Genomic DNA, 56,306 nt, shown 5'->3' with positions numbered 1-56,306 from the left:
CGCGGCGTAGGCGCGCGAGCTCTCGAGCGCGGCTTGCACGGCCGCGGTGAAGGCGTCGACGTTGGCCGGGGTCGGGAAGGGCGAGCCGGTCGTCGTGCCGAGCACCATCAGGGCGCCGAGCACGAGCTGGACGGCCACGACGGCCGCCGCGGGGATGCGGCTCGAGCGCGCCAGGGCGCCCGCTCCGCCGATGACGACGCCGATGAAGAGGAGGGGGAAGCCGACCTCGGCGAAGCCCTCGGTCAGCACCCGCCACGACAGGGCCGTGGCCCACGCCGCGAGCAGGGCGATGCCGGACAGCCGCAGCTGCTGGGGGAGGTTGCTCCAGGAGGGGCTCATCGGGCTGCCCCCGCCGAGGCCGTCGCCCGGCTCTGGATCAGGCCGAGCTCCTGCCACGAGGTGTCGAGCCGGTCACGGGGCCCGAGGGTGACCGAGCGCCATCCGGTGGCCGTCAGGTGCGTCGACGAACCCGGACCGGGCTGGACCGGCAGGTGCGGTGCCCACGCGTCGACGTCGAGCGCCATCGCCAGGCTCGAGGACGCGTAGTGCTGGAGGCGCCGCAGGAACGGCAGGTCGGTCTCCGCGAGCGCGCCGAAGATGCCGACGACCAGGCCGCCGTGGCCGGGCTCCGCCAGCCACTGCGTGTCGGGCGTGGAGGAGTGGTCGAGCTGGACGACCGCGAGCGCCTCGAGCAGCGGGATGGTGCTGGCCTCCGCGGTGTGCGAGTGCCACTGGGTCTCGCGGCTGTCGCCCGAGGCAGTCACCAGACGGACGGTGTAGCCGTGGTGGGTCAGGTGCACCGCGATGGACGCGGCCGCGGAGACGGCACCCTCGAGCGAGCTGGCCGCCCCCTGGCCGCGGTGGCTGGTGCCGCGGTTGTCGAGGAACACCGTGGCCCGCGACACCCAGGGCTGCTCCTCGCGTCGCACCATCAGCTCCCCGACGCGCGCGGAGCTGCGCCAGTGGACGCGCCGCAGGTCGTCGCCGCGGCGGTACTCGCGCACCGTGACGTCCTCGGCGCTGCCGCTCGCGAAGGCGCGGGGGCGGTTGTCGCCGGACCCGCTCCACGCCCCGCCGAGCGGGATGTTGGGCAGGGGGATCGTGCGGGGAGTGACGGTGAGGCGCGCGGTCGCGTGGAAGGTGCGACCGAGCTCGACGAACCCGAACGGGTCGGTGACCCGCACCGACATCGGTCCGATCTCGAACTGGCCGCGCAGCTCCGAGCGCACCTGGTAGGTCGCGTGGCGGCGCCACCCGTGGCCGAGGCCCTCCAGGACGAAGCGCGGCCGGGTGCCCAGGACGTAGGGGAGGCGCTCCTCGAGCAGGAGGACACCGGTCGGGGCGCGCGAGTCGTTGGAGACGGTGAGCTCCACCGTCGCGGGCTGGCCGGCGACGACGAGCTGCGGCGAGACCGTACGCACGAGCGCGAGGCGGTAGCGCGAGCGCCCGACCCACCACGCGGTCAGCAGCGGCAGCACGGCGACGAGCACGCCGATCCGCACGACGGAGGAGTGGCCGACCACGATCGCCGCGACCACTGTGGTGATCCCGGCAGCGAGGAACGCCCGTCCGCGGACGGTCAGGGCAGCGAGCGCCTCACGCACGGCTGCCGTTGGAGCCGGGCGCCGACGGGACCGGCACCGACTCCACGATCGCGGTCAGGATCGCCGACGTCGTACGCCCGCTCATGGTGGCCTCGACGTTGGGCAGCAGCCGGTGCGCGAGCACCGGCGAGGTGATGCCGTGGATGTCGTCGGGCAGGACGTAGTCGCGGCCCTGGGTCGCGGCGACGGCCTTGGCCGCCCGCACCAGGTGGAGCGTCGCGCGGGGCGAGGCGCCGAGGTGGAGGTCGTTGCTGGTGCGGGTGGCGGTGGTCAGGGCGACGGCGTAGCGGTGCACGGCCGAGGACACGTGGACGCGGCCCACGATCTCGATCACCTTGCGGAGCTCGCCGGCATCGGTGACCGGCTCGAGGTCGTCGAGGGGGTTGTGGGCGGTGTGGCCCTCGAGCATGGCGATCTCGGCGGATTCGACCGGGTAGCCGACGGACACGCGCGCCATGAAGCGGTCGCGCTGGGCCTCGGGGAGGGCGTAGGTGCCCTCCATCTCGATGGGGTTCTGGGTGGCGATCACCATGAACGGCTTCTCGAGCATGTAGGTCGCGTTGTCGACGGTGACCTGGCGCTCCTCCATGGCCTCGAGGAGGGCTGACTGGGTCTTGGGCGAGGCCCGGTTGATCTCGTCGCCGACGACGATGTTGGCGAACACGCCACCGGGGCGGAACTCGAACTCCCGGGTGTCCTGGTTGAAGACCGAGACGCCGGTGACGTCCGAGGGCAGCAGGTCCGGGGTGAACTGGATGCGCCGCACCGTGCAGTCGATGCTGCGGGCGAGGGCCTTGCTCAGCTGGGTCTTGCCGACGCCGGGCACGTCCTCGATGAGGAGGTGGCCCTCGGCGAGCAGGACGACCAGGGCGGCGTTGACGACGTCCGGCTTGCCGGCGATCACGCGCTCGATGTTCTGGCGCACCACGCCTGTCACCCGGTGCACCGTGTCCAGATCCGGTGCCTGCCCGGTTAGCCCAGTCGTCACGTCTCGCCGTCCCCTCGTTCGCGCTCCACCCCACGGTATGTGGTCCGCGCAACATACCTGTCCACAACTACCGGCCGGCGCCCTCAGGGACCGACCGTTCCGGTCCAGCGTGCTCCTGTCGCTCCCCGACGCACCCCCTCGCGCCCCGATCTCCCCACTTTCCACCACCGGGGCCGACCGGGTTCCCCCACTGGCGCTCCCCGGACGAGCTCCTGAGCGTGAGGCGGGCCGATCTCACGCTCAGCCGGCCGTCGTGCGCCGGAAGCGCGGGCGGCGATCGCCGCGGCGAAACCGCCGAGATTCGTGCGCGCAACACGCTCGATCTGGTTGACGGTGGAGCGAAGTGGAGTAATGTGGTGCGAAGTGGGGGACAGGGTCGATCTGCCCGCCGAGCAAGGGGAGGTACCGGATGTTCTTCGGCACCTACACGCCCAAGCTCGACGAGAAGGGCCGCCTCTTCCTCCCCGCGAAGTTCAGAGACGAGCTCACCGAAGGACTCGTGGTGACCAGGGGGCAGGAGCGCTGCCTCACTGTTTGGTCGCTGGAGGACTTCGGGAAGCTCACCGACCGGCTCCGCGAGGCGCCGGTCACCCAGAAGAGCACCCGTGACTACGTCCGCATGTTGTTCGCCGCCGCCAGCCAGGAGGTGCCGGACAAGCAGGGGCGGATCAACATCCCGGCACCGCTGCGGGAGTACGCCTCGCTCCGCAAGGAGTGCGTCGTCATCGGGTCGATGAACCGGATCGAGATCTGGGACCCGACCGCCTGGACGACCTACTCCGAGGAGCAGGAGCAGAAGTTCTCCGAGCTCAGCGACGAGGTCTTCCCCGGCATCTGAGCGGCACCAGCACCACCCGCACCACCACAACAACAACAGAGCTGACCATCGGACCCGCATCACCAGGTCTCGAGCCCGCTCCCTCGCGTGGCCATCTGGGGCACTTCCCCGGCACCAGAGGGCACCCCATGCGCAAGGGAGCGGGCAGGGACCTGGTGCGGCGGCTCACCCCGTGCCACACGGCGGGGAGTGTCAGCCGCACCGCCAGCACCAGCACCAGAAGCAGCACCAGCAGCACCGCACGCACGACAGCCGGCACGGACAGCAACCAGTGGGGTCGAGACCATGAGCACCACCCAGCCCTTGGGGCGTACGCCAGCGGCACCGCCGCTGCGGGTGCGCGACCAGGCGCGCGAGGCGGCCACCCTCATCGCGTTCTCGGCGGCCACCGCGTCGTGCCTGGCACTGGGACTCCTCCTGCTGACGCACCTGGGTCTCCAGGGCTGATCGATGACGACTCCCCGCCACGCCCCGGTGCTCCTCGACCGGGTCGTCGCCCTGCTGGCGCCTGCCCTCGAGGCACCCGGCTCGGTCTACGTCGACTGCACGCTCGGCCTCGGTGGCCACAGCGAGGCAGTCCTCGAGCGCCTTCCCGAGGCCCGGGTGATCGGCATCGACCGCGACCCCACCGCCCTGGAGATGTCGTCCGAGCGCCTCGCCTCCTTCGGCGAGCGCTTCACCGCCGTCCACGCGGTGTACGACGAGCTCCCGGAGGTGCTCGCCACCCTCGGTCTGCCGCACGCCGACGCCGTCTTCTTCGACCTCGGTGTCTCCTCCATGCAGCTCGACGTCCGCGACCGCGGGTTCGCCTACTCCGAGGACGCGCCGCTCGACATGCGGATGGACCCGACCACCGGCCAGACCGCGGCGGACCTCCTCAACACCGCGACCGCCCAGGAGCTGACCCGCATCCTGCGCGAGTACGGCGAGGAGAAGTTCGCGAGCCGGATCGCCCGCGAGGTCGTACGCCGTCGCGAGACCACGCCGTTCTCCACCAGCGCCGGCCTCGTCGAGCTGCTCTACGCGACCATCCCCGCGCCGGCCCGGCGTACGGGTGGCCACCCCGCCAAGCGCACCTTCCAGGCCCTGCGGATGGCCGTCAACGACGAGCTCGCCGTCCTGCGCCGCGCGATCCCCGCCTCGATCGAGGTGATCGGGGTCGGCGGCCGTGTCGTCGTGGAGTCCTACCACTCGCTGGAGGACCGGCTCGTCAAGCGGGCCTTCGCCGACGCCACCCGCCTCGACGTGCCGCACGACCTGCCTTTCGTGCCCGAGGGCTCCGAGCCCGCCCTGCGCCTGGTCACCCGCGGCGCCGAGCGAGCCGACGAGCACGAGATCGCCGAGAACCCCCGAGCAGCCTCCGTCCGGTTGCGCGCCGTCGAGCGCGTCCTGTCCGCCTCCCGTCCCCTTCCCCCAGGAGTCGTCCGATGAGCAGCCCCGCACTCCAGCCCCGGACCCGGGTCACCCGGATCGCCCAGGAGGCCGTCGACAAGGCCCGGCTGACCGTCGTGCCGCGGGTGCGCACGCGGGCTCCCCGGGTGCCGTTCGTGACCCTCGTCAGCCTCGTGCTGGTCGCCGGCATCGTCGGGCTGCTCCTCTTCAACACCTCCATGCAGCAGGCGTCGTTCACGGCCTCCTCCCTGGAGAACCAGGCCGACACGCTCGCTGCCCGCGAGCAGACGCTGCGCATGGAGCTCGACGAGCTGCGCAACCCCCAGCGCGTCGCCCTCGAGGCCCAGCAGATGGGCATGGTCATCCCGGCCGCGCCCGTCTTCCTCGACCTCGAGACCGGCAAGACCACCGGTGTGCGCACCCCCGCCACCCGGGAGAACGCGATCCAGCTGCTGCCGCCGGCCCCGGTCAAGCCGGCGATCCTCGCGCCCGCCCCGACCATCGTCGAGGCCGCGCCGGTGGTGCCCGAGGTCAGCCCCGAGGTCAGCCCCGAGGTCAGCCCCGAGACCACTACCCAGGGCACGACCGAGAGCCGCGCGAAGAACACGAACAAGCCGGGCAGGAAGAACCGCAACCGCTGATCGGCGCGGTCGCATCGATCTGCGCCGACCCCGCCATAGATTCACCGAAAGGCCACCCGCCGAGACGAGCGGGGGCCGGGAATGAGGGAAACCAGTGCCCAGCACCCGCGTCGGCGGCAACGGCAGGCGTGGCGCCTCGCGAGGCGCCCCCATGCTGCGACTGCGCATCGGATTCGTCCTCATCGCGATGGTGCTCTCGTTCTTCGGCGCCCGGCTGGTCCAGCTGCAGGGGGTGGACCCCGGCTCCTACGCCGCGATGGCCGCCGCCGAGGGTGCGGTGAAGGTGCCGCTGGAGGCCGAGCGCGGCGACATCCTCGACCGCAACGGCATCCCGCTGGCCGACTCCATCAAGGGCAAGATGATCATCGCCGACCCGGCCCTGACCGCCGCGAGGGCGCCGGAGCTCGCTCGCCTGCTCTCCGACGAGCTCTCGGTCGACTACTTCAAGACCCTCACCGCGCTACGCGGACGCAAGGAGAGGAGCCGCTACGAGTACGTCGCTCGCCGGGTGCCGAGCACCCTGGCCGGCGACACCGTCGCCGCGCTCGACGAGGCGGGGTTCGAGGGCATCAGCCTCCAGGACGACCCGATCCGCGACTACCCGGCCGGCGACGTCGCGGCCAACCTGATCGGCTACATGGGCACCGACGAGCCGCTGGGCGGCTTCGAGCGCACCTTCGACAAGCAGCTCGCCGGAGTCGACGGCCAGGCCACCTGGCAGTCCAACTCCGGCAAGGGCGTACGCATCCCGCTGCGCGAGAGCACCCTCAAGGCGGCCCAGAACGGCGCCCCGCTGCGCACGACGATCGACCGCGACCTCCAGTGGTTCACCCAGAAGGTGCTCGCGCAGTCGGTCCAGCAGTACCGCGCCGAGAGCGGCGCCGCGATCGTGATGGACACCCGCACCGGCGAGATCCTCGCGCTGGCCGACGTGCCCACCTTCGACGCCAACAAGCCGACCGAGGCCGACGAGGACGACCTCGGCTCGCGCGCCCTCAACGACACCTACGAGCCCGGCTCGGTGGAGAAGGTGCTCACCGCCTCGTCGCTGATCGACGCCGGCAAGGCCTTCCCGCGCCAGAGGTTCAAGGTGCCGCCGAACCTCGCCCGCCAGGACCGTGTCATCGGCGACTGGTTCGACCACGGCAACATCCGGCTGACCCTGGCCGGGATCATCGCCCAGTCGTCCAACATCGGCACCGTGCTCGCCGCGGACGCGTTCACGCCCGTGGAGCTCGTCTCCTACCTCCAGCGCTTCGGCCTGGGCCAGAAGACCAACGTCGGGGTGCGCGGCGAGACGTCCGGCATCCTCACCCCCGGTGAGGCCATGACGTCGCAGACCAAGGACCGTGTCGCCTTCGGCCAGTCGCTGTCGGTCAACGTCGCGCAGATGGCTGCCGCGGTGAACACCGTCGCCAACGGCGGCGTCCGCGTGTCGCCGAGCCTGATCTCCGGGTCCGCGGTCACCGACGACGGCGTCACCGTCGGCACCGACGTCGCCACCCGCACCCGCGTCATCAGCAAGCAGGCCGCCCGCGGGACGGCCAAGATGATGGAGAAGGTCGTGGACCCCGAGGACGGCGTCGCGCCCGCTGCCCAGGTGCCGGGCTACCTCGTCGCCGGCAAGACCGGCACCGCCCAACGCGTCGAGGCCGAGTGCGGTTGCTACGACGGCAGCACCAGCGTCTCCTTCGGCGGCTTCGCCCCGGCCGACGACGCCCGGTTCACCGTCTACGTCGTGATCCACGCGCCGCGGGTCGACGGTGGCGGTGGCTCGATCACCGGACCGGTCTTCTCACGGATCATGGGCTACGTGCTGGGCCGCTACGGCGTCGAGCCGACCAACGGCACGCCGTCGAGGCTCCCCGTCGAGTGGTGACTCGATACGCTCGGCCGGTGGACCAGCCCGTGGAGCCCGTGAGCGCGACGCGACCGCGGCAGATGACCTCGTCCCGCGCCGCCGAGCTGGCCGACTGGCTGGGTCTCGGCGCTGACATGGTCGTCCACGGCGACCTCGACGTCGCGGTCTCCGGCATCTCGCTGAGCACCGCACGGATCCGACCCGGTGACCTCTACGTCGCCCTGCCGGGCACGCGCGCCCACGGGGCCGACTTCGCCGGCCAGGCCCTGGCGGCGGGCGCCGTCGTGGTGCTCACGGACCCTGCCGGGCTCGACCGGCTGCCGCAGGGCACGGCCGCCATCGTCGTACCCGAGCCGCGGCGGGTGCTCGGACGCCTGGCCGCGCGGATCTACGGCGACCCGGCCACCGACCTGCGCGTCATCGGGGTCACCGGCACCCAGGGCAAGACCACCACCACCCGCATCCTCGAGCAGGGCCTCACCGCCTCCGGGCTGACCTCGGCCGTGATCGGCACCGTGGGCACCCGGATCGCCGGTGAGGACGTCAAGACCGAGCTCACCACCCCGGAGGCGCCCGACCTGCACGGCCTCTTCGCGGTGATGCGCGAGCGCGGGGTCGACACCTGCGCGATGGAGGTCTCCAGCCACGCCCTCGTGCTCGGCCGGGTGGACCCCGTCGTCTTCGACGTGGCGACCTTCCTCAACCTCGGTCGTGACCACCTCGACTTCCACGCCGACCTCGACGACTACTTCGCCGCCAAGGCCAGCCTCTTCACCCCGGAGCGCGCGCGGATCGGGCTCGCCAACGTCGACGACGAGTTCGGCCGGCGGCTCCTCGACGTCGCCACGATCCCGATGTCGACCTACTCCTCACAGGGGCGCGATGCCGACTGGCGTGCCGTCGACGTCGACCTCACCCCCTCCGGCGCCGCCTTCACGGTCCAGGGGCCGGACGTCGAGCTGGTGGCCTCGATCCACCTCCCGGGCGAGTTCAACGTCTCCAACGCGCTCGCCGCGATCGCGTCCGCCGCGATGGCGGGCCTCGACCCGCGTGCGGTCGCCGAGGGGATCTCCCGGGTCGACGGCGTGCCCGGCCGCCTCGAGCCGGTCGTGCAGGGGCAGGACTACACCGTCGTCGTCGACTACGCCCACAAGCCCGACGCCCTCGAGGCCGTCCTCGCCACCCTGCGCCCGCTGACGCAGGGCCAGGTGATCGTGGTGGTCGGCGCCGGCGGCGACCGCGACACGCTCAAGCGACCCGTGATGGGGGAGATCGGCGCGCGCCTCGCCGACGTCCTCATCGTCACCGACGACAACCCCCGCACCGAGGACCCGACGACCATCCGCTCGGCCGTGCTCGACGGGACCCGCGCCGGCGGCGCCGAGGTGCTGGAGATCGGGGACCGCCGCCTCGCGATCCGCGAGGCCGTACGCCGTGCCGCGTCCGGCGACGTGCTCCTGATCGCGGGCAAGGGCCACGAGAGCGGCCAGGAGGTCGACGGCGTCGTGCACCCCTTCGACGACCGCGTCGTCGCGGCCGAGGAGATCGGGCGCGCCATGGCCCGGCCCGGAGACACCCCATGATCGAGATGACCCTGGCCGAGATCGCCGACGTCGTCGGGGGAGTGGCGCACGGCGCGGCCACCGTCACCGGCGGCGCCTTCCTCGACACCCGCACGCCTGAGTCAGGCGGTCTCTTCGTCGCGATCGCCGGCGAGCGTGTCGACGGTCACGCCTTCGCCGCCGCGGCCGGTGCAGCCGGCGCCGCGGCCGCCCTCGGCACCCGACCGACCGAGCTGCCCACGGTCGTCGTGCCGGACGTGACCGCCGCGCTGGGCCGGCTCGCCCGGCACGTGGTGGACCGGCTTCCCGAGGCGGTCGTGCTGGCGATGACCGGCTCCCAGGGCAAGACCGGCACCAAGGACTACCTCGCGCACGTGCTGGCCGACGCCGGGCCGACCGTCGCCACCCGCGGCAACTTCAACAACGAGCTCGGCGTGCCCCTCACCGTGCTCCGCGCCGGGCTCGACACGCGCTACCTGGTCGTCGAGATGGGGGCGCGCGGCATCGGCCACGTCGCCGAGCTGTGTGCGATCGCACCCCCGCACATCGCCGCTGTGCTCAACGTCGGCACCGCGCACATCGGCGAGTTCGGCACCCGCGAGGCGATCGCGCAGGCGAAGGGCGAGATCGTCGAGGCGCTGCGCGTCGACGGCACGGCCGTGCTCAACGCCGACGACGAGCTGGTCGCGGCGATGGCGACCCGCACCGGCGCGACGGTGACGACCTTCGGGAGTGCCCCGGCAGACGTCGCGGTCAGCGCGATCACCAGCGACGACCTCGGACGCCAGTCCTTCGAGCTGGTGCACCGCGGCGCCGGCGCGACCGTCCACCTCGCCCAGGTCGGCGCCTTCCAGTGGCGCAACGCGGCGGCCGCAGCAGCGATGGCGCTGGCTGCCGGCCTCGACCTCGACGCCGTCGCCGACTCGCTCGGCGACGCCGCCCCCGCGAGCCGCTGGCGGATGGAGCTGACCGAGCGCTCCGACGGACTGGTGGTCGTCAACGACGCCTACAACGCCAACCCCGAGTCGATGCGGGCCGCCCTGGAGACGCTCGCGGGCATCGGGGCCAGCAGTGGTCGACGTACGGTCGCGGTGCTGGGGGAGATGCTCGAGCTCGGCGACGGCGCGGCCGACGCCCACGTCGGTGTCGGGTCCTACGCCGGCGAGGTCGGGATCGACCTCCTCGTCACGGTCGGACCGGCTGCGGACGCCGTCGCGCAGGGCTACGAGGCTGCCGGCGGGTCGGGAGAAGCCGTCACGACGGCGGGGCGTGACGCGGCCGCCGAGTGGCTGCGGCACAATGTCTCGGCTGCTGATGTCGTCCTGGTGAAGGCATCTCGGGGGGCTGCGCTGGAACTGATCGCCGACGACCTCCTCACCGGGGGCGGCAAGGAAGGGAGCACCACAGCATGAGAGCCATCCTGTTCGGAGGAGGACTCTCCCTGCTGATCTCCCTCCTCGGCACGCGCTACGCCATCCGCTTCTTCACGCGGCAGGGCTTCGGCCAGCCGATCCGCGACGACGGCCCCACCACCCACCACACCAAGCGCGGTACGCCGACCATGGGCGGTGCCGTCGTGGTGCTGGCGACCGTCGTCGGCTACTTCGCGGCCAAGCTGATCACCGGCCAGGCGCCGACCGCGTCGGCCCTGCTGCTGCTCTTCCTGCTCGTGGGGCTCGGTGTGGTCGGCTTCCTCGACGACTTCCTCAAGGTGAGCCGCCAGCACAGCACCGGTCTCCGCAGCCGGGCCAAGATGATCGGCCAGACCGTCGTCGCGATCATCTTCGGCGTCCTGGCCCTCTCGCCGGTGCTCGAGGACGAGCGCGGGTGGCGGCCGGCGTCCGACCACATCTCCTTCATCCGCGACTACGAGCGGTTCGCGCTCCCGGCCGTGCTCGCCCTGCTGCTGATCTGGTTCATCGTGACCGGGTTCAGCAACGCGGTGAACCTCGCCGACGGCCTCGACGGCCTCGCGACGGGTGCGTCGATCCTGATCTTCGCCGCCTACACGCTGGTCAACATCTGGCAGAACAGCCAGTCCTGCGCCCTCGAGGCCGGCCCCAAGTGCTACGAGGTCCGCGACCCGCTGGACCTCGCCGTCATCGCCGCGGCCCTCACCGGCGCGTGCTTCGGCTTCCTGTGGTGGAACGCCTCACCCGCGCAGATCATCCTCGGCGACACCGGGTCGCTCGCTCTCGGCGGCGCGATGGCGGGCTTCGCGATCATGACCCGCACCGAGATCCTGCTGCTCGTCATCGGCGGCCTGTTCGTCGTGATCACCCTCTCGGTGATGATCCAGGTGTCGGTCTTCAAGGTGAGCCGCGCCAGTGGGCTCTTCCGGAGCATCTTCAAGGTCCAGGCCGGGCACCGTGTCTTCCGGATGACACCGCTGCACCACCACTTCGAGATGCTCGGGTGGGAGCAGGTCACCATCGTGATCCGCTTCTGGATCATCACGGGCCTCGCCGTCGCCACCGGCCTCGGCATCTTCTACGCCGAGTGGGTCGCCGGAATTGGCTGATCTCGACGGTCTCGGCCGCACCAGCGACTGGTCCGGCGTCCGCGTCGTCGTCGCCGGGTTCGGCATCTCCGGCTACGCCGCCGCCGACAACCTCCTCTTCCTCGGCGCGCAGGTGACGGCCCTCGACGAGGCGACGAGCGAGGTGAAGGCCGAGCAGGCCGAGCTCCTCGAGACGCTCGGTGCCACCGTCCGCCTCGAGCCGGGTGCCACCGCGGTGCTGCCCGACGACGTGGACCTCGTCGTGACCTCACCGGGTTGGAAGCCCACCTCGCCGCTCCTGGCGCAGGCCTCCGCGCGCGGCATCCCCGTGTGGGGCGAGGTCGAGCTCGCGTGGCGGTTGCGCGACCCCGAGCGCCCGGCCCCCTGGCTGGCCGTGACCGGCACCAACGGCAAGACCACGACGGTGCAGATGCTCCAGTCGATCCTCCTCGCCGCCGGCCTGCGGGCCGCCGCCGTCGGCAACGTCGGACTGCCCATCGTCGAGGCCGTGATGGACCCCGAGCCCTACGACGTGCTCGCCGTCGAGCTCTCGAGCTTCCAGCTCCACTACACGCACTCGATGTCGGCGGAGTCGGCCGTGGTGCTCAACGTCGCCGAGGACCACCTCGACTGGTACGACGACGAGCCGGGCGGGCCGACCGGCATCGAGGCGTACGCCGCCGACAAGGCCCGGATCTACGAGCGCGTGCAGCGCGCGTGCGTGTACAACCACGAGGACCCCGCCACCGAGGCCATGGTGGCCGGGGCCGACGTGGTCGAGGGCGCACGTGCGGTGGGCTTCACCCTCGGCATGCCCGGGTCGAGCAGCGTCGGTGTGGTCGAGGACCTGCTCGTCGACCGGGCCTTCATCGAGGAGCGCGCCTCCAGCGCCGCCGAGCTCTGCACGCTGGACGACCTCGCCTCCACCGCACCCCACTTCGTCGCCAACGCCCTCGCCGCCGCCGCGCTGGCGCGCGCGCACGGCGTGAGCCAGCAGGCGGTGCGCGACGGGTTGCGTGCCTTCCGCCCCGACGGGCACCGGATCGCCCATGTCGCCGAGGTTGACGGCGTCACGTGGATCGACGACTCCAAGGCCACCAACCCGCACGCCGCGCAGTCCTCGCTGCGCGCCTACGAGAGCGTCGTCTGGGTCGCCGGCGGGCTGGCCAAGGGCGCCCGCTTCGACGACCTCGTCGTCGCGGTCCGCGACCGGTTGCGGGGCGTCGTGCTGCTGGGACGCGACCGGCAGGTCATCGCCGACGCTCTTTCGCGACACGCGCCCGATGTGCCGGTCATCGATGTGGGCGCCGACGAGACTGGTCATCCGATGGAGCGCGTGGTCGACGCCGCTGCCGGGCTCGCCAGGTCCGGTGACACGGTGCTGCTGGCGCCGGGATGCGCCTCCATGGACATGTTCAGCAACTACGGCGCCCGCGGTGACGCGTTCGCGACCGCCGTGCACGCCCACATCGACCGCACCGGCTAGGCCTACACCCGAGGGGAGACGCGCGAGGCATGACGACCGCGAACCCCGAGGACGTCGCGACGCCGTCGGCCGGACTCACGTCCGGCCCGGGCACCCGGGCTCCGCTGGGCTCCGGCGTCGTGGCCGGGTGGCGCTCGGTCCGCGAGGCGCTCGACAAGCCGCTGGCGTCCTACTACATGCTCCTCGGCTCGTCCGCGCTGCTGCTCACCATCGGCCTGATCATGGTCCTCAGCGCCTCGAGCGTGCGGTCCTACATCGTCTACGACGACTCGTACGCCGTCGTGAAGCGCCAGCTGCTCTGGGTGGTCATCGGCCTGCCGGCGGCATGGATCGCCTCACGCCTGCCCATCAAGCACATCCGGCGCCTGGCCTATCCCGGCTTCCTGGTGTCCCTCGTGCTGCTCGGTCTGGTGGCGCAGTTCGGTGTCGTGATCAACGGCAACAAGAACTGGCTGGCCGTCGGCCCCTTCAACATCCAGCCCGCCGAGATCGCCAAGCTCGCGATCGTGCTGTGGGCCGCCAACATCTACGCTCACAAGGAGCGACGACTGCGCGAGCTCCACCACCTGCTCGTGCCCGTGGTCCCGGGGCTGTTCGCGGTCATCGCGCTGGTCCTCGTCGGTCGCGACCTCGGCACCGCGATGGTCCTCGCCACGATCCTGCTCGGCATGCTCTGGGTGGTCGGCGCTCCGCTGCGGCTCTTCGGGCTCAGCCTGTCCGTCCTGGCCGTCGCGGGTGTCGCGCTCGCTGCCACCGACTCGGAGCGGCTCCAGCGCATCACCCACTTCACCGACCCGTTCAAGGACTACACCGACGCCGGCTGGCAGCCGGCCCACGGCCTCTACGCCCTGTCCACCGGCGGCTGGTTCGGCGAGGGCATCGGCGCCTCGACCCAGAAGTGGGGCGACCTCCCCGAGGCGCACACCGACTTCATCTTCGCCGTGCTCGGCGAGGAGCTCGGCCTGGTGGGCACGATGCTCGTCGTCGGCCTGTTCTTCACCATCGCCTACGCCGCGATCCGGGTCGCGCTCCACACCGAGGACCCGTTCGTCCGCTACGCGACGTTCGGCATCGTCGTGTGGCTCCTCGGCCAGATGATCATCAACGTCGGCATGGTCCTCGCGGTCCTGCCCGTCATCGGCATCCCACTGCCGATCGTGTCCTACGGCGGCTCGGCGCTCCTGCCGTCGCTCGTCGCCCTCGGACTGGTGATCGGCTTCGCGCGCCGGGAGCCCGAGGCGGCCGCCGCACTGGCGGCACGGCGCCGCAACCGCTCCGCCGGCCTGTCGGCCTCGACCAGTCGATAGATTCACCCTGATGCGCGTACTCCTCGCCGGCGGCGGCTCCGCCGGCCACACCTCGCCCCTGCTCGCCACCGCCGACGCCCTGCGCCGGCTCGACCCGGCGACCGCGATCACCTGCCTCGGCACCCGCGAGGGACTCGAGGCACGCCTCGTCCCCGAGGCCGGCCTCCCGCTGGAGTTCGTGCCCCGGGTGCCGCTGCCACGGCGTCCCAGCGCCGAGCTCCTCCGTACGCCGACCCGGTTGCGCGCCGCACGCGCCGCGGCACTCGAGGTGGTCGACCGGGTGCGACCCGACGTGGTCGTCGGCTTCGGCGGCTACGTCTCGGTCCCGGCGTACCTCGCTGCCCGCAAGCGCGGGGTGCCGATCGTCGTCCACGAGGGCAACACGGTCCCCGGCGTGGCCAACAAGCTCGGCGCCCGGATGACGACGCACGTGGCCACCAGCTTCCCCGGCACCGACCTGCCGCACGCCGTCTGCACCGGCCTGCCGATCCGGCGCCTCATCTCCACGATGGACCGCGCGGCCCTGCGCGCCGACGCGCTGGCCGCCTTCGGGCTGCGTGACGACCAACCCGTCCTCATGGTCACCGGCGGGTCGCAGGGCGCGGCCCGGATCAACGCCGCCGTCTCCGGCGCGGCCGGTGACCTCGCCGCCGCGGGCGTCCAGGTGCTGCACATCGTCGGGCCCAGGCACGAGCTCGACGTCGCCTCCGCCGAGGTGCCCTACGTCGTGCTCAACTACGTCGACCGGATGGACCTGGCCTACGCGGCCGCCGACGCGGTGCTGTGCCGCGCGGGCAGCAACACCGTGACCGAGGTGTCCGGTGTGGGCCTGCCAGCGATCTACGTCCCGCTCCCGATCGGCAACGGCGAGCAGGCCCTCAACGCCCGCCCCGTCGTCGACGCCGGCGGCGGCCTGCTGGTCGCCGACGCCGCACTGACGCCCGAGTGGGTCGCGGCCAGCGTGCCCGGACTGCTCACCGACGCCGCGCGCCTGGCGCAGATGGGCGCCGCGGCCCGCGGCGTGATCCCGCTGGACGCCGACGACAAGCTGGCCGCCCTCATCGTGGCCGCAGCCACCGGCAGGTCCGCGTCGTGAGGATCCCGGTCCCCGACGAGATCCTCCCCGCAGCCGAGCTCGGCCGCATCCACTGCGTCGGCATCGGCGGCGCCGGCATCTCCGCGATCGCCCGCATCCTGGCCGCGCGTGGCCACACGGTCACCGGCAGCGACGACCACGACACGCCCTTCCTCCCGTCCCTGCGCGAGCTCGGCGTCACCTGCCACCTCGGCTACGACGCCGCCCACGTCGGCGACGCCGACACCCTGGTCGTCACCACGGCCGCGCGCGAGGACAACCCCGAGGTGCTGGAGGCGCGGCGCCGCGGCCTGCGGATCCTGCCGCGCTCGGCCGGTCTCGCGGCGGTGATGGCCGGCTCCCGCGTGCTCGCCGTGGCCGGCACGCACGGCAAGACCACGACGACCGGGCTGCTGACCTCCGCACTGCTCGCTGCCGGCGTCGACCCGTCGTACGCCGTGGGCGGGGTGCTGACCGCGACGGGACGCAACGCGGACGCGGGTGGCGACGACCTCTTCGTGGCCGAGGCCGACGAGAGCGACGGCGCCTTCCTGGTCTACCGCCCCCATGCCGCGATCGTGACCAACGTCGAGGCCGACCACCTCGACAACTGGGGCACCGAGGAGGCCTACCACCGCGCCTTCGAGGACTTCGCCGACACCATCGACCGCTCGGGCTTCCTCGTCTGCGTGCTCGACGACCCCGGGGCGGCCGAGCTCGCGCGCCAGGCCCGCGCGCAGGGCCTCGAGGTGATCACCGTGGGGGAGTCCGCCGACGCCGACCTGCGCATCCACGACCTCGCCCTCGACGGGTCCACCTCCACCTGCCGCGTCTCGCGCGCGGGCGCCGACCTCGGCGAGCTGCGGCTGCGCATCCCGGGCCGCCACTACGTCCTCGACGCCGTGGCCGCGCTGGCCATGGGATTGCGGCTGGGCCACGGCTTCGACGCCCTCGCCGCGGGGCTGGGCGCCTTCACCGGCACCGGTCGCCGGATGGAGCTGAAGGGCGAGGTCGCCGGGATCCGCGTCTACGACTCCTACGCCCACCACCCCGTCGAGATCCGTGGCGACCTCGAGGCCGCCCGTGCGCTCGCCGGCGAGGGCCGCGTCGTCGCCGCCTTCCAGCCGCACCTCGTGTCCCGCACCCGCATCTTCGGCGAGGCCATGGGCGTCGCGCTGGGCGCAGCCGACGAGGTCGTCGTCCTCGACGTCTACGTCGCCCGCGAGGACCCGGACCCCGACGTGACGGGCCGCCTCGTCGCCGACGCCGTACCGCTGGCCGCCGAGCACGTCGCCTACGTCGACGGCCTGCCCGCGGCCGCGCGTGCCCTCGCCGACCGTGCCCGCCCCGGCGACCTCGTCATCACCCTCGGCGCCGGCGACATCACGAGCGTCGGGCCGCAGGTGCTCGACCTGCTTCAGCCCGGGGGTGCCTGAGTGGAGCCGGAGGACCGCGCGTCGCGGCGCACCCGTCGCCGCTTCGCCCGTCGACAGTGGGCGCGCCGCTGGCTGTCGCTGCGCTACGTCATCGCGTTCGTCGTGGTGGTGGCACTCCTCGGTACGTCGATCTGGCTGGTGTTCTTCTCCGCGACCCTGCAGGTGAAGAAGGTCGAGGTCGCCGGCAACGAGCTCCTCAGCGATGCCCGGGTCCGGGAGATCGCCGACGTCCCGCTGGGTGACCAGCTCGCCCTCGTCGACCTCGCCCGCGCCGACGCGCGCGTGGGGTCGCTGGCCGAGGTCAGCTCGGTCGACGTGACCCGCACCTGGCCCGACGGCGTACGCATCGAGGTGGTCGAGCGCACAGCCGTCGCCGTCGTCGAGCTCGCCGGCCGGCTCCGCGGGCTCGACGCCGACGGCGTGGTGTTCCGCGAGTACAAGGCCGCCCCCAGGGGGATGCCCCGCATCCGGCCCGGGGGAGCGGCCGGCACCGACGCGCTCAAGGAGGCGGCCACGGTGGTCTCGGCCCTGCCGAAGGACCTCGCCGCCAAGGTCGACCACGTCGAGGTCGAGACCGTCGACCAGATCACCCTCGTCATGCGCGACCAGCGCCAGGTGCTGTGGGGGAGCGCGGAGGAGTCCGAGCTCAAGGCCCAGGTCCTCGACCGGATGCTGACCGCCGTGAAGGCCCAGGTGTACGACGTCAGCGTCCCGGGCAACCCGACCGTCAGCGACCCGATCGGCTGAGGCCCCGGCCACCACCGCCGGAATCCGCCACGACACCAGATGGTGGGCGTGTCCACCACGGTTTCGCACCGCGCGCTGCCTATGGTCTTGCGAAAGGCGAGGTTGACATAACTATAACCCTCAGGTTCACGGTTAAGGTTCCGCGGTCCCGAGGGTCATGGCAGCAGCAGCCTCGTCCCTTCCCCAGAACTCGCATTCCTCCCGCACACAGACCACTCACGAAAGGCCCCGGAGCCGTGGCAGCAGCGCAGAACTACCTGGCGATCATCAAGGTCGTGGGCATCGGTGGAGGTGGCGTCAACGCCGTCAACCGGATGATCGAGGTCGGCCTCAAGGGCGTCGAGTTCATCGCGATCAACACCGACGCCCAGGCACTCCTCATGAGCGACGCCGACGTCAAGCTCGACATCGGCCGCGAGCTCACCCGCGGCCTCGGTGCCGGCGCCAACCCCGAGGTGGGTGCCAAGGCCGCCGAGGACCACGCCGACGAGATCGAGGAGGTCATGAAGGGCGCCGACATGGTGTTCGTGACCGCCGGCGAGGGTGGCGGCACCGGCACCGGCGGCGCGCCCGTCGTGGCCCGCATCGCCCGCTCGCTGGGCGCCCTGACCATCGGTGTCGTGACCCGGCCGTTCGCCTTCGAGGGCCGCCGTCGCGCCAACTCCGCGGAGGAGGGCATCAGCCAGCTCCGCGAGGAGGTCGACACCCTCATCGTGATCCCCAACGACCGCCTGCTCTCGATCACCGACCGCAGCGTGTCGATCCTCGACGCCTTCAAGCAGGCCGACCAGGTGCTGCTGCAGGGTGTCTCGGGCATCACCGACCTGATCACCACGCCGGGCCTGATCAACCTCGACTTCGCCGACGTGAAGTCCGTCATGGCCAACGCCGGCTCCGCCCTCATGGGCATCGGCTCGGCCCGCGGCGAGGACCGTGCGGTCGCCGCCGCGGAGCAGGCGGTCTCCAGCCCGCTGCTCGAGGCGAGCATCGAGGGTGCGCACGGCGTGCTGCTCTCCATCGCCGGTGGCTCCGACCTCGGACTCTTCGAGATCAACGAGGCCGCGGCCCTGGTGTCGCAGGCCGCGCACGCCGAGGCCAACATCATCTTCGGCGCGACCATCGACGACGCGCTCGGCGACGAGGTGCGGGTGACCGTCATCGCGGCGGGCTTCGACGGTGGGATGCCGAAGCGTCGTTCGGACGGCAACGTGCTGCGCCACAACCAGCCGGCGCAGACCCAGGAGCAGACCCGGGCGGCGGCCCAGCAGCTCGCCCCCAAGGCGCCGGCCCCCTCCCAGGGCTCGTCGTCGGGCATCCCCGCCCAGACGACGTTCGCTCCCTCGTCGCCGTCCAGCGCCGACGCACAGCCGGCACCGGTGAAGTCCCAGCCGGCTCGGCAGGTGCAGTTCGACGACGACGACCTGGACGTCCCGGACTTCCTGAAGTAGCGCATGTTCGCATTCCGCGATTCTCGTGAGGGCGACGTCTCCCGGCTCCGGGTGGACGTCGCCTTCACCGATTCCTCCCTCGACCTCCAGGGCCTGCGGGACGACTTCCCGCAGGTGCTGGCACGACTCGAGGACGAGCTCGGGGTGCCGCTCGCGCGCGCCTCGCAGGTCCATGGCGACGAGGTCCTGGTGGTGGACGCCCCCATCCCGTTGGGGCACGCCCCGACCGCCGACGCCCTCGTGACCAGGACCCGAGGTCTCGGCCTCATGGTGCGGGTCGCCGACTGCGTCCCGCTCGTGCTGGCCGACGTCGAGGCGGGCGTCGTGGGTGCCGTGCACTCGGGGCGGCCCGGCATGGTCCTCGACATCGCGACCCGCGCGGTCGAGGTGATGCGCGAGCAGGGGGCCTCCGAGATCGCCGCCTGGCTGGGGCCGCACGTGTGCGGCGCCTGCTACGAGGTCCCCGAGCAGATGCGCGCCGAGGTCAGCGCTGTCGTCCCCGAGGCCTACGCCGAGACGTCGTGGGGCACCCCGTCGGTGGACGTGGGCGCCGGGGTCCGTGCCCAGCTCGAGCGCGCCGGCGTCGAGGTCGTCGAGGTCGGCGGGTGCACCCGTGAGGACCAGGGGCTGCACTCCTACCGCCGCGACGGTTCGGCCGCCGGCCGCTTCGCGGGGCTGGTGTGGGTCTCGTGACCCGTGCCGCCGAGCTGGCCGCCAGCCTCGACGCCGTACGCCGGCGCATCACGTCCGCGGCCGAGGCTGCAGGACGCGACCCGGCCGAGGTCTCGCTCGTGGTCGTCACCAAGTTCTTCCCCGCCTCCGACGTACGCGTGCTGGCCGACCTGGGCGTCACCGACGTCGGTGAGAACCGCCACCAGGAGGCCGAGGCGAAGGCCGCCGAGTGCGCGGACCTGGGCCTGAGGTGGCACTTCATCGGTGGCCTCCAGTCCAACAAGGCGGGTGCCGTGGCGCACTACGCCGACGTGGTCGAGTCGCTCGACCGCGCCAAGCTGGTGGGCCCGCTCTCGCGCGGCGCCCAGGCCCGGGGTCACGACGTCGACGTCCTGCTCCAGGTCAGCCTCGACCCGCCCGGCGCCGAGCACCGCTCCGGGGCCGATCCCGCCGACCTGGCCGCCCTGGCGCAGCGCGTGGGGGAGGCGGACCGGCTCCGACTGTGCGGCCTGATGGCCGTCGCGCCCCTCGGCGAGGACCCCGACGAGGCGTTCGCGCGCCTCGCCCGGATCCGGCAGGACTTCCTCGGCGCGCACCCCGACGCCACCATGCTGTCCGCCGGGATGAGCGGCGACCTCGAGGCGGCCATCACGCACGGCGCGACACACGTGCGTGTCGGCTCCGCGGTCCTCGGTCCGAGGCCCACGGTCCAGTAATGTCAACGACAGTCAACAGGTGGCCCGTCCGGGCCGCGAGTTCTAGCGGAGGATCAGTCTCATGAGCGGCTCGATGCGCAAGATCGGCGAGTACCTCGGCCTGCTCGAGGACACCGGCCACTACGACGAGTACGACGGTGACACCGAGACCTCGACCCAGGACGCTGTCGACCAGCGACCGGTCGCGCGTGAGCGGCGTCCCGCCCCTGTGTCCGACCTTGCCGAGCGCCGTCGTCCGGCCCCGGTCCAGACAGGAGTCGTGGCCGAGTTGAGCCGCATCACCACCCTGCACCCCCGCAACTACAACGAGGCGCGCCTCATCGGTGAGAACTACCGTGACGGCACCCCGGTGATCATGAACCTCAGCGAGATGGACGACAACGACGCCAAGCGCCTCGTCGACTTCGCTGCCGGCCTGATCTTTGCGACGCGTGGCACCATCGAGCGTGTGACCAACAAGGTGTTCCTCCTCTCCCCGCCCAACGTCACGGTTGCCGCCGAGGACAAGGAGCGGATGGCTGAGGACGGGTTCTTCAACCAGAGCTGACCGTGACCATTCTTGGACAGATCCTCGTCATCATCCTGCAGGTCTTCATCGGGTTCCTCTGGATCCGTTTCATCGTCGACTGGGTGCAGGTCTTCGCCCGCCAGTGGGAGCCGCGTGGTCCCCTGCTGGTGGGGCTCGAGGGCGTCTACTCCGTGACGGACCCGCCCATCGTGGCGCTGCGACGGGTCGTCCCGCCGCTGCGGATCGGCTCGGTCGCGCTCGACCTGAGCTTCCTCCTGGTGATGGTCGCAGCCTTCCTGCTGCTCAGCGTGGTGCGCACCGTCTTCGGTGTGTGAGAGGTTCCTTGAACCATCCGTCCCACGGGTCACTGTGCTCCGTGCGGCGCCGGGCGCTATTGTCTCCTGACAGCAGAGCCACCGTGATATCGATCGTGAAAGTTTGGGTGAGGTCATGCCGCTGACGCCTGAGGACGTGAGCAACAAGCGCTTTACACCTGTCCGACTCCGTGAGGGGTACGACATGGGCGAGGTTGACCAGTTCCTCGACGAGGTGGAGGCCGAGCTCGCGCGGCTCACCAAGGAGAACGACGACCTGCGGTCGAAGCTGTCCGCCGCACAGTCCGGTGGTGCTTCGACGCCTGCTCCTGCGCCTGTGTCGTTCGCTCCAGCCGCGCCCGAGCCGGAGCCGGAGCCGGAGCCCGAGCCCGAGCCGGAGCCCGCTCCGGTGGTCGCCGCCGCTCCCGAGCGGTCCGCACGCGTCGGCAACATCGCCGAGGCCTCCAACGCGGCTGCCCGCCTCCTGGAGATCGCCACGCGCAACGCCGACGAGCTCGTCGAGGACGCCAAGAACGAGGCCGACCGCATCGTCGGTGCCGCCCGCACCAAGGCCGAGCGCCTCGAGGGTGAGTCGAAGACCAAGGCCGACCGCATGGAGGCCGACGCCCGCCAGCGTTCGCAGATGCTCGACTCCGAGACCGCCGAGCGCCGCCAGCAGATGTTCGGCGACCTGGAGAAGGAGCGCGACAAGCTCAACAGCGACGTCGAGACCCTTCGCCAGTTCGAGCGCGAGTACCGCTCCCGCCTGAAGACCTACTTCACGCAGCAGCTCGAGTCGCTGTCGACCGGTGCGGAGAGCCAGGCCCCGGCTGACAGCAGTGGCCCCGGCCCCAAGCGTCTCCGCTCGGTGCTCGGCGACGACGAGGGCTGAGCAGCTCCAGCACGCACCTGTTGAACGAGGACGGCCGACCGCGAGGTCGGCCGTTCTCGCATTTCGGCGAGCCAGTGTTGGTTCGGCACCCGGCACCGGATACCCTCCCTGCCACCGTGTGGTTCCCGCCACACCTGATGGATGGCTGGAGGCCCTCGGAGATGGCTGGCAGTGCGCGCAAGACCCTGGCTGGTTCGGCGGCTGCCGCCGCCAAGCGGGTGATCGGGCGACGCAGCGCGCCCGCCGAGGCACCGCCGGCGAAGGCTCCTGCTGCCACGGCAGCGGCGAAGAAGGCCGCTCCGGCTGCCAAGAAGGCCCCGGCCAAGAAGGCGGCTTCGGCCAAGAAGGCCCCGGCCACCAAGAAGGCCGCTCCCGCCGCCAAGAAGGCTCCGGCGAAGAAGGCTCCGGCGAAGAAGGCCGCTCCGGCCGCCAAGAAGGCCCCGGCCAAGAAGGCCCCGGCGAAGAAGGCCCCGGCCGCCAAGAAGGCCCCGGCCAAGAAGACTGCACCGAGCAAGACCACCCCAGCACCGAAGGCCGCCCCGGCCAAGAAGACCGCCCCGAGCACCTCGGCTCCTGCGAAGAAGGCAACTCCTGTGACGAAGGCGGCTCCGGCCAAGAAGGCTGCTCCCCGCAAGGCCACCCCCGCTCGACTCGTCGTGCTCGACGGGGAGGACCCGTGGACCCGCGCCGAGCTCAACGAGGTCGTCAAGGAGCTCGGCGAGCACCGCGAGCGCCTCGCGACGTCGGTCGACGAGGCCGAGGCCGAGCTCGCCGGGCTGATGCGCGACGCCGGTGACGGTGCCGGCCAGGACCAGGCCGACGTGGGCGCGACGAGCTTCGAGCGCGACCACGAGCTCACCGTGCTCGCCAAGGAACGCGACGCGATCGAGCAGATCGACCGCGCGCTGGCCCACATCGACGACGGGTCCTACGGCGTCTGCGACTCGTGCGGCAACCCCGTCGGCAAGAATCGGTTGATGGCCGTGCCCCATGCCACACTGTGCCTGTCATGCAAGCAGCGCGAGGAGCGTCGCTGAACTCCAGCGACCAGGACGATCACGTCCCGGCACCACGACGACTCGACGCACGCCTGCTGTTCGCCGGCGTCGCGCTCGTGGCGTACGCCGTCGACCTCGCGTCCAAGCAGTGGGCGCTGTCCGCGCTCGCCGACGGCGACATCGCGGTGCTCGGTGACTGGTTCACCTTCCACCTGACCTTCAACCCCGGTGCGGCGTTCAGCACCGGCACCGGGTTCACGATCGTCTTCACCGCCCTCGCCATGGTGGCGGTGGTCGTCGTCCTGTGGCTGAGCCGTCGCATCGCCAGCACCGGTTGGGCCCTTGCCCTGGGCCTCCTGCTCGGCGGCGTCGCGGGCAACCTCACCGACCGCATCTTCCGCCAGCCCGAGCCGTTCCACGGCCACGTGGTCGACTTCCTCAGGCTGCCCAACTGGCCGGTCTTCAACATCGCCGACATCTGCATCAACATCGCCGCCGCGCTGATCATCCTGCAGACCTTCCGTGGGGTGGCGCTCGACGGCAGCCGCGAGTCCGACGCAGAGAAGGCGCAGCCCGAGTCATGAGCCGCACCCGATGACCACCCACGCCGAGCAGCGCACCGTCTTCGTCCCCGACGGCCTCGCCGGTGAGCGCGTGGACGCCGCGATGGCCCGGATGTTCGGCTTCTCGCGCACCAAGGCCGCCGACCTGATCGCGCAGGGCCTGGTGCTGGTCGACGGCGGCACGGTGGGCAAGAGTGATCGCGTGCACGGTGGCGCGATGCTCGACGTGACGATCCCGGCCGAGAGCGATCCGCTGGCGGTGGTGCCGGAGATCGTCGAGGGGATCCGGATCATCCATGACGACGACGCCATCGTGGTGATCGACAAGCCGGTCGGCGTCGCCGTGCACCCCTCGCCCGGCTGGGGCGGCAAGACCGTCGTCGGGCACCTCGCCGGAGCCGGCTTCCGGATCTCCACGAGCGGCGCCAGCGAACGACAGGGCATCGTCCAGCGCCTCGACGTCGGCACCAGCGGCGTGATGGTGATCTGCAAGTCCGAGCACGCCTACTCCGTGCTGAAGAACGCCTTCCGCCACCGCACGGTCGACAAGACCTACCACGCGCTGGTCCAGGGCCATCCCGATCCGCTGTCCGGCACCGTGGACGCCCCGATCGGGCGGCACCCCCACCACGACTACAAGTTCGCAGTGATGGCCGACGGCCGGCACAGCATCACCCACTACGAGACCCTCGAGGCCCACCGGTTCGCGAGCCTGCTCGAGGTGCACCTCGAGACCGGCCGCACCCACCAGATCCGGGTCCACATGAGTGCGCTGAAGCACCCGTGCGTGGGCGACCTCACCTACGGCGCCGACCCCACGCTGTCCAAGCGCCTCGGCCTCGAGAGGCAGTGGCTGCACGCCATGCGCCTGGGCTTCGAGCACCCCGAGACCGGCGACTACGTCACCTACGAGTCCACCTACCCCGACGACCTCGCGCACGCGCTCGAGGCCATCCGTGACGAGCACTGAGCTGGCGTTGCGCCCGGCCAAGGCCGCGGACCTCCCAGCACTCGCCGAGATCCACCTGGCATCGCGGCGCGCCGCCGGCGCCGCGTTCCCGCCCGGCGTGCACGGCGACGACGAGGTGCGCGCCTGGGTCGCGGGCTGGGACCTGGCGACGTACGACGTGTGGCTGGCGACCGTCGGTGAGGAGGTCGCGGGCTATGCCCGCTGCACCACCACCTGGCTCGACGACCTCTACGTCCACCCCGACCACCAGGGCCGCGGGGTCGGCGGGGCGCTGTTCGACACCGTCGCCGCGCACCGCCCCGGCGGCTTCTGCCTGTGGGTCTTCGAGTCCAACGAGCCGGCTCGAGCGTTCTACGTCCGTCGGGGGTGCCTCGAGCTCGAGCGCACCGACGGCACGGCCAACGAGGAGCGCGCGCCCGACATCCGGGTGGCCTGGCCCGGTCCCGACCCCCTGACCTTCCTGCGCGGCCTGATCGACGAGGCCGACCTCGTGCTCGGCGACGTGCTCGCGCGACGCACGGCCCTCACGCGCGTCGTGCAGTCGGTGAAGCCGTCCGGCGAGCGCGACGCCCGGCGCGAGGCCGAGATCGCCCGGCGGGTGGCCGCCGTGGTCCCCGAGCTGGGGGAGCAGCGCGTCGCGCGGATCGTCGACGTGATCATCACCGAGTCCCTCGACGCCGCCCGCTGACGTGCTGCCGGCCGCCGGAGAGCTGCTCCACTTCAGCGAGGACCCGGCGATCCGCCGGTTCACGCCGCACGTGGCCGCGACCGCGCAGCAGCCCGAGGCCTACGTCTGGACGGTCGACGCGCTGAACGCCCCGAGCTACTGGTTCCCCCGGCAGTGTCCGCGGGTCTGCTCGTGGGGTGGCGCCGACGCCCCGGACGTGCCGCGGGTGCACGCGGTCGAGGAGTCGTGGCTGGCCACCATGCGCGCGACCCGGCTGTACGCCTACCGTTTCGCGGCCGCGGACTTCGAGCCCTTCGGCGAGCGACCGCACGCCCACGTGGCGACCCGAGCCGTGGCGCCGCTGGGGCCCCCGGTCGCGGTCGGCGACCTGGTGACGGTGCACGAGGTGCACGACATCGAGCTGCGGGTCCTGCCCGAGCTCGAGGAGCACTTCGCGGTGGTCCGCGCGCGGGGCCTGGAGTTCTCCGGCATCCGGATGGGCAACGCCGGCATCGGACCAGGTGGCCCCTTTCCGACCCGTCGCTGAGCAGGCCGGTCGCCGGGGGCAGGATGGTCTCGTGCTGCTCTACGACGACGTGACCGAGGAGTACCGCGACTTCGCCACCTACGCCGCGGGTGACTCGCCCTGCTTCGAGGCGTGGGCCACGGGGGTGGCGGGCGACCCGGAGGTGCTCGCCTGGCTCGGCACCCTGCCGCCGATCAAGCGGCAGCCCAACCTCGTCTTCGCGGCGGCGCGCTGGCACGGCGCTGTCGCACCCGGACCGTACGCCGGGCTGCGCCGCGTCCTCCTCGAGCAGGAGGCCGAGGTCCGCGCGACCGTCATGGCGCGTGCGACGCAGACCAACGAGGTCGGCCGGCTCGCGAACCTCGTCCCGGTGATGGCGCTCGTCGAGGGGCCGCTGGCGCTCATCGAGGTGGGTGCCAGCGCGGGGCTGTGCCTCTTCCCGGACCGCTACGACTACGACTGGCCGCCGCACGGCGGGCTCAGGGGGAGCGGCGGGCCGGTGCTCACGGCCCGGGCCACCGGTCCGCTGCCCGTCCCGGACCGGCACCCCGAGGTCGCGTGGCGCGGTGGAGTGGACCTCAACCCGCTCGACGTGTCGGACCCCGACGCGATGGCCTGGCTGGAGAACCTCGTGTGGCCCGAGCAGGACGAGCGGCGCCGGCGCCTCCGTACGGCCGTCGACGTCGCACTGGCGGACCCGCCCGCGCTCCGCACCGGCGACCTCTTCGACCACCTGCCGGACCTGCTCGACGAGGCCGCGCCCCACGGCACTCCCGTGGTCTTCCACTCCGCGGTGATCGCCTACCTCGAGGAGGCCGAGCGCCGGCGCTTCCACGACCTGATGACGGGTCTGGTCGCGGCCGGTCGGTGCCGCTGGATCAGCAACGAGGGACGGCGGGTGCTGCCTGCCCTGACCGGGGGCCGCGCGTTCCCCTCCGGTCGGTTCGTGACGGCGCTGGACGGTGTCGCGGTGGCCCACAGCCACGGCCACGGGCACGCGATCGCCTGGCTCGGTTGAGCCGTGGCGAGTCCTGTCGGTGGGGTCCTGCACACTGACGTAGGCTGACGTTCCTTCCCCCTCGAGTGCCCGCTGCGGCACTGCTGATCCGTCAGCAACACCCCTCACACGTGACACCGTCAGCGACCCTGAAAGGTGCGGAAGTCTCCTCCATGTCGGCCGGCTCCTCCACCAGTTCCGTGGACAACTTCGTCCACCTGCACGTGCACACCGAGTACTCCATGCTCGACGGGGCATCGCTGCTCGACGGGTTGTTCACCCGCACCAGCGACCTCGGCATGCCGGCCATCGCGATGACCGACCACGGCAACCTGCACGGCGCCTACGACTTCTACCGCAAGGCCAAGCAGCACGGCGTCAAGCCGATCATCGGCATCGAGGCCTACATCACCCCCGGCACCATGCGCGGCGAGCGCCGCCGGGTCCGGTGGGGCCAGGGCGACCTGGCCGAGGAGGGCGGCAACGACGTCGCCGGCGGCGGTGCCTACACCCACATGACGATGTGGGCCGAGAGCACCGAGGGCATGCACAACCTCTTCCGGCTCTCCACGCGCTCCAGCCTCGAGGGCTACTACTTCAAGCCCCGGATGGACAAGGAGATCCTCGCCGAGCACAGCAAGGGGCTCATCGTCAGCACCGGCTGCCCGAGCGGTGCGATCCAGACGCGGCTGCGCCTGGGCCAGTACGACGAGGCCGTGCGCGAGGCCGGGGAGCTCCAGGAGATCTTCGGCAAGGACAACGTCTTCCTCGAGCTGATGGACCACGGCATCTCCATCGAGAAGCGGGTCCGCGACGACCTGCTCCGGCTCGGCAAGGAGATGAACCTCCCGCCGATCGCCACCAACGACTCCCACTACAACAACCCCGAGGACGCCGCCGCCCACGACGCCCTGATCTGCGTCGCGTCCGGCAAGCGTCTCTCCGACACCAACCGGCTCAAGTTCGACGGCGGCGGCTACTACATCAAGTCGCCCGCCGAGATGCGCGCCCTGTGGGCCGACGAGTTCGGCATGCCCGAGGCCTGCGACAACACCCTCGCCATCGCCGAGCGCTGTGACGTCGAGTTCACCGAGTCCACCGGCGGCTACATGGCGCGAGCCGACGTGCCGGCCGGCGAGACCGAGGACTCGTGGTTCCGCAAGGAGGTGTGGCGTGGCATCGAGGCCCGCTACCCCGGCGACCGCCTCGACCAGTCCGTACGCGACCGGGTCGAGATGGAGCTCGCGATCATCTCCCAGAAGGGCTACTGCGGCTACTACCTCGTGGTCGCCGACTTCATCAACTGGGCCAAGGACAACGGCATCCGTGTCGGTCCCGGCCGCGGCTCGGGTGCCGGCTCCATCGCGGCCTACTCGCTGCGCATCACCGACCTGTGCCCGCTGGAGCACGGCCTGTTCTTCGAGCGCTTCCTCAACCCCGAGCGCCCCTCGATGCCCGACTTCGACATCGACTTCGACGACGCCCGCCGCGGCGAGGTCATCACCTACGTCAGCGACAAGTACGGCGCCGACCGCGTCGCGCAGATCGCCACCTTCGGCCGGCTCAAGGCCAAGGCCGCCATCAAGGACGCAGCCCGCGTCCTCGACCACGGCTTCGCGATCTCCGACCGCATCACCAAGGCCCTGCCGGCCGACGTGATGGGCAAGGGCGTCCCGCTCAAGGAGATCTTCAACCCCGAGCACAAGCGCTACCGCGACGGCGGCGAGTTCCGCACGCTCTACGACCAGGACGCCGACGTCCGCACCATCTACGAGACCGCGGTCGGTCTCGAGGGACAGATCCGCAACTGGGGCGTCCACGCCGCCGGCGTGATCATGTCGAGCGAGCCCCTGGTCGACATCGTCCCGATCATGGCCCGCCCCCAGGACGGCGCGGTCATCACGCAGTTCGACTACCCGATGTGCGAGTCGCTCGGGCTGGTCAAGATGGACTTCCTCGGCCTCTCCAACCTCCGCACCCTCGAGGACGCGCTGATCAACATCGGCGTCAACCGCGACGAGCAGGTCGTGCTCGAGGAGCTGCCGTTCGACGACCGGGCGACCTACGAGCTGATGGGCCGCGGCGACACGCTCGGCGTCTTCCAGCTCGACGGTTCGGGCATGCGCGCGCTGCTGCGCTCGATGCAGCCCGACCAGTTCGCCGACATCACGGCCGTCAGCGCGCTCTACCGTCCCGGTCCGATGGGCGCCGACTCGCACAACAAGTACGCCCGCCGCAAGAACGGCCGCGAGCCGATCGACCCCATCCACCCGGCGCTCGCCGAGGCGCTCGAGCCGGTGCTGGGCGAGACCTACGGCCTCATCGTCTACCAGGAGCAGGTGATGGCCATCGCCCAGGTGCTGGCCGGCTTCACCCTGGGTGCGGCCGACAACCTGCGTCGCGCGATGGGCAAGAAGAAGAAGGAGGAGCTCGACAAGCAGTACGCCGGCTTCCAGGCCGGCATGCTCGAGCGCAGCTTCCCGCAGGTCGCGATCGACAAGCTCTGGGAGATCCTGCTCCCGTTCTCCGACTACGCCTTCAACAAGTCGCACTCGGCCGCCTACGGCGTCATCACCTACTGGACCGCCTACCTCAAGGCCAACTACCCGACCGAGTACATGGCCGCCCTCCTGACGTCGGTGAAGGACGACAAGGACAAGATGGCGATCTACCTCAACGAGTGCCGACGGATGAAGATCCAGGTCCTGCCGCCCGACGTCAACGAGTCCCACGCCAACTTCACCCCCGTCGGCAACGACATCCGCTTCGGCCTCACCGCGGTCCGCAACGTCGGCAGCAACGTCGTCGACGGCATCGTGTCCGGTCGCGAGCAGAAGGGTCGCTACGCCGACTTCAACGACTTCATGGAGAAGGTCCCGGCGCTGGTGTGCAACAAGCGCGTGGTGGAGTCGCTGATCAAGGCCGGCGCCTTCGACGACATGAAGCACAAGCGCCGCGCGCTCGTCGCCGTCCACGAGACCGCGGTCGACCAGTTCGTGGACCTCAAGAAGAACGAGGCGATCGGCCAGGATTCGCTGTTCGGCGGGCTCGGCGACGACGACGCCGGCTTCGGCGTGACCGTGACCATCCCTGACATCGACGACTGGGACAAGCTCACCCTGCTGGGCCACGAGCGGGAGATGCTCGGCCTCTACGTCTCCGACCACCCGCTGCTCGGTCTCGAGCACGTGCTGTCGCAGGGCACCGACTGCACCATCGGCCAGCTCATGCTCGACGAGGAGCGCCCGCACGGCTCGACCATCACGGTCAGCGGCCTGGTCACGTCGGTGGCGCGCAAGATCACCAAGCGCGGTGACCCGTGGGCCACGATCACCCTCGAGGACCTCGACGGTGCGATCGAGGTGCTGCTCTTCCCGAGCGCCTACACCCTCGCCTCGACGCTGCTGGTCGAGGACCAGGTGGTGCGGATCAAGGGCCAGCTCTCCCGGGACAAGGACCAGCCCGAGCTGCGCGCCCAGGAGGTCACCGCCCCCGACCTGACGCAAGGGCCCGCCGGTCCGGTGGTCATCAGCCTGCCGTCGACCCGCTGCACCCCGCCCGTGGTGGCGCAGCTGCGCGACGTGCTCGGCACCCACCCCGGGATGACGGAGGTCCAGCTGCGGTTGCTGACCCGCAGCTCCACCAAGCTGCTCCGCCTCGACGACAACCTCCGGGTGAGCCCGAGCCCCGCCCTGTTCGCCGACCTCAAGCAGCTGCTGGGCCCGGGATGTCTGACGGGGTGAGTGACGCGGCGGGCGACCGGGTGGGTCCGCTGGTCCGCCTCGCGGTCGTGGTCGCGGTGTTCCTGGCCGCCGGTGCCGCAGCTGGAGTGCTGTGGGAGCGGCTCTGGGACGCTCCGGCCGGCCTGAGCTTCGAGGGCGAGTGGTTCCTCGAGCCCGCCGGACCCGACGTCGCCTTCGAGGGCATCGCCCTCTTCGTGCTGATAGCGTTCCCGCTCGGCGTGGTCCTGGCCGTGCTGGCCGGCCTCCGGCGTGGCCACGAGGTCGCGACGGTGCTCACCGTGCTGGTCGCCGCCAGCCTGGCCGGCGTCCTGATGTACGCGGTGGGCAGCAGCCTCGGACCGTCCGACCCGCAGGCGCTGGCCGCCGGTGCGCCCGACTACACGGCCATCCCCGGTGACCTTGGGCTGAACGCCCCCGACCGCGACCGCGTGCCCTACCGCTCGACAGCCCTGGTGGCCCTCCCGGCGGGTGCGATGACTGGTCTGGTCGGGATGTATCTCTTGGGCAACAGGGGGTTGGCGAAGCGCTCCCACGGGTAGGCTTGCCGCGACTGAATCAGGGCAGCCCCGACGTTCGTCGGGGCGCGTGCAACGGGGGAGCAGGACTTTTCATGACCACGACACCGGGTGACCCGGAATACCTCGACCACAGCTCGGGTCCGGTTGATTCCGCGCCCGACCACGGCAGCGACAACCGCAAGCGCCTCATCGTGCTCGGCGCCCTCGTGGCCGGCGGTGCGGTCGTCGCGGGTGGCGCGTGGGCGGCCACCAGCTTCTTCGCGACCGGCTCCCAGCCGGCTGAGGCCCTGCCCGACTCGACGGTCGCCTACTTCAGCGTCGACCTGGACCCGAGCGGTGGCCAGAAGATCGAGGCCATCAAGACGCTGCGCAAGTTCCCCGGGTTCACCGACAAGATCGACCTCCAGACCGACGACGACCTGCGCGAGCGCTTCTTCGAGGAGCTCACCGCGTCCGGCGAGTGCGAGGGCCTCGACTACGCGGAGGACGTCGAGCCCTGGCTCGGGTCCCGTGCCGCGTTCGCTGCCGTCGACCTCAGCGAGGACGAGCCTGCTCCGGTGGGCGTCATCCAGGTCACCGATGCCGGCGCTGCCGAGGACGGCATCGCCACGCTGGTCGACACCTGTGGCGGCACCGCCGAGGGTGACGCCGAGGTGGGCGGCTGGGTCGTCGACGGCGACTGGATGGTCCTGGCCGAGACCGAGGAGATCGCGCAGCAGGTCGTCGACGCGACCGACGGTGCCACGCTCGCCTCCGACGCTTCCTTCGAGCAGTGGACCGGCGAGGCGGGCGAGGACGGGTTCATGTCGTTCTACGTCGCGAAGGCCGCGGCCCAGTACCTCGACGACGCCGCGGGCATGGGTTCCATGCTCGGCGGCATGCCGGCCACCAGTGAGGAGTCCGTGCCCGAGGAGCTCCAGCAGATGATCGACGACTTCGACGGCGCCGCTGCCACGGTCCGGTTCGACGACGGCGCGGTCGAGGTCGAGTACGCCATGTCCAACTACCAGAAGAGCCTCACCGAGTTCGTCGACAGCGAGGAGGGCGCCAGCATGGTCGCCGACCTGCCGGCCGACACTGTCGCGGCGATGGGTTTCTCGCTGGAGGAGGGGTGGGCACAGGCGGTGCTCGACTACGTCAAGAAGAGCGTGCCCGACGAGAGCGACTCCATCGACGAGCAGCTCGCGCAGCTCGAGTCGGAGACCGGTCTCGCCTTCCCCGAGGACATCGAGACCCTGCTCGGCGAGGGCATGACCATGTCCGTCGGCAGTGGCATCGACCCCGACGCCATCACCAACGGCGGACCGGGTGAGGTCCCCGCCGGCATCACCATCAAGGGTGACGCCGCGGAGATCCAGGCCGTGCTCGACAAGATCAGCGCCCAGGCCGGGCCCGAGATCGCCGAGTTCCTCGAGGTCACCGAGGGGGACGGCGCGGCCGTCCTCGCGCTGCAGGACGACTACCGCGGCAAGCTCGAGTCGGGCGGTGACCTCGGCTCCAGCGACGACTACGCGAAGGTGATCGAGCAGGACGACGCCCAGATGGTGATGTTCGTCAGCTTCGACGCCGACGACGACTGGCTCGTCCGGGTCACCAAGGACATGCCCGAGGTCAGCGAGAACGTCGCTCCGCTGTCGGCCTTCGGGGTGAGCGGCTGGATCGACGGCGACGTGGTCCACGGCATGATCAAGGTCACCACCGACTGAGGTCCCGCCCCGCGTCAGCGCCCGATGGTGGCGGTCACCGCTCCGGTGACCGCCACCAGGTCGTGCGGCGCGATCTCGAGGTCGAAGCCGCGCCGACCGCCGGAGACGAGGATCGTCGCGTGGTCGAGGGCGGAGACGTCGAGGGCCGTCGGGTGCGAGCGCTTCTGGCCGATGGGCGAGATCCCGCCGGCGACGTAGCCCGTGGCCCGCTCGGCAGCGGCGACGTCCGCCATCACGGCCTTGCTCCCGCCGAGCGCCCGGGCGAGCGCCTTGAGGTCGAGCTGTCCCGTCACCGGGACGATGCCGACGACGAGGCGGGCACGCTGTCCTGAGCCCGCCGACGGGTCGAGCGAGGCCAGCAGGGTCTTGAACACCCGCGCCGGGTCGACGCCGAGCGCCTCCGCAGCCTCCGTGCCGTACGACTCCGCGCGGGGGTCGTGCTCGTAGGCCCGCACCTCGAAGCCGATACCGGCGGCGGTGAGCGCGACGGTGGCCGGGGTGCCTCCGGCAGTCCTTCGTCTCGCCACGGCTCAGTTCTAGCAGTCGGGAGAGTTGATTTCGACGCGCTCGTGCGACTTCGTTCCTCAGTCGCGTCGCTTGCTCAATCTGGCCGCGCCCACGCGTCGCGCTCGTGCCTCGCGCGCCACTGCGCGTCTCAGTTGGGGGACCAGGCGGTCCGGGCGACCTGGGTGGCGGGCAGCGACGGGATGACGTTGATCGCCCGCAGCTCCTCGGTCAGCAGCCGGGTGACGAGCCGGAGGCGCTCGGTGGCGTTCTCGGCCTCCAGGAGCGACTGCCGCTCCGCCAACGGGAGGGGCGTCAGGGCGGACAGCGTCCAGGCGAGGTAGTCGGGGTCGCGCGGAAGCGTGCCGCTGAACGGGTCACCCTGGAGCTCCGTCATCGCGACCCGGAACGCCGTGAACGTCGCCCGCGCCTTGTCCAGCAGGTCGTCGGGGACCTCGACCTCGGGCTCGGGCACGAGCGCGACCACACCCTGCGGGAAGTCGACGCCGCGCTGCATCTCCTCCAGCATGAGGCGCTCGCGGGCCACGGCGACGATGTCGAAGGTGCCGTCGTCACGTCGCTCCACCTCGGTGAGCTGCAGGACACAGCCCATCCGGTAGACCGACTGGGCACCGTGGTCACCCACCTCGTACCCCTCCCGGATGGCGACCGTGCCGAACACCCGGGCTGCAGGATCCTCGACCGTCAGCAGGTGGTTGACCAGCATCCGGTAGCGGTCCTCGAAGACGTGCAGCGGAACGCTCATGCCGGGGAACACCACGGTGCCCAGCGGGAACATCGGCAGCGGATCGCTCACGTGACCTACCTAACCACCTGCGTCCACGGAGTGCCCGCGCCTCCGGGTCGACCCGCCGGTGAACCTAGACTTCGGGGCATGTCCCTGATCCGTCGCATCGACCTGAGGGGCGCCGACCGGGCGTCCGTCGACTACCGCGCGAGCGTGCCTCGTGCCGAGTTCGACGTCGAGGCGGCCACGCATCAGGTGCAGCCGATCATCGACGCCGTCCGCGCGCGCGGCGTCGAGGCCATCACCGAGTTCTCGGCCCGCTTCGACGGCGTGCAGAGCGACGACATCCGGGTGCCGCGGGAGGCCCTCTCGAAGGCGCTTGCCGAGCTCGACCCGGCCGTGCGCGCCGCGCTGGAGGAGTCGATCCGTCGGCTCCGGGCGACGAGCGAGGCCGAGCTGGAGCACGACGTGACCAGCCAGGTGGCCACCGGCGCCACGGTGACCCACCGCAAGGTGCCGATCGACCGCGTCGGGCTCTACGTCCCTGGCGGGCTCGCCCCTCTGGTCAGCAGCGTCGTGATGAACGTCGTCCCCGCCCAGGTGGCGGGCGTGCGCTCGATCGCGCTGGCCAGCCCGCCGCAGAAGAACCGCGACGGCCTGCCGGAGCCGACGATCATGGCTGCCTGCGCCCTCCTCGGCGTCGACGAGGTGTACGCCGTCGGCGGCGCCCAGGCCATCGCGATGTTCGCCCACGGCGCGGGTCCCTGCGAGCGGGTCGACCTCGTGACCGGTCCGGGCAACATCTACGTCGCCGCCGCCAAGCGGCTGCTGCGCGGCGTGGTGGGCATCGACTCCGAGGCCGGCCCGACCGAGATCGCGATCCTCGCCGACGACAGTGCCGAGGCCGCCTTCGTCGCCGCCGACCTGATCAGCCAGGCCGAGCACGACCCGATGGCCGCGTCGGTCCTCGTGACCGACTCGCTCGAGCTGGCCGACGCCGTCGAGGTCGAGCTCAACAAGCAGGTGTTCGCCACCCGTCACACCGAGCGGATCCGCACCGCGCTCGGCGGTCGGCAGTCGGGCATCGTGCTGGTCGACGACATGGACCAGGGCGTCGACGTGGTCGACGCCTATGCCGCCGAGCACCTCGAGATCCACACCCGCGACGCGGCGGCGCACGCCGCACGCGTGCGCAACGCGGGCGCGATCTTCGTCGGTCCGTGGGCACCGGTGTCGCTCGGCGACTACTGCGCGGGCTCCAACCACGTGCTGCCGACCGCGGGTTGCGCGTGCCACTCCAGCGGCCTGTCGGTGCGCGCCTTCACCCGGTCGGTGCACGTCATCGACTACTCGCAGGCCGCGCTCGCCGAGGTCGCCGACCACGTCGTGGTGCTGGCCGAGGCCGAGGACCTGCCCGGGCACGGCCAGGCCGTCTCGGTGCGGTTCGACGCCACCCGGCCACAGCAGTGAGCCGCACCTTCCCGCCGCTGCGCGAGGAGCTGCGGGGGATCGAGCCCTACGGCGCACCCCAGCTGTCCCTCGAGCAGGCGCCGGTCCAGCTCAACGTCAACGAGAACCCCTACGGCCCCTCGCCCGAGGCGGCCGCTGACATCGCGCGCGCTGTCGGCGAGGCCGCGGTGTCGCTCAACCGCTACCCGGACCGTGAGTTCGTCGAGCTGCGCGACGCGCTGACGGCCTACCTCAACACGTCCGGGGGCACCGGCATCACACCGGACATGGTGTGGGCGGCCAACGGCTCCAACGAGGTCATGCTCCAGCTGCTGCAGGCCTTCGGCGGCCCGGGGCGTGTGGCGCTCTCCTTCGCGCCGACGTACTCGATGTATCCCGAGTACGCCCGCGACACCTCCACCCAGTGGGTGGTCGGCCACCGGGCCGAGGACTTCTCCCTCGACCTCGACGCCGCCCGCGCGATGGTCCTCGAGCGGAAGCCCTCCGTGGTGCTGCTGCCGAGTCCCAACAACCCGACCGGTACGGCCCTGCCGCCCGAGGCGGTGGCGATGCTGTGCGAGGCCGCGGCGTCGTACGAGCCCGGCGGCATCGTCGTCGTCGACGAGGCGTACGGCGAGTTCAGGCGCGCCGGCACTCCGAGCGCCCTCGAGATGCTCGGGGCGCACCGCAACCTCGTCGTCACCCGCACCATGAGCAAGGCCTTCGCGCTCGCAGGGGCGCGCCTCGGCTACCTCGCCGCCGACCCCGCGATCTGCGACGCGATCCGTGTCGTCCGACTGCCCTACCACCTCTCGGCCGTCACCCAGGCGACCGCGCTGGCCGCGCTGCGGCACGCGCCGGAGCTGCTCGGACGGGTCGACGACCTGCGGGTGGAGCGCGACGCGACGGTGGTCTGGCTGCGCGAGCAGGGGCTCGAGGTCGCCGACTCGGACGCCAACTTCGTGCTGTTCGGCCGGTTCGCCGACCGGCACGCGACCTGGCAGGGCCTGGTCGACCAGGGCGTGCTGATTCGCGAGACCGGTCCCGACGGCTGGCTGCGCGTCTCGATCGGGACCGCCGAGGAGATGGCAGCATTCAGGCAGGCACTCACGCACGTGACGAAGGAGCAAGCATGACCCGCACGGCGAGCATCGAGCGCGCGACCAAGGAGTCGCAGGTCAAGGTCGAGGTCGACCTCGACGGGACCGGGCGCTCCCAGGTCAGCACCGGCGTGGGCTTCTACGACCACATGCTCGACGCGTTCGCGCGCCACTCGCTCGTCGACCTCGTCGTCCACACCAGCGGCGACACCCACATCGATGCCCACCACTCGGTCGAGGACACCGCGATCGTGCTGGGGCAGGCGCTGCGCGAGGCGCTCGGCGACAAGGTCGGCATCCGTCGCTTCGGCGACGCCACCGTGCCGCTCGACGAGGCGCTGGTCCAGGCGGTCGTCGACGTGTCCGGTCGCCCCTACTGCGTGCACACCGGCGAGCCCGACGGCCAGGTCTACGCGGCCATCGGCGGCTCCGGCGTGCCCTACATGGGCTCGCTGACCCAGCACGTCTTCGAGTCCATCGCCCAGCACGGTCACTTCGGCCTCCACGTCCGCGTCCTGGCCGGCCGGGACCCGCACCACATCGTCGAGACCCAGTACAAGGCGTTCGCCCGGGCCTTCCGCGAGGCGGTCGCGATCGACCCGCGGGAGACGGGTGTGCCGTCGACCAAGGGCAGCCTGTGACGACACCGTCGGTCGAGGAGGGACGGAGTCCCGTTGCGGGACCCGACGTCGTCGTCCTCGACTACGGCTCGGGCAACCTGCGCTCGGTCGTGCGCGCGGTCGAGCGCGCCGGGGCGTCGGTGACGCTCACCAGCGACTTCGACACCGCGCTGGCGGCCGACGGTCTCGTCGTGCCCGGCGTCGGTGCGTACGCCGCATGCATGGACGGCCTGCGCGCGATCAAGGGCGAGCGCATCATCGGTCGGCGCCTCGCGGGCGGTCGGCCGGTGCTGGGGATCTGCGTCGGGATGCAGATCCTCTTCGGCGGCGGGGTCGAGCACGGCGTCGAGACCGACGGTTGCGCCGAGTGGCCCGGGCTCGTCACCCGTCTGCAGGCCGACGTGGTGCCGCACATGGGGTGGAACACCGTCGAGGTGCCGGACGGCACCGGCCTGTTCGCGGGCGTCGAGGACCAGCGCTTCTACTTCGTGCACTCCTACGCCGCCCGCAGCTGGGACCTGGTGACCAACGACCGCACGGCGGCGCCGCTGGTGACGTGGGCCGAGCACGGCGGTGATCGGTTCGTCGCGGCCGTGGAGAACGGGCCGCTGTCGGCGACCCAGTTCCACCCCGAGAAGTCCGGCGACGCCGGCGCCCGGATCCTCAAGAATTGGGTCGAGTCGCTCCAGCGCTGAGCGTTACCGTCGCGTCATGACGGAGGCACTGAGCATGAACCAGATCATCCATGCGGCGGTCCGCCGCGACGTGGACCGCACCGAGCGCGCGCTGCGGCAGCTCGCCGACGGCGACCTCGCACGGGCCCGCCAGGTCCGGGGCGCGTGGCGCAACCTGGTGCGCGAGCTGACCCACCACCACGAGGCCGAGGACTCGATCGCGTGGCCCTTCCTGGCCTCCCGCGGGTTCGACACGACGCTGCTCACCGCGATGGAGGAAGAGCACGTCGCGATGAAGCAGGCGCTGACGGCGTCCTCCGCCGCGATCGACGCCGTCGTGGCCTCGCCGACCACCGTGGCTGCAGCTGCCGCCGCCGACGCGGTCGCCCGCGCCCGCGAGGTGATCAACGCGCACCTCGCCCACGAGGAGGCCGACGTCGAGGGCGTCATGGGCGCCCTCGAGGACGACCCAGCATGGAAGGCGGAGGCGCGGAAGATGCGGCCGGCCAGCATCGTCGATGCCGCCAACGCGCTCGCCTGGATGCAGGACGGTGCGGGGGAGCGGGAGCGCTCCTCGCTGCGCGCGACCATCCCCGGCCCCGTCGTCACGCTCCTGACCCTCCTGCTGGCCCGGCGCTACCGCCGCGACGTGGCCCCGGTCTGGCGCTGACCCGCGCCCCTCGTCGTACGAGCCCGCGTCCGACGCTGTCCACCCGGTCCCGGACCTGTCACAGTGGCGTACGTGTCCAAGGTCGCGGTGGTCGGAGCAGGTGCTGTCGGTACGGCGATCGCGTACGCCGCGCAGATCCGCGGCGCCTGTCGCGAGCTGGCGCTGTTCGACCTCAACGCCGCCAAGGTGCGGGCCGAGGTGCTCGACCTCAACCACGGCATGCAGTTCACGCCGATGGCCAGGATCACGGGCAGCGACGACCTCGCGGTGTGCGCCGACGCCGACGTCATCGTGATCACGGCGGGCGCCAAGCAGGACCCCGGCCAGACGCGGCTCGACCTCGCCGCGGCCAACGTGGACATGTGCCGTGACCTCGTCCCCGCGCTCGTCGCGCTGGCGCCGGAGGCCCTGCTGCTGGTGGTCACCAACCCGGTGGACGTCGTCACCTACGCCGCGCTGAAGTTCTCCGGACTTCCGGCGCACCGGGTCTTCGGCTCCGGCACGGTGCTGGACTCCTCGCGGCTGCGGTTCCTGATCGCCGAGCACACCCGGGTGGCCGTGCAGAACGTGCACGCCTACATCGCGGGGGAGCACGGCGACTCCGAGGTGCCGCTGTGGTCCACGGCCACCATCGGCGGGGTGCCGGTGAAGGACTGGACCGGCAACGGCGTGCGTGCCCTCGACGAGGAGGTCATGGCGCAGATCCACCACCAGGTGGTCTCGTCGGCCTACGAGATCATCGCGGGCAAGGGCGCCACCAACCTCGCGATCGGCCTGGCCGTCTCCCGGATCCTCGAGGCCGTCCTCTCCGACGAGCACCGGGTGCTGCCCGTGACGTCGCGGCTCGACGACGTGCACGGGATCTCTGACGTCTGCCTGTCCATGCCGTCGGTGGTCGGCCGGACCGGGGTCGAGAGCGTCCTCGCCACCCCGCTGAGCGACAGCGAGATGGCCCAGCTGACCGCCTCGGCCGAGGCCGTGTCAGCAGTGGCGCGGAGCCTCGGGCTCTAGTCGCCCTCCGCCAGCTCCTTCAGCGTGAGGAGCTGCTTGCGAGCCATGGGGAGATCGCCGAGCGACACGGCCGGGGCCAGCACCGGGTGGATCCTCGCGGCGACCTTCAGCAGCAGCCGGGTGCCCTCTGCCTGCGGCACGACGGCGTACGACATGTAGGCCGACATGATCTTCGCCGTGAGCTCACGGCCGGGGTCCACCGCGATCACCCGCCCCTGGTCGAGCCCGAAGGCTCGGGTGAAGGGAGCCCCGACGCGTGGCTCGGGCACGTCACGCAGCTCGCGCGGGGAGCGGCGGCCGAGGTTGTCGATGAGGTCGTAGGAGTACGGCGCGAGGCGGACCTGCCGCAGCCGCGCCCACACGGCGTCGGGGTCGGCGTGCACCGTGACGCCCCGCCACGCCTGCATCGTGGGCTCGCGCACGAAGTCGTCGCACCCGTAGGGGCGACGCGTCTCGGCGTCCGTGACACCCCAGCGGTCGCCGATCATGAGGCGTCCGTCCGGGGGCGCTGTCGGGTCATGGCGCCAGCATGGCAGTGGGCGCCCAGCCGGGCCGCCGGTCGAGCAGGTCGCCCCCGTCGTTGGTCGAGGAAGTCGCTCTGGCGACGGGCGCGGAGCCCGCGCTCAGACCTGACGATCCGGACGATGCCCGGACGTTCTCCACGTGGGCCGTTGTCGGACCCGACGCCTACAATCGAACACATGAGCACACGCGCAGCATGGTCCGGACTGGGAGCCGGGGTCGACGACGACCTCAGCCCCGCCGCGCTGCTCGCGCTCGCCCGTGAACGCAAGACCACCGAGGACCGAGCGGCCGCCGACCTCCTGGACGTTGCCGCTCGTTGGGCTGATCTCCACCCGCCTGAGTCCATCGACGGCGCTGCGTCCTTCACGATCGGCGGGGGTCTGGGTCGTGAGCACGAGGAGCCCATCGCCGGCCCCGGGTGCCCGCTGGTCGCGGAGTTCTGCGTCGCCGAGCTCGGCACGGTCCTGAGGGTCTCGACGCCGGCGGCGAAGAAGCTCATCGGCCACGCGTTGGAGCTGCGCCACCGCCTTCCGCGCCTCTGGTCGCAGGTGCACTCCGGTGCCGTCCCCGCCTGGCGCGCTCGCACCGTCGCGGAGGCCACCATCCACGCCGCCCCCGCTCTCACGCGCGAGGCCGCCGCGTGGGTGGACTCCCAGGTCGCAGCGGTCGCGGGGCGGATCGGGCAGGCTCAGCTGGACCGGCTGGTCGCGGAGGCGGTCAAGCGGTTCGAGCTCGCCGACGACGTCACCGACCCGGCAGCGGACCCGGAGGACGGCCACCTTCACGTCGATCCGCGTCACGCCACGGTCGACACGGATGACGTGCACTTCGCCGGCACCGTGCACGTCGAAGCAGAGATCGACATCGCGGACGCCCTCGACCTCGACCGCGCGCTCGCCCACAGTGCTGCGACGCAGAAGGCGCTGGGTTCTGCCCTGTCGCTGGACGCACGGCGCGCAAAGGCGCTCGGTGACCTGGCTCGCACGCAGACCGCGCTCGACCTGTTCGAGCAGGGGAAGGTCGGCGCGAAGGACTCCGACGGGCTGCCGATCGCCCGGGAGGTCGTGCTCCACGCCCACTTCGTCGCCGGCACCCACGGTCAGGTCACGGTGCTCGGTCCCACCGGGCGGCTGGAGGAAGGTCAACGACTCCTCCTGCTCGACCAGCTCACGTCATGGTGCGGCGACTCCCGGACCAGGATCACCATCAAGCCCGTCATCGACCTCAACAGGGTGCTCTCAGCGCCCGGCCATGCGATCCCCGACCGGATCCGCGAGTGGGTGGTCCTCCGCGACGGCACCTGCGTGTTCCCCTGGTGCACGAGACCGGCCCGACGTTGCGACATCGACCATGTCAACCCCTACGACCACACCGCCGATGCCGAAGGCAGGCCACAGCCCGGGCCGTCGAGCACCGACAACCTCGCCGCGCTGTGCAGGTTCCACCACCGGCTCAAGACACATAGCGCCTGGCGCTACTCGATGGTCGAACCAGGCGTGTTCGTGTGGACCAGTCCGCACGGTCACCGCTTCCGACGCGACCACACCGGCTCAGCAGCACTGGATCCGTCCGATCCGCCGGGTCCACCTCGGATCCCGCAGCCCCGCCGACCATGACCCCGCCCCGCACCCCGCCACCCACCGGTGGCGGGGGCGTCGGCACGTCCGAGCGTGGGTGTATGTGTCCGTCTGGCCTGCGATCGGACGCGCGCGACGCGCCGGAGCGGTCGGAGCGGTCGGAGCGTTGTCGGCTGTGCATCATCTCGTTTCCTTCGGTCGATCAGGGGTTGGCATGTCTCACCTTGATCCGGCGAGGACGGCGCCGGAGCGTCGACAAGGTCTGCGAAACTCAGCGGATGGTTCCCACCGATGACGAGACGCGGCTCGTCGTCGACGGCCGGTGCTGGCGACGCACCAACCCGGCAATCCCGGCCGACGCGCTTGCGCGCCTGGAGTCAGACCTCGGCGGCATTGGCGTACGGACCGCAGTGAACGACGCCGAGCTCGACGACTCCGGATCTCGGGACCAGGGGCGGTAGATGGACCTCCAGGACTACCGAGCTGCGCGCCACCGGCGACTCGTCGAGATGGCGACCGAGCTCGGCGTGCCGGCGGACCGCGCCGCGGCGGTGGTCGATCGCGTGATCGAGGACCAGCGGCGCCGCATCGTTCGATCCGCCGACCCCGACCAGGTAGTCGTTCCCGCGCTCCGTGAGGAGGTGCTCGGCGGGCGGTCTCGCAGCCCCTCGCTCGCCGTTGTCGTGCTCGTCGCCGTCGTCGCGGCGGCGTTCGCGGTCGCGATCGTGAGCGGCGCGCCCGACCGCGAGAAGGTCGAGCGGAGGGCGGCGACGGTGCCTGCCCTGGTGGGCCTCACCTCCACCGAGGCCGTCAGCGCGCTGGGGCGCGCCGGCATCGCGACGCGGGTCGACCCGGTGCCCCAGTGTGATCCGGCCGGACAGGTGCTGGGGTCCGTGCCGCCCTCCGGCGACACGGTCCGGTCCGACGAGATCGTGGTCGTCATTGCCACAGCGACCCCGTCGTGGAGCTGCCCTTCCGACGCCGCCGGCCGCGTCCAGGCCTGGGCGTTCCTGCGCTTCCTCCTCTCCGGCTCGGCCCGCCCGCGCCTGGCGCCCGAGGTGCGGCTCTACGTCGACGGCGCCGCGGCCGGGACGGCCGACGGGACCCACTCGGCCACCTCGCCCGACTGGCGTTGGCGGGTGCGCGAACCCGTCGTGGCCTACGCGGTGCGCCCCGTGGCCAACGACCTCGGTCAGCCGGTCGTCTCGATCACGGGTGGATCGCCACCGCCCACCACGTGTGGCGTCCCCACCCCGAGCCCGTCCGGTGTCGCTGGGGCTTCCACCCGAATCGTGCTCACTGCCAGCGGCGCACGACCTGGCGACGGAAAGGGCGACGGACCGGAGCTCGCGTGCCAGCTGACGATCGACCTCTTCGAGGACGGCGACGGAGCCATCGCGGTCGTCTCCGTGATCCTTCCGGGCGGCAGTGGTCTCGGACCGCCGCCCTGGGTACGCACCCGCGACGACCGGGACGCACTCGACGACTGACCGCTGATGTGCTCCCGGGGTGACCGACCTTCTCATTCTGCAGGGCTGACACTGACGTCGCGTCGGCAACATCCGTACGCTCATCGCGGCTACTAGGAGACTTCAGACAGGATCGGCGCGAGCGTAGCCGCCCTCAACGCGGCAGATCCGGATGTCTCGGCGGGCTAGTTTCGCTCTCGTCCGTGGGCGACCCAGGCCGCACCTGGAACCCCGCCCGGGTACTGCTCCGCGAGTTCCGCCAACTGGGCGAACAACGGATTCAGCGGGATTTCTGGGCTTTCGCACGGCCGCAACACGTACAGGCCGTACACGAGGTAGCGCTTGTTGGACGGTTGGTCGAGGACCAGTTGCCGAACATGCTCGGCTCCCGCCGACATGGACCATCCGCCGATTCCGGTCATGTCTTTCCACTCGCGTGGCGTCATGACGATCTCGACGACTGCGGTCGATGAGCCTTCCCGGCCGAGCACCACGGTCAGGCCGTGAGGATCTCGCTCGCTGACTTCGCCGACCGTTCTCAAGACGTCGAGCAGGTGATCCCACCACGTGTCGACCCCGCGCTCCATCCGGTCAGGATGGCACAGAGAAACGCGTGGGACACCGGTGCAAACAGGCGGACATCGGCAGATCCGCGCACTGTCAGCGGCAGACCAGTGCGTCGGAGTCAGGCAGACCATTCGCCGCGCAAGACGGCATGCATGGCGGAATCTCGCCACCCGTCCCGCAGGTGCGCTGTGTGTCGCATCGTTCCCTCGTACAGCAGGCCGGCTTTCCGCAAGACCGCGGCTGAGGCGAGATTGCGAGGATCACAGGTGCCCTGGACGCGCGCGATCGCGGGGTCGACGAACGCGACCTCCAGGAGCAGGCGGGCCAGTTGTGTAGCAAACCCCCGGCCCCACTGCTCCACGTGGACCGCGTAGGCGATCTCGGCGCAGGTGCGCGTGACGCGCTTGACCTCTCCGATGCCGACCACGTCGAGGTCCGGAGAAGTCGCTGCCCACACCTGCCGCGCCCCGTCAGGTTGGTGCGAGGCTCGAACCGCCTCAGCCACGAAGTCCTCGGTTTCGTCGCGCGTGTTGGGACCCCACGTCTGATACCGACAGGCCCTCTCGTCGGAGGCCCATTCGTGGACGCGTCCTGCATCGGCCAGCTCGATGGGGCGCAGGGACAAGACCGGTCGCTGAGGGTGATCCGGCTGGGCGCTCACAGTGCTCAACCTATTGGGCTCCTGCGCGCCTGCATGACCGTGCGGATCTCGCCGTGATCGGATGCGCGGGCTCGCACGCGATGCCTGCGTCGACGGTCGGGACCGGCGAGCCTGACGAGGGGACCCACCGTCCTGGAAGCAGCGACGGCAGGGTTCCGCTCGACTCGCCCCGCGACACCGCGTGCCTCCGCCCTTGCCACCAGGGTCCGTCCGCTCAGCGGAGCACGACCAGCTGTCCCAGGTCGTCGTCGGGAAGGCCGTCGTCGGCGACCGCGGTGACGGTGGAGCGGTCGAGCGAGACGTTGCCGAACACCGTCGCCATGAACGCCGTGTCGGCGGCGTCGCGCCCGGTCGCGATCCGTACGAGCGAGGTCCGAGGGGCGAGCGCGGTCGCGTCGACGACGTGCCAACCGCCGGCGACGTGGGCCTCGACCACGGCGTGGAAGTCCATCGGGTCGCAGCCCGGGGCGTAGACGGCGACGAGGCGCGCAGGCACGCCCAGCGACCGGAGCAGGGCGACGGCGAGGTGCGCGTAGTCGCGGCACACGCCCGTCCCGGCCAGCAGGGTCTCCAGCGCGCCGTCCAGCGGGCCGCTGCTGCCGGGCACGTAGGACAGCCGGGTGCCCACCCAGGAGGACACCGCGTCCAGGACCTCCGCGGGCCCGATCCCGGCGAACTCGGCGGCGGCGAAGGGACCCAGCCGGTCGGACTCGGCGTAGCGGCTGGGCCTGCGGTGCAAGGACAGGTCGGCCGGATCGGCCGTCGGCAGGTCGGCCCGGCCCCGGACGTGGGCGCTGTAGGAGATGTGTGACGGTCCCGCAGGCAGCGTCACCGTGTGCAGGCGTCCGTGGTGGGTGGTGGGCACCTCCTGGACGTCTAGCACCCGGCCCTCGTGGGTGACCACGAGCGTGTCGTCGACCTCGAGCCCCGGTGACCTGGCCACGGCGATCTGGAGCTCCACCTGGGACTCGACGTGGGCGGTGACATCCAGCTCGGCGCCGACGGTCCGGTTCATCGGGCGATCGTCGCACAGCGATCGAGCGCGCGTGGTGACGAGCGTCTCGCCCCGGCACCGGGGTCGCGACGTGCGCGCGAGCCGCTCCTAGGATCGACCCATGCCCAGCACTCCCGAGCGGCCGTACCTCGAGCTCCTGCCCGCCGTCGACATCAAGGGCGGCCAGGCCGTCCAGCTCGTCCAAGGCGTCGACGGATCGGAGAAGCGCTTCGGCGACCCGGTGGAGGCCGCGCTGCGCTGGCAGGAGGCCGGTGCGGAGTGGATCCACCTCGTCGACCTCGACGCCGCCTTCGGCCACGGGCACAACCGCGAGCTGCAGGCGAAGATCGTCGGCACCCTCGACATCCAGGTCGAGATGAGTGGCGGCATCCGCGACGACGAGTCGCTCGAGGCCGCCATGGCCGCGGGCTGCCGCCGGGTCAACATCGGCACCGCCGCGCTCGAGCAGCCCGAGTGGTGCGCCCGCGCGATCGCGACGTACGGCGACCGGGTGGCCGTCGGCCTCGACGTCCGGGGCACGACGTTGGCGGCGCGCGGCTGGACCCGTGATGGCGGGGACCTCTACGAGACCCTCGCGCGGCTCGACTCCGAGGGCTGCGCGCGCTACGTCGTCACCGACGTCAACAAGGACGGCATGCTCCAGGGCCCCAACCTCCAGCTCTTGCACGACGTCTGCGCCGCGACCACCAAGCCGGTCGTCGCCAGCGGAGGCGTCACCACCCTCGACGACATCCGCGCCCTGATGGGCCTGGTCGGCGAGGGCGTCGAGGGTGCCATCGCCGGCACCGCGCTCTACGAGGGGCGCTTCACGCTCGAGGACGCGCTCGCCCTGACCCTCCCGTCGGTCGAGCCAGGTCGTGACCAGTGAGCCTCGCGATTCGCGTCATCCCCTGCCTCGACGTCGACGGCGGTCGGGTGGTCAAGGGCGTCAACTTCACTGAGCTCCGTGACGCCGGCGACCCGGTCGAGCTGGCCCGCCTCTACGACGCAGAAGGTGCCGACGAGCTCACCTTCCTCGACATCTCCGCCTCGCACGAGGGTCGCGCGACCACGATGGAGGTCGTCAGCCGGTGCGCCGAGGAGGTCTTCATCCCGCTCACGGTCGGTGGGGGAGTCAGCAGCGTCGACGACGTCGACCGGCTGCTGCGCGCCGGTGCGGACAAGGTGGCGGTCAACACCGCGGCGATCCACCGCCCCGAGCTCGTCGCCGAGATCACCGACCGGTTCGGCAACCAGGTGCTCGTCCTGAGCGTCGACGCGCGTCGCGTCGGCTCCGACCACCGCGGCACGGCCAGCGGTTTCGAGGTGACCACCCACGGCGGTCGCAAGAGCGCCGGGCTCGACGCGATCGAGTGGGCCGTACGCGCTGCCGAGCTCGGGGCCGGCGAGATCCTGCTCAACGCCATGGACGCCGACGGCACGACCGACGGCTTCGACCTCGAGCTCATCCGCGCCGTACGCCGCGAGGTGAGCGTCCCGGTCATCGCCAGTGGGGGAGCGGGTGCGGTCGAGCACTTCCCGCCCGCCGTGGATGCCGGCGCCGACGCCGTGCTGGCCGCCACGGTGTTCCACTTCGGCACCCTCAGCATCGGTGACGTGAAGGCCGGTCTGTCCACGGCCGGTCACGCTGTTCGCTGACCCCGACCTGAGTCGTAGGATTCGCCCATGCTGAAGACCTCCCGGCCCCTCGCCGTCGCAGCCCTCGCGACCGCCGCGATCGCCCTCACCGCCTGCGCCCCGACCGACGAGGCCGACACCGGCACCGACACGGCCACCGACGCCGGCTCCTCCGAGACGCCGGCCGCCGACGAGTGCACCCCCGACACGATGGAGACCGTCACCGCGGGCACGCTGACGATCGCCACCGACACCCCGGCCTACGAGCCGTGGTTCGTCGACAACGACCCGACCAACGGTGAGGGCTACGAGTCCGCCGTGGCCTACGCCATCGCCGAGCAGCTCGGCTACACCGCCGAGCAGGTCACCTGGGTCACCGTGCCCTTCAACAAGGTCGTCCAGCCCGGCCCGAAGGACTTCGACTTCGACGTCAACCAGGTCTCCATCACCGAGGGTCGCCGCAAGGCCGTGGACTTCTCGTCGGGCTACTTCGACGTCGTGCAGACCGTCATCACCAACGCCGGCAGCGCCATCGACGGCGCCACCACCGTCGCCGAGCTGGCCGACGCCAAGCTCGGCGCCCAGGTCGGCACGACCAGCTACACCGCCATCACCGACCAGATCCAGCCCTCCGAGGACCCGGCGGTCTTCGACACCAACGACCAGGCCGTCCAGGCGCTGAAGAACGGCCAGATCGACGGCATCGTGGTCGACCTGCCCACCGCCTACTTCATGACCGCGGTGCAGCTCGACGACGGCCTCATCGTCGGCCAGCTGCCCCTCGAGGGTGGCGAGCCGGAGCAGTTCGGCGCCGTGCTGGCCCTGGGCAGCCCCCTGACCGGCTGCGTGTCCGGCGCCGTCGACGCCCTGCGCGACGACGGCATCCTCGACCAGATCAGCCAGGAGTGGCTGGCCCAGCAGGGCGCTCCCGAGCTGTCCTGATGACCGACCGGGTGGCCGAGGCCCGGGCCCCCGAGGACTGGCGGCCCTCCGCGGTCCAGCGCGAGCGTGACGAGTGGCGGCGGCGTCGTACGTTGCGCAGCGCCGTCATCGCCGCGGGCAGCACGCTGCTGCTGCTCGGCGCGATCGGCGGCGCCGTCGTCAGCTCGCCGGGATGGGAGCGGGTGCAGGAGACCTACTTCGACTGGGACAAGGCGGTCTCGTCGTTCCCCGCGGTGCTGGAGGGCCTCTGGCTCAACATCCGGGTGATGATCGTCTGCTGGATCCTGATCCTGGTCCTCAGCCTCACCGTGGCGATCGTCCGCACGCTCCGCGGTCCCGTTGCCTTCCCGCTGCGCCTGCTCGGAACGGCGTACGTCGACGTGTTCCGCGGCCTGCCCCTGCTCCTGGTGATCTTCCTGCTCGGCTTCGGCGGCCCGGCGCTCGGGCTCAGCGGGGTGCCGACGTCGAGCCTGTTCTGGGGCTGCTCGGCACTGGTGCTGTCCTACTCGGCCTATGTCGCCGAGGTGTTCCGCGCCGGCATCGAGTCGGTGCACCCGAGCCAGCGGCTGGCCGGCCGCTCCCTGGGCCTGTCCTACAGCCAGACGCTGCGTCACGTCGTGCTTCCGCAGGCGTGGCGCCGGGTCATCCCGCCGCTGATGAACGACCTCGTCTCGCTGCAGAAGGACTCCGGCCTGATCGCGGTGCTCGGTGTCACCGACGCGATCCGCGCGGCGCAGATCGAGACGGCGCTGGACTTCAACTACACGCCGTACGTCGTCGCGGGGGTGCTGTTCTGCTGCCTCACCATCCCGATGGCGCGGCTCACCGACCGCTATGCCCGCAAGAAGGGCTACCACGGGGCCGGAGGACACCTGTGAGCGCATCACAAGACGTCGGCAGCGAGCTCCTGCGACTGGACGGCGTACGCAAGTCCTTCGGCGACCACGTCGTGCTGCGCGACGTCGGCCTCACCATCGAGCCCGGCCAGTGCGTCGTGCTGATCGGTGCGTCGGGCTCCGGCAAGTCGACCCTGCTGCGCTGCGTCAACCTCCTCGAGGTCGTCGACGACGGGATGATCACCTTCGAGGGCCGCGACATCACGGACCCGCAGGTGGACGGCGACGAGGTGCGCTCGCGGATGGGGATGGTCTTCCAGGCCTACAACCTCTTCCCGCACCTCGACGTCATCGGCAACGTCACCCTGGCGCTGCGCCTGGTGCACGGCGTGCAGGCCGCCGAGGCGCGCTCGCGCGGGCTGGAGATGCTCGACCGGGTAGGCCTGTCCGACAAGGCGAACGCGCGGCCCGACGACCTGTCCGGTGGCCAGCAGCAGCGTGTCGCCATCGCCCGGGCGCTGGTGGCCAACCCGCGGCTGATGCTGCTCGACGAGGTCACCAGCGCGCTCGACCCGGAGCTGGTGGGCGAGGTCCTCGACCTGCTGACCGAGCTCAAGGGCGAGGGCGTGACGATGCTGCTCAACACGCACGAGATGGGATTCGCGCGCGACGTCGCCGACCAGGTCTGCTTCCTCCACGACGGTCGCATCCACGAGCAGGGGAGCCCCGAGCAGGTCATCGGCGACCCGCAGCAGGAACGCACCCGCGCGTTCCTCTCCCGCATCCGCGCCTGACCCGTGCCGTCCGAGGTCCTGCAGGGCATGGACCGTTCCCTGCGCAATTCGTCCGCTGTCGGTCCCGAGGAATAGCCTGACCCGGTTGGTTGGTTGCGCTCGGCAACTGACGACGTACGACGAGGGGGCGGGCAACACCGGTGGCCGAGGACGCGGACCTGAGGGGCACCACCACACTCGACGGATTCCGGGTCCTCTGGGTCGGCATCAAGCGTGAGCCGCGTGTCTTCACCGTCGCCACGCTGGGCGCCGTGCTCTTCGGCGTGCTCACCGTCGCCGACGCGTGGGTGCTCGGCTGGTCCACCCAGAACGTCCTGATCCCCGCGTTCGAGAACGGCGAGATCGGCACGGACCTGCTCGTGTGGGTCGTCGCCCTGTTCATGGCGGTGGCCATCCTGCGCGCCGTCGGCATCGTGGCCCGGCGCCTGGGCGGCGGCATCATGTACTACCGGATGCAGTCGCACACGCGACGAGGCGTCACCCGTCAGTACCTGTCGCTGCCGATGGAGTGGCACCAGCGCCACCCGACCGGCCAGCTGCTGTCCAACGCCTACTCCGACGTCGAAGCCGCCTGGTCGCCGGTCATGCCGCTGCCGATGGCCCTCGGCACCGTCGTGATGATGGTCATCGCTGTGATCCAGATGTTCGTCGCCGACGTGGTGATGGCGATCGTCGGCCTGCTCGTCTTCCCCGCGGTCGTGGTCGCCAACCTGCTCTACCAGCGCTACGCCTCGCCGCTGATGACGCGCGCGCAGGGCCTGCGCGCCGAGGTCAGCGAGATCGCGCACGAGTCCTTCGACGGCGCGATGGTGGTCAAGACGCTGGGCCGCGAGGTCGAGGAGACCGACCGGTTCCGCGCCAAGGCCCACGAGCTGCGCGACGTCAACATCCGCGCCGGCCGCATCCGTGCCGTCTTCGACCCCGCCCTCGCGAGCCTGCCCAGCCTGGGCGTCCTGGTGGTGCTGGCCGTCGGGGTGTCCCGCGTGGCCAGCGGCGCCACCAGCGCCGGCGACGTCGTGACCGTCGCCTACCTCCTCACCATCGTGTCCTTCCCGATCCGGGCGATCGGATGGCTGCTGGGCGAGTTCCCGCGCTCGGTGGTCGGCTACCGCCGCGCCAAGGCCGTGCTCGACGCGGAGGGCAACATGCCCTACGGCGACGACCTGCTGCCGCGCGGCGAGGTCGGCGGTGCCCTGCTCCAGGTCGAGGACCTCCACTACGCCTACGACACGGACGCCCCGCTGCTGCGCGGCGTGGACTTCGAGGTGCAGCCCGGGCGGACCGTCGCCCTGGTGGGTGCCACGGCCTCCGGCAAGAGCACCCTCACCAGTCTGCTGACCCGCCTGGTCGACCCCGACTCCGGCCGGGTCCGCATCGACGGCCACGACGTCAAGGGGCTGCGCAAGGGTGAGCTGCCGCGTGATGTCGCCCTCGTGCCCCAGACCGCCTTCATGTTCGACGACACGGTGCGCGACAACGTCACCCTCGGCGCCGACGTCTCCGACGCGGAGGTGTGGTCGGCCCTGCGCACCGCCCAGGCCGACGGGTTCGTGGCAGCGCTCCCGCACGGGCTCGACACCCAGCTCGGTGAGCGGGGGACCTCGCTGTCCGGCGGCCAGCGGCAGCGGCTGTCGCTCGCGCGCGCCCTGGTCCGTCGCCCGCGGCTGCTGATCCTCGACGACGCCACCTCCGCGGTCGACCCCGAGGTCGAGGCGCGGATCCTGGCCTCGCTGCGCGACGACCGCAGCGACAACGTCGGCGACGGCGGCGGGGCCAGCGGCTCTGCTGCCTCCCTGGTCGTGGTCGCGTACCGCAAGGCCACCATCTCGTTGGCCGACGAGGTCGTGCACCTCGACGAGGGCCGCATCGTGGGCCGTGGCACCCACGCCGAGCTGCTGGTGTCCAGCCCCGCCTACGCCCACCTCGTCAACGCCTACGAGGTCGACGCCGACGCCGAGGAGGCAGCACGATGAGCACGACGGCTCCCGCGTCCGGCACCCGGATGGACAGCGGCGAGGACATCGGGGCGATCGCCACCATCCGCCTCGGCATGAAGTACTCACCCGAGCTGCGCGAGGGCCTGCGGTTCACGCTGTTCCTCGCGGTCGTCGCCTCCTGCGGACAGATCGTGGTCCCGATCGCGGTCCAGCAGACCCTCGACCGCGGGCTCAACGGCCCCGACGGCCCCCGCCTCGACTTCGTGGCGTGGATGGGCGTGCTGGCGGCCATCGCCATCGTCGTGACCAGCATCGCGTCCTACGCCATGACGAGCCGGCTCTTCACCGTCTCCGAGCGCGGGCTCGCCACGCTGCGCACCAAGGCGTTCCGCCACGTCCACGACCTGCCGCTGCTCACCCAGAACACCGAGCGTCGCGGCGCGCTCGTCTCGCGGGTGACCTCCGACGTCGACCAGGTCAGCCAGTTCCTGGTCTTCGGTGGCCTGATCTTCGTCGTCAGCATCGGGCAGATGCTCGTCGCGACCGTGCTGATGCTGGTCTACAGCTGGCAGCTCGCTGCCGTGGTGTGGCTCTGCTTCCTGCCCCTGTTCCTCTCGATCCGGTGGTTCCAGAAGAAGCTCTCGGCCGCCTACACCGTCGTACGCCACCAGGTGGGCGTGCTGCTCGGTGCGATCTCCGAGCCCGTCGTCGGCGCGGCCGTGGTCCGCTCCTACGGCGTCGAGGACCGCACCCAGGCCCGGATCGACACCGCCATCCAGGACTGGCAGGACGCCTACACCCACGCCCAGACCTACACGGTCACCTCGTTCTCGCTCGGCGGACTCTCCGCCGGCCTCGCCAATGCCGGCGTCATCGTCATCGGCGTGCTGCTGGGCTTCGCCGGCGACATGACGCCCGGGCGGGTGCTGGCGTTCGCGTTCCTGGTGACGCTGTTCGTCGGACCGGTCCAGATGGGCACCCAGATCCTGACCGACGCCCAGAACGCCATCGCCAGCTGGCGCCGGGTGCTGGGCATCCTCGAGACGCCGGCCGACCTGATCGATCCCGGCCCCGACGGCGAGACGCTGCCCCGCGGCCCGATCGACGTACGTTTCTCCGACGTCACCTTCTCCTATCCCGACGGTCCGCCGGTGCTGCGCGACGTCGACCTCGCCATCGCGGCCGGCACCCGCGTCGCCATCGTGGGGGAGACCGGCTCGGGCAAGTCCACCTTCGCCAAGCTGCTCACCCGCCTGATGGACCCGGTCGACGGCGCCGTGCTGCTCGACGGCGTCGACGTGCGCCGCATCGAGGCTGCGTCGCTGCGCCGCAGCGTCGTGCTGGTGCCGCAGGAGGGCTTCCTCTTCGACGACACCATCACCGCCAACGTCCGCTACGGCAAGCTCGACGCGACCGAGGACGACATCCGTGCGTCCGCGGTCCAGCTCGGCATCGACGACTGGCTCAGTGGTCTGCCACGCGGCCTGCAGACCGAGGTCGGCCAGCGCGGTGAGTCGCTGTCCGCGGGGGAGCGCCAGCTCGTGGCGCTGCTGCGGGCCCACCTCGCCGACCCGGACCTGCTGGTCCTCGACGAGGCGACGAGTGCGGTCGACCCGGCGCTGGAGATGCAGATCGGGCGGGCGCTGGAGCGGCTGATGCAGTCGCGCACGTCGGTGACGATCGCGCACCGGCTCTCGACCGCGGAGAACGCCGACGAGGTGATCGTGGTCGACAAGGGCCGGGTGGTGCAGCGAGGACCGCACGCCGAGCTGGTCACCCAGGCCGGCAGCGTCTACTCAGGGCTCCACAGGAGCTGGATCGCGCAGCACTCGCACCACTAGTGGGGCGAGGCTGGCCGGCTCAGGGCCGGCGGCTCAGGAGGCCAGGACCTGGTTGATGAGCATGTCGACGTCGAAGAAGTCCGACTCGGTGCCCTGCGGCACGACGGCGACGGTGCGCGCGAGGAAGTCGTTGATGTCGGAGGACCGGGCCAGCAGGACCAGGTGGCCGTCGGGGGAGCTGAGCTCGATGCTGACCATCGCGCGGCCGCTGAGGCCGATGGCCGGAGCCACGTGCACGTCACCCTCGCCGACGGGACCCTCGGTGCCGCGGGCGAGCAGGTCGCGCCCGAAGGTCCACACGAGGTTGCCGTCCGCGGTGATGAAGGTCATCGCGACGGCGAAGGGGTCGGAGGAGCGGTAGCCGAGGACGGTGTCGATCTCGTGGCGGATGCCGCGCTCGTCCATGCACTCGACCGTGATGTCCAACGCAACATCGGACAGCGTGTGCCCGGAACCGGACATGTTCATCGAGACTCCTTCGATTTCTGCGGGTGCAGGATGCTCATGAGACGACATCCGGTGGGGTGCATGATGCGAAACGCTGAAATAAGCCTCGGTCCGGTCCAGACCGGTTCTTGACGTTGACTCATGACGATCTTGATGGAACCTGTGTTTTGCCCAGTGTATTGCCAGTTCATGTTGATCAACTTTTGCCACCGCGGTGAGTTACGTCCCAGCCTGCGACGGGTGTACCGCAGGCGAGCGCGCGCGGCGCTGGGAGTGCCCGGATAGGGTTGGGACATGACCGGGGCCGCAAAGCGCATCGTGCTCGAGACACTCGGCTGGGTGCTGCTGCTCCTCGGCGTGGCGGCGATCTTCCTGCCCGGCCCGGGCCTGCTCGGGATCTTCGCCGGCCTGGCCCTCCTGTCCCAGCAGTACGACTGGGCCGAGCGCCGCGTGGAGCCGGTGCGGCTGCGCGCCATGCTCGGTGCCGCCGAGGGCGTCGAGACCTGGCCCCGCGTCATCGCCTCGTGCCTCGGCGCGATCGCCCTCGCTGCGTGCGGCGTGCTGTGGATCATGAAGCCGGCGACGCCCGAGTGGTGGCCGCTGGCTGACACGTGGTGGCTCCCCGGCGGCATCTGGACCGGTGTCACCCAGGTCGCCTCGGCCTTCATCGCCGTCGGCCTCATCATCTACAGCTTCCGACGCTTCCACGGCCACCCCGAGAAGGCCGACGAGCTGCGTCGGTCCATCAAGGACCGCAAGCGCGGCTCGTCGGACGAGGCGGCCGGCGACTCGGCGGACGGCGACGCCGGTGACCACACTGACGGCAGCGCCGGCGACCGGGACCGCGCGGAGCACCTGGCCTGAACCCGCCCTGTCCTGAGCGCGGACCCGATTCCGGATCGGGCCGACGCATGGGATAACGTTCTGGCGAGCTCGGGCGATTGGCGCAGTGGTAGCGCGCTTCGTTCACACCGAAGAGGTCACTGGTTCGAACCCAGTATCGCCCACCGAGTCACAGACAGCCCCTGACCTGCGGAAACGCAGGATCGGGGGCTGTTTCAATTTGGTCCGCGTGTCCACTACGTGTCCACCAACGGTCCATCAGTGGCCGGTAGAGGGAAGCTTTCGGAAGGCTGCCTCGAGCTCGTCCAAGCGGATTCGGATGTTGCGGCGTCCGCACCGATAGGCCGGGATCGAGCCGTCGCTGATGCGACGACGAATCGTCTTCGTGCTCAACGACATCACTTCAGCTGCCTCCTCGATGCTGAGGTACACCGGCAGCACGCGCTGTCGCGGGATGCGGGGGCTGGCGTGCGTCTGCTTGGTCGGCATGGGGCCTCCTGGGCGGTCGTGGGTACCTAGGAGGTGGACTGGTCGCCCCGGGGCATGCGGAACGTCTTGCGACCGCCTATCGAGGGCAGCGATGAGACGTTCCGCCTGAGCGGAGTGCCACATGCAGCGCCGCAGACTTGGGGAACGGACGTGTGGGTGACCCGCGCCCAGCTTGCTTGCAGTGGCGCCTAGATCCTCTTCGACCGGGAGACCTCTTGGGCGCGCACGGCCATCGCCACGAGGTCGCGCCGGAACCACCTGGTGCCGTCCTCGCCCATCGCATATGGCAGCCGGCCCCGTCGGGCCCTCTGATGCACGACCCATGGGCCGCCGACACCCATTTCCACGGCCAGGTCCGCGGCCAGCACCCACTCGGGGTGGTTGTCCGGGGGCACCGGTGCGGCGCGCGGCTTCTTCGGCAGTTTCGAGAGAGCGCGGAGGCGGGCCTGCTCCGCTCGGACGTCACGGAGCTGCTCGACCTCCGCCCGGGCCAAACTGGGACGTTCGCGCCGAGGGTGGAGCAAGCCTCTGCGGACGAGCTTCGGTACCGCGCTCGCGCTGTTTCCCTTAAAGCCGAGCAGCCGGCTCGCCTCGACCTGCGTCACCCAGTCATCGTCAGCCCGATCTGACATACGCGCAGGATACCCGCGCGGGCGGACGCGATGGAGCGCCTCTTCGCAAGGTGCGGGCGCAGACCGGTAGCATCATCGAACACAAGTTCGACATTAGTAGAGGCGGTGTGGCCGGCGGCATGGGACGGGAAGACCCTTTCCGCGAAACTCTGGCCGAGCGCGTAGCCGCCACCCGTGCCCGCCAAGCTGGCCTCGGTCATGGCACCGCCGACTTTCACGGTAGGCCTCCGAATGCCTCCTCAGCGTGGACGGCTACCTCGCCGGCTCGGCCGCTTCACAGGTCGCAAGGACCGCCACCTGACAGCCCTCCGTCTGCGTCGCTAGCTGTGATGCCCAGCCAGGTTGTCCAACCTGGTGATGGGTGAGCGCCCAGCGATTGCTGAGTGGGGCCGGTGGTGGTTGTACTCGTGGATCCATGCTGGCAGAGCGGCGAGTCTTGCGGATTCGGAGTTGTAGAACTTCTTGAACGCCCAGCCCTCGACGAGGGTTCGATGGAAGCGCTCGATCTTGCCGTTCGTCTGTGGCCGATAGGCCCGGGTCTTCTTCGGCGTGATGCCCAGGTCGTGGCAGGTGTCGCGCCACAGGTTCGACTTGTAGCAGCTGCCGTTGTCGCTCAGCACCCGCTGGACGGTGACTCCACGCTCGGCGAACCAGGCCACTGCG

General features: G+C 71.2%; 59 protein-coding genes and 1 tRNA gene (1 of these 60 running past the window's edge). 46 read left to right on the top strand and 14 right to left on the bottom strand.

What is annotated here, in order from left to right; translation table 11 throughout:
- The 3 genes in view from BM127_RS05565 to BM127_RS05555 are tightly spaced (each overlapping or abutting the next) and all read right to left on the bottom strand, a layout consistent with a single transcriptional unit that may run on beyond the window.
- Positions 1–339 carry the beginning of a transglutaminase TgpA family protein gene (locus tag BM127_RS05565; protein WP_091195735.1) on the bottom strand. It extends 2,031 nt beyond the left edge of the window, so the window shows 339 of its 2,370 coding nt (coding positions 1–339); it begins with the start codon at positions 337–339; the stop codon falls past the left edge of the window.
- Positions 336–1,604 (bottom strand): DUF58 domain-containing protein, encoded by a 1,269-nt coding sequence (locus tag BM127_RS05560; RefSeq protein WP_091195733.1) that lies wholly within the window; start codon positions 1,602–1,604, stop codon positions 336–338. The genes BM127_RS05565 and BM127_RS05560 overlap by 4 nt, the downstream gene beginning before the upstream one ends.
- Positions 1,597–2,592: an AAA family ATPase gene (locus BM127_RS05555; RefSeq protein ID WP_175507328.1), complete on the bottom strand. Its 996-nt coding sequence runs from the start codon at positions 2,590–2,592 to the stop codon at positions 1,597–1,599. The genes BM127_RS05560 and BM127_RS05555 overlap by 8 nt, the downstream gene beginning before the upstream one ends.
- A gap of 409 nt (positions 2,593–3,001) precedes the next feature.
- Between BM127_RS05555 and mraZ the strand changes: the two genes are divergently transcribed.
- From mraZ to BM127_RS05420, 28 genes are all read left to right on the top strand, one after another.
- Positions 3,002–3,430: a division/cell wall cluster transcriptional repressor MraZ gene (gene mraZ, locus BM127_RS05550; RefSeq protein WP_091195731.1), complete on the top strand. Its 429-nt coding sequence runs from the start codon at positions 3,002–3,004 to the stop codon at positions 3,428–3,430.
- 285 nt (positions 3,431–3,715) lie between these two features.
- Positions 3,716–3,877 (top strand): hypothetical protein, encoded by a 162-nt coding sequence (locus tag BM127_RS22150; RefSeq protein WP_157829509.1) that lies wholly within the window; start codon positions 3,716–3,718, stop codon positions 3,875–3,877.
- Positions 3,878–3,880: 3 nt separating this feature from the next.
- Positions 3,881–4,861 (top strand): 16S rRNA (cytosine(1402)-N(4))-methyltransferase RsmH, encoded by a 981-nt coding sequence (gene rsmH / locus BM127_RS05545; protein ID WP_091195728.1) that lies wholly within the window; start codon positions 3,881–3,883, stop codon positions 4,859–4,861.
- Entirely contained in the window at positions 4,858–5,463 is a 606-nt protein-coding gene (gene ftsL / locus BM127_RS05540; protein WP_091195725.1) for a cell division protein FtsL, read from the top strand. The genes rsmH and ftsL overlap by 4 nt, the downstream gene beginning before the upstream one ends.
- Positions 5,464–5,614: 151 nt before the next feature.
- Positions 5,615–7,342 (top strand): peptidoglycan D,D-transpeptidase FtsI family protein, encoded by a 1,728-nt coding sequence (locus BM127_RS05535; RefSeq protein WP_091196821.1) that lies wholly within the window; start codon positions 5,615–5,617, stop codon positions 7,340–7,342.
- A gap of 17 nt (positions 7,343–7,359) precedes the next feature.
- On the top strand, positions 7,360–8,907 hold the full coding sequence (locus BM127_RS05530) for a UDP-N-acetylmuramoyl-L-alanyl-D-glutamate--2,6-diaminopimelate ligase (protein ID WP_231263271.1): 1,548 nt from the start codon (positions 7,360–7,362) through the stop codon (positions 8,905–8,907).
- Positions 8,904–10,298 carry a UDP-N-acetylmuramoyl-tripeptide--D-alanyl-D-alanine ligase gene (locus tag BM127_RS05525; protein WP_091195722.1) on the top strand — a complete coding sequence of 465 codons (1,395 nt, stop codon included), beginning with the start codon at positions 8,904–8,906 and terminating at the stop codon, positions 10,296–10,298. Before BM127_RS05530 ends, BM127_RS05525 begins: the two co-directional genes overlap by 4 nt.
- Complete coding sequence (mraY, locus tag BM127_RS05520; protein WP_091195720.1) at positions 10,295–11,407, top strand: phospho-N-acetylmuramoyl-pentapeptide-transferase; 1,113 nt, start codon at positions 10,295–10,297, stop codon at positions 11,405–11,407. The genes BM127_RS05525 and mraY overlap by 4 nt, the downstream gene beginning before the upstream one ends.
- On the top strand, positions 11,400–12,872 hold the full coding sequence (gene murD, locus BM127_RS05515; RefSeq protein WP_091195717.1) for a UDP-N-acetylmuramoyl-L-alanine--D-glutamate ligase: 1,473 nt from the start codon (positions 11,400–11,402) through the stop codon (positions 12,870–12,872). Before mraY ends, murD begins: the two co-directional genes overlap by 8 nt.
- A 29-nt stretch (positions 12,873–12,901) precedes the next feature.
- Complete coding sequence (ftsW, locus tag BM127_RS05510) at positions 12,902–14,179, top strand: putative lipid II flippase FtsW (RefSeq protein ID WP_091195714.1); 1,278 nt, start codon at positions 12,902–12,904, stop codon at positions 14,177–14,179.
- Between the two features lie 10 nt (positions 14,180–14,189).
- Positions 14,190–15,275, top strand: coding sequence for an undecaprenyldiphospho-muramoylpentapeptide beta-N-acetylglucosaminyltransferase (murG, locus tag BM127_RS05505; protein WP_091195712.1), 1,086 nt, complete (start codon positions 14,190–14,192; stop codon positions 15,273–15,275).
- Positions 15,272–16,690, top strand: a complete 1,419-nt coding sequence (gene murC / locus BM127_RS05500) for a UDP-N-acetylmuramate--L-alanine ligase (RefSeq protein ID WP_091195709.1) — start codon at positions 15,272–15,274, stop codon at positions 16,688–16,690. Before murG ends, murC begins: the two co-directional genes overlap by 4 nt.
- Entirely contained in the window at positions 16,691–17,437 is a 747-nt protein-coding gene (locus tag BM127_RS05495; RefSeq protein ID WP_091195707.1) for a cell division protein FtsQ/DivIB, read from the top strand.
- Positions 17,438–17,673: 236 nt separating this feature from the next.
- Entirely contained in the window at positions 17,674–18,885 is a 1,212-nt protein-coding gene (gene ftsZ, locus BM127_RS05490; protein WP_091195704.1) for a cell division protein FtsZ, read from the top strand.
- A 3-nt stretch (positions 18,886–18,888) separates the two neighbouring features.
- Positions 18,889–19,578, top strand: coding sequence for a purine nucleoside phosphorylase YfiH/LACC1 family protein (locus tag BM127_RS05485; RefSeq protein WP_091195702.1), 690 nt, complete (start codon positions 18,889–18,891; stop codon positions 19,576–19,578).
- Positions 19,575–20,273 carry a YggS family pyridoxal phosphate-dependent enzyme gene (locus BM127_RS05480; RefSeq protein ID WP_231263270.1) on the top strand — a complete coding sequence of 233 codons (699 nt, stop codon included), beginning with the start codon at positions 19,575–19,577 and terminating at the stop codon, positions 20,271–20,273. The genes BM127_RS05485 and BM127_RS05480 overlap by 4 nt, the downstream gene beginning before the upstream one ends.
- A 61-nt stretch (positions 20,274–20,334) precedes the next feature.
- Positions 20,335–20,820 carry a cell division protein SepF gene (locus BM127_RS05475; RefSeq protein WP_091195697.1) on the top strand — a complete coding sequence of 162 codons (486 nt, stop codon included), beginning with the start codon at positions 20,335–20,337 and terminating at the stop codon, positions 20,818–20,820.
- Positions 20,821–20,822: 2 nt separating this feature from the next.
- On the top strand, positions 20,823–21,116 hold the full coding sequence (locus tag BM127_RS05470) for a YggT family protein (protein ID WP_091195694.1): 294 nt from the start codon (positions 20,823–20,825) through the stop codon (positions 21,114–21,116).
- A 115-nt stretch (positions 21,117–21,231) separates the two neighbouring features.
- The gene (locus BM127_RS05465; RefSeq protein ID WP_091196815.1) at positions 21,232–21,987 is read left to right on the top strand and encodes a DivIVA domain-containing protein; all 756 of its coding nucleotides are present in this window, start codon (positions 21,232–21,234) and stop codon (positions 21,985–21,987) included.
- 161 nt (positions 21,988–22,148) lie between these two features.
- On the top strand, positions 22,149–23,024 hold the full coding sequence (locus BM127_RS05460) for a TraR/DksA family transcriptional regulator (RefSeq protein WP_091195692.1): 876 nt from the start codon (positions 22,149–22,151) through the stop codon (positions 23,022–23,024).
- Complete coding sequence (gene lspA / locus BM127_RS05455; protein ID WP_091195690.1) at positions 22,997–23,569, top strand: signal peptidase II; 573 nt, start codon at positions 22,997–22,999, stop codon at positions 23,567–23,569. The genes BM127_RS05460 and lspA overlap by 28 nt, the downstream gene beginning before the upstream one ends.
- Before the next feature lie 10 nt (positions 23,570–23,579).
- Positions 23,580–24,518, top strand: coding sequence for an RluA family pseudouridine synthase (locus BM127_RS05450; protein ID WP_091195687.1), 939 nt, complete (start codon positions 23,580–23,582; stop codon positions 24,516–24,518).
- Positions 24,505–25,206, top strand: a complete 702-nt coding sequence (locus tag BM127_RS05445) for a GNAT family N-acetyltransferase (RefSeq protein ID WP_091195684.1) — start codon at positions 24,505–24,507, stop codon at positions 25,204–25,206. Before BM127_RS05450 ends, BM127_RS05445 begins: the two co-directional genes overlap by 14 nt.
- Before the next feature lies 1 nt (position 25,207).
- Positions 25,208–25,732, top strand: a complete 525-nt coding sequence (locus BM127_RS05440) for a DUF6886 family protein (protein ID WP_091195681.1) — start codon at positions 25,208–25,210, stop codon at positions 25,730–25,732.
- A gap of 31 nt (positions 25,733–25,763) precedes the next feature.
- Positions 25,764–26,729 (top strand): DUF2332 domain-containing protein, encoded by a 966-nt coding sequence (locus BM127_RS05435; RefSeq protein ID WP_091195679.1) that lies wholly within the window; start codon positions 25,764–25,766, stop codon positions 26,727–26,729.
- A gap of 152 nt (positions 26,730–26,881) precedes the next feature.
- Positions 26,882–30,451: a DNA polymerase III subunit alpha gene (dnaE, locus tag BM127_RS05430; protein WP_091195676.1), complete on the top strand. Its 3,570-nt coding sequence runs from the start codon at positions 26,882–26,884 to the stop codon at positions 30,449–30,451.
- Positions 30,448–30,990: a hypothetical protein gene (locus tag BM127_RS05425; protein ID WP_091195673.1), complete on the top strand. Its 543-nt coding sequence runs from the start codon at positions 30,448–30,450 to the stop codon at positions 30,988–30,990. Before dnaE ends, BM127_RS05425 begins: the two co-directional genes overlap by 4 nt.
- A gap of 71 nt (positions 30,991–31,061) precedes the next feature.
- On the top strand, positions 31,062–32,675 hold the full coding sequence (locus BM127_RS05420) for a DUF3352 domain-containing protein (protein ID WP_091195670.1): 1,614 nt from the start codon (positions 31,062–31,064) through the stop codon (positions 32,673–32,675).
- 14 nt (positions 32,676–32,689) lie between these two features.
- On the opposite strand, the gene ybaK is transcribed toward BM127_RS05420, so the two are convergent.
- Together ybaK and BM127_RS05410 are read right to left on the bottom strand one after the other, a co-directional pair.
- Positions 32,690–33,202 carry a Cys-tRNA(Pro) deacylase gene (gene ybaK / locus BM127_RS05415; RefSeq protein ID WP_091195667.1) on the bottom strand — a complete coding sequence of 171 codons (513 nt, stop codon included), beginning with the start codon at positions 33,200–33,202 and terminating at the stop codon, positions 32,690–32,692.
- Between the two features lie 128 nt (positions 33,203–33,330).
- Complete coding sequence (locus BM127_RS05410; protein WP_091195665.1) at positions 33,331–33,996, bottom strand: LON peptidase substrate-binding domain-containing protein; 666 nt, start codon at positions 33,994–33,996, stop codon at positions 33,331–33,333.
- An 84-nt stretch (positions 33,997–34,080) separates the two neighbouring features.
- Here BM127_RS05410 and hisD point away from each other — a divergent pair, with 84 nt between their 5' ends.
- The 6 genes from hisD to BM127_RS05380 all read left to right on the top strand — a co-directional run bounded on the left by hisD (position 34,081) and on the right by BM127_RS05380 (position 39,451).
- Positions 34,081–35,397, top strand: coding sequence for a histidinol dehydrogenase (hisD, locus tag BM127_RS05405; RefSeq protein ID WP_091196812.1), 1,317 nt, complete (start codon positions 34,081–34,083; stop codon positions 35,395–35,397).
- Entirely contained in the window at positions 35,394–36,512 is a 1,119-nt protein-coding gene (locus BM127_RS05400) for a histidinol-phosphate transaminase (protein ID WP_091195662.1), read from the top strand. The genes hisD and BM127_RS05400 overlap by 4 nt, the downstream gene beginning before the upstream one ends.
- A complete protein-coding gene (hisB, locus tag BM127_RS05395) occupies positions 36,509–37,117 on the top strand; it encodes an imidazoleglycerol-phosphate dehydratase HisB (RefSeq protein ID WP_091195659.1) in 609 nt (202 codons plus the stop codon). The genes BM127_RS05400 and hisB overlap by 4 nt, the downstream gene beginning before the upstream one ends.
- Positions 37,114–37,791 carry an imidazole glycerol phosphate synthase subunit HisH gene (gene hisH, locus BM127_RS05390; RefSeq protein ID WP_091195657.1) on the top strand — a complete coding sequence of 226 codons (678 nt, stop codon included), beginning with the start codon at positions 37,114–37,116 and terminating at the stop codon, positions 37,789–37,791. Before hisB ends, hisH begins: the two co-directional genes overlap by 4 nt.
- 16 nt (positions 37,792–37,807) lie before the next feature.
- Positions 37,808–38,440 (top strand): hemerythrin domain-containing protein, encoded by a 633-nt coding sequence (locus tag BM127_RS05385; RefSeq protein WP_091195654.1) that lies wholly within the window; start codon positions 37,808–37,810, stop codon positions 38,438–38,440.
- Positions 38,441–38,512: 72 nt separating this feature from the next.
- Positions 38,513–39,451: an L-lactate dehydrogenase gene (locus BM127_RS05380; RefSeq protein ID WP_231263269.1), complete on the top strand. Its 939-nt coding sequence runs from the start codon at positions 38,513–38,515 to the stop codon at positions 39,449–39,451.
- On the opposite strand, the gene BM127_RS05375 is transcribed toward BM127_RS05380, so the two are convergent.
- Complete coding sequence (locus tag BM127_RS05375; RefSeq protein WP_091195648.1) at positions 39,448–39,939, bottom strand: polyketide cyclase; 492 nt, start codon at positions 39,937–39,939, stop codon at positions 39,448–39,450. The two genes, BM127_RS05380 and BM127_RS05375, sit on opposite strands and share 4 nt — an antisense overlap.
- Before the next feature lie 213 nt (positions 39,940–40,152).
- Here BM127_RS05375 and BM127_RS05370 point away from each other — a divergent pair, with 213 nt between their 5' ends.
- The 3 genes from BM127_RS05370 (at position 40,153) to BM127_RS05360 (ending at position 43,043) form a co-directional block, all read left to right on the top strand.
- Positions 40,153–41,592 carry an HNH endonuclease signature motif containing protein gene (locus BM127_RS05370; RefSeq protein ID WP_091195646.1) on the top strand — a complete coding sequence of 480 codons (1,440 nt, stop codon included), beginning with the start codon at positions 40,153–40,155 and terminating at the stop codon, positions 41,590–41,592.
- Positions 41,593–41,831: 239 nt separating this feature from the next.
- The gene (locus tag BM127_RS05365; RefSeq protein ID WP_091195643.1) at positions 41,832–42,014 is read left to right on the top strand and encodes a hypothetical protein; all 183 of its coding nucleotides are present in this window, start codon (positions 41,832–41,834) and stop codon (positions 42,012–42,014) included.
- Positions 42,015–43,043, top strand: coding sequence for a PASTA domain-containing protein (locus tag BM127_RS05360; protein ID WP_091195639.1), 1,029 nt, complete (start codon positions 42,015–42,017; stop codon positions 43,041–43,043).
- 164 nt (positions 43,044–43,207) lie between these two features.
- Here BM127_RS05360 and BM127_RS05355 read toward each other — a convergent pair whose 3' ends face one another.
- The 3 genes from BM127_RS05355 to BM127_RS05345 form a co-directional block, all read right to left on the bottom strand.
- The gene (locus BM127_RS05355) at positions 43,208–43,609 is read right to left on the bottom strand and encodes a hypothetical protein (protein WP_091195635.1); all 402 of its coding nucleotides are present in this window, start codon (positions 43,607–43,609) and stop codon (positions 43,208–43,210) included.
- A gap of 98 nt (positions 43,610–43,707) precedes the next feature.
- Entirely contained in the window at positions 43,708–44,250 is a 543-nt protein-coding gene (locus tag BM127_RS05350; RefSeq protein ID WP_231263268.1) for a GNAT family N-acetyltransferase, read from the bottom strand.
- Between the two features lie 214 nt (positions 44,251–44,464).
- Entirely contained in the window at positions 44,465–45,265 is an 801-nt protein-coding gene (locus tag BM127_RS05345) for a transglutaminase-like domain-containing protein (protein WP_091195633.1), read from the bottom strand.
- Between the two features lie 100 nt (positions 45,266–45,365).
- Here BM127_RS05345 and priA point away from each other — a divergent pair, with 100 nt between their 5' ends.
- From priA to BM127_RS05310, 7 genes are all read left to right on the top strand, one after another.
- On the top strand, positions 45,366–46,133 hold the full coding sequence (priA, locus tag BM127_RS05340) for a bifunctional 1-(5-phosphoribosyl)-5-((5-phosphoribosylamino)methylideneamino)imidazole-4-carboxamide isomerase/phosphoribosylanthranilate isomerase PriA (protein ID WP_091195630.1): 768 nt from the start codon (positions 45,366–45,368) through the stop codon (positions 46,131–46,133).
- On the top strand, positions 46,130–46,903 hold the full coding sequence (gene hisF, locus BM127_RS05335; RefSeq protein ID WP_091195625.1) for an imidazole glycerol phosphate synthase subunit HisF: 774 nt from the start codon (positions 46,130–46,132) through the stop codon (positions 46,901–46,903). The genes priA and hisF overlap by 4 nt, the downstream gene beginning before the upstream one ends.
- A gap of 27 nt (positions 46,904–46,930) precedes the next feature.
- On the top strand, positions 46,931–47,824 hold the full coding sequence (locus BM127_RS05330; RefSeq protein ID WP_091195593.1) for an ABC transporter substrate-binding protein: 894 nt from the start codon (positions 46,931–46,933) through the stop codon (positions 47,822–47,824).
- Positions 47,824–48,702, top strand: coding sequence for an amino acid ABC transporter permease (locus tag BM127_RS05325; protein WP_091195581.1), 879 nt, complete (start codon positions 47,824–47,826; stop codon positions 48,700–48,702). Before BM127_RS05330 ends, BM127_RS05325 begins: the two co-directional genes overlap by 1 nt.
- Positions 48,699–49,454 (top strand): amino acid ABC transporter ATP-binding protein, encoded by a 756-nt coding sequence (locus BM127_RS05320; RefSeq protein WP_091195579.1) that lies wholly within the window; start codon positions 48,699–48,701, stop codon positions 49,452–49,454. Before BM127_RS05325 ends, BM127_RS05320 begins: the two co-directional genes overlap by 4 nt.
- A gap of 140 nt (positions 49,455–49,594) precedes the next feature.
- On the top strand, positions 49,595–51,427 hold the full coding sequence (locus BM127_RS05315) for an ABC transporter ATP-binding protein (RefSeq protein WP_231263267.1): 1,833 nt from the start codon (positions 49,595–49,597) through the stop codon (positions 51,425–51,427).
- Positions 51,424–53,232, top strand: coding sequence for an ABC transporter ATP-binding protein (locus BM127_RS05310; RefSeq protein ID WP_091195576.1), 1,809 nt, complete (start codon positions 51,424–51,426; stop codon positions 53,230–53,232). Before BM127_RS05315 ends, BM127_RS05310 begins: the two co-directional genes overlap by 4 nt.
- 33 nt (positions 53,233–53,265) lie before the next feature.
- On the opposite strand, the gene BM127_RS05305 is transcribed toward BM127_RS05310, so the two are convergent.
- Positions 53,266–53,700: an SsgA family sporulation/cell division regulator gene (locus BM127_RS05305; protein WP_157829508.1), complete on the bottom strand. Its 435-nt coding sequence runs from the start codon at positions 53,698–53,700 to the stop codon at positions 53,266–53,268.
- 273 nt (positions 53,701–53,973) lie between these two features.
- Between BM127_RS05305 and BM127_RS05300 the strand changes: the two genes are divergently transcribed.
- Both BM127_RS05300 and BM127_RS05295 read left to right on the top strand, forming a co-directional pair.
- Positions 53,974–54,543, top strand: a complete 570-nt coding sequence (locus tag BM127_RS05300) for a PGPGW domain-containing protein (RefSeq protein ID WP_091195571.1) — start codon at positions 53,974–53,976, stop codon at positions 54,541–54,543.
- A gap of 71 nt (positions 54,544–54,614) precedes the next feature.
- A tRNA-Val gene (locus BM127_RS05295) sits at positions 54,615–54,686 on the top strand.
- A gap of 94 nt (positions 54,687–54,780) precedes the next feature.
- Here BM127_RS05295 and BM127_RS05290 read toward each other — a convergent pair.
- From BM127_RS05290 to BM127_RS05275, 4 genes are all read right to left on the bottom strand, one after another.
- Complete coding sequence (locus BM127_RS05290; RefSeq protein WP_091195569.1) at positions 54,781–55,011, bottom strand: helix-turn-helix domain-containing protein; 231 nt, start codon at positions 55,009–55,011, stop codon at positions 54,781–54,783.
- A 188-nt stretch (positions 55,012–55,199) separates the two neighbouring features.
- Positions 55,200–55,505 (bottom strand): hypothetical protein, encoded by a 306-nt coding sequence (locus BM127_RS05285; protein ID WP_139227654.1) that lies wholly within the window; start codon positions 55,503–55,505, stop codon positions 55,200–55,202.
- 107 nt (positions 55,506–55,612) lie between these two features.
- Positions 55,613–55,843, bottom strand: a complete 231-nt coding sequence (locus BM127_RS22505; RefSeq protein WP_091195562.1) for a hypothetical protein — start codon at positions 55,841–55,843, stop codon at positions 55,613–55,615.
- Between the two features lie 120 nt (positions 55,844–55,963).
- A partial coding sequence (locus BM127_RS05275; RefSeq protein WP_139227653.1) for an integrase core domain-containing protein occupies positions 55,964–56,306 on the bottom strand: 343 nt, incomplete at its 5' end.

The sequence above is a fragment of the Nocardioides alpinus genome (assembly GCF_900112035.1).
Lineage (GTDB): Bacteria > Actinomycetota > Actinomycetes > Propionibacteriales > Nocardioidaceae > Nocardioides > Nocardioides alpinus.
The sequence above is the reverse complement of the archived record's forward strand: the minus strand, read 5'-3'. Positions and strand labels throughout refer to the sequence as shown.

What these genes read in the sequence shown, in the direction of transcription:
- ftsW (WP_091195714.1), top strand. Translation starts at nt 12,902, where the DNA reads ATGACGACCGCGAACCCCGAGGACGTCGCGACGCCGTCGGCCGGACTC.
- BM127_RS05525 (WP_091195722.1), top strand. Translation starts at nt 8,904, where the DNA reads ATGATCGAGATGACCCTGGCCGAGATCGCCGACGTCGTCGGGGGAGTG.
- BM127_RS05345 (WP_091195633.1), bottom strand. Translation starts at nt 45,265, where the DNA reads ATGAACCGGACCGTCGGCGCCGAGCTGGATGTCACCGCCCACGTCGAG.
- BM127_RS05300 (WP_091195571.1), top strand. Translation starts at nt 53,974, where the DNA reads ATGACCGGGGCCGCAAAGCGCATCGTGCTCGAGACACTCGGCTGGGTG.
- BM127_RS05465 (WP_091196815.1), top strand. Translation starts at nt 21,232, where the DNA reads ATGCCGCTGACGCCTGAGGACGTGAGCAACAAGCGCTTTACACCTGTC.
- lspA (WP_091195690.1), top strand. Translation starts at nt 22,997, where the DNA reads ATGCAAGCAGCGCGAGGAGCGTCGCTGAACTCCAGCGACCAGGACGAT.
- BM127_RS05420 (WP_091195670.1), top strand. Translation starts at nt 31,062, where the DNA reads ATGACCACGACACCGGGTGACCCGGAATACCTCGACCACAGCTCGGGT.
- BM127_RS22505 (WP_091195562.1), bottom strand. Translation starts at nt 55,843, where the DNA reads ATGACCGAGGCCAGCTTGGCGGGCACGGGTGGCGGCTACGCGCTCGGC.
- BM127_RS05485 (WP_091195702.1), top strand. Translation starts at nt 18,889, where the DNA reads ATGTTCGCATTCCGCGATTCTCGTGAGGGCGACGTCTCCCGGCTCCGG.
- BM127_RS05450 (WP_091195687.1), top strand. Translation starts at nt 23,580, where the DNA reads ATGACCACCCACGCCGAGCAGCGCACCGTCTTCGTCCCCGACGGCCTC.
- dnaE (WP_091195676.1), top strand. Translation starts at nt 26,882, where the DNA reads ATGTCGGCCGGCTCCTCCACCAGTTCCGTGGACAACTTCGTCCACCTG.
- BM127_RS05385 (WP_091195654.1), top strand. Translation starts at nt 37,808, where the DNA reads ATGACGGAGGCACTGAGCATGAACCAGATCATCCATGCGGCGGTCCGC.
- priA (WP_091195630.1), top strand. Translation starts at nt 45,366, where the DNA reads ATGCCCAGCACTCCCGAGCGGCCGTACCTCGAGCTCCTGCCCGCCGTC.
- hisB (WP_091195659.1), top strand. Translation starts at nt 36,509, where the DNA reads ATGACCCGCACGGCGAGCATCGAGCGCGCGACCAAGGAGTCGCAGGTC.
- BM127_RS05325 (WP_091195581.1), top strand. Translation starts at nt 47,824, where the DNA reads ATGACCGACCGGGTGGCCGAGGCCCGGGCCCCCGAGGACTGGCGGCCC.
- mraY (WP_091195720.1), top strand. Translation starts at nt 10,295, where the DNA reads ATGAGAGCCATCCTGTTCGGAGGAGGACTCTCCCTGCTGATCTCCCTC.
- BM127_RS05310 (WP_091195576.1), top strand. Translation starts at nt 51,424, where the DNA reads ATGAGCACGACGGCTCCCGCGTCCGGCACCCGGATGGACAGCGGCGAG.
- BM127_RS05370 (WP_091195646.1), top strand. Translation starts at nt 40,153, where the DNA reads ATGAGCACACGCGCAGCATGGTCCGGACTGGGAGCCGGGGTCGACGAC.
- BM127_RS05375 (WP_091195648.1), bottom strand. Translation starts at nt 39,939, where the DNA reads ATGATCGGCGACCGCTGGGGTGTCACGGACGCCGAGACGCGTCGCCCC.
- BM127_RS05475 (WP_091195697.1), top strand. Translation starts at nt 20,335, where the DNA reads ATGAGCGGCTCGATGCGCAAGATCGGCGAGTACCTCGGCCTGCTCGAG.
- rsmH (WP_091195728.1), top strand. Translation starts at nt 3,881, where the DNA reads ATGACGACTCCCCGCCACGCCCCGGTGCTCCTCGACCGGGTCGTCGCC.
- BM127_RS05360 (WP_091195639.1), top strand. Translation starts at nt 42,015, where the DNA reads ATGGACCTCCAGGACTACCGAGCTGCGCGCCACCGGCGACTCGTCGAG.
- BM127_RS05305 (WP_157829508.1), bottom strand. Translation starts at nt 53,700, where the DNA reads ATGAACATGTCCGGTTCCGGGCACACGCTGTCCGATGTTGCGTTGGAC.
- BM127_RS22150 (WP_157829509.1), top strand. Translation starts at nt 3,716, where the DNA reads ATGAGCACCACCCAGCCCTTGGGGCGTACGCCAGCGGCACCGCCGCTG.
- BM127_RS05535 (WP_091196821.1), top strand. Translation starts at nt 5,615, where the DNA reads ATGCTGCGACTGCGCATCGGATTCGTCCTCATCGCGATGGTGCTCTCG.
- murG (WP_091195712.1), top strand. Translation starts at nt 14,190, where the DNA reads ATGCGCGTACTCCTCGCCGGCGGCGGCTCCGCCGGCCACACCTCGCCC.
- ftsL (WP_091195725.1), top strand. Translation starts at nt 4,858, where the DNA reads ATGAGCAGCCCCGCACTCCAGCCCCGGACCCGGGTCACCCGGATCGCC.
- BM127_RS05460 (WP_091195692.1), top strand. Translation starts at nt 22,149, where the DNA reads ATGGCTGGCAGTGCGCGCAAGACCCTGGCTGGTTCGGCGGCTGCCGCC.
- BM127_RS05365 (WP_091195643.1), top strand. Translation starts at nt 41,832, where the DNA reads ATGGTTCCCACCGATGACGAGACGCGGCTCGTCGTCGACGGCCGGTGC.
- BM127_RS05330 (WP_091195593.1), top strand. Translation starts at nt 46,931, where the DNA reads ATGCTGAAGACCTCCCGGCCCCTCGCCGTCGCAGCCCTCGCGACCGCC.
- BM127_RS05290 (WP_091195569.1), bottom strand. Translation starts at nt 55,011, where the DNA reads ATGCCGACCAAGCAGACGCACGCCAGCCCCCGCATCCCGCGACAGCGC.
- mraZ (WP_091195731.1), top strand. Translation starts at nt 3,002, where the DNA reads ATGTTCTTCGGCACCTACACGCCCAAGCTCGACGAGAAGGGCCGCCTC.
- BM127_RS05355 (WP_091195635.1), bottom strand. Translation starts at nt 43,609, where the DNA reads ATGGAGCGCGGGGTCGACACGTGGTGGGATCACCTGCTCGACGTCTTG.